This window comes from Mesorhizobium sp. L103C105A0, from assembly GCF_000502215.1.
Lineage (GTDB): Bacteria > Pseudomonadota > Alphaproteobacteria > Rhizobiales > Rhizobiaceae > Mesorhizobium.
Window position 1 is genome coordinate 682,655 of the sequence record NZ_AYXF01000002.1, and the last position, 57,515, is coordinate 740,169.

At 63.1% G+C, this 57,515-nt stretch carries 50 protein-coding genes and 2 pseudogenes (2 of these 52 running past the window's edge); 15 read left to right on the plus strand and 37 right to left on the minus strand.

Annotated features, from left to right (window positions below; translation table 11 throughout):
- On the plus strand, positions 1-672 hold the 3' portion of the coding sequence (locus tag X727_RS156520) for an SDR family oxidoreductase (protein WP_023833914.1). Its footprint begins 171 nt before the window's first position; 672 of the gene's 843 nt are visible here — the last part of the coding sequence; the start codon falls outside the window, past its left edge; the stop codon is at positions 670-672.
- A gap of 59 nt (positions 673-731) precedes the next feature.
- Here the strand turns inward: X727_RS156520 and X727_RS156515 are convergent, their stop codons facing one another.
- Positions 732-1,343 (minus strand): MOSC domain-containing protein, encoded by a 612-nt coding sequence (locus tag X727_RS156515; RefSeq protein WP_023697036.1) that lies wholly within the window; start codon positions 1,341-1,343, stop codon positions 732-734.
- 196 nt (positions 1,344-1,539) lie between these two features.
- On the opposite strand from X727_RS156515, the gene X727_RS156510 reads away from it, so the two are divergent.
- Positions 1,540-2,106, plus strand: a complete 567-nt coding sequence (locus X727_RS156510; protein WP_023823181.1) for an isoprenylcysteine carboxylmethyltransferase family protein — start codon at positions 1,540-1,542, stop codon at positions 2,104-2,106.
- Here X727_RS156510 and X727_RS156505 read toward each other — a convergent pair whose 3' ends face one another.
- The 3 genes from X727_RS156505 to ettA all read right to left on the minus strand — a co-directional run bounded on the left by X727_RS156505 (position 2,107) and on the right by ettA (position 5,829).
- Positions 2,107-3,228 (minus strand): beta-ketoacyl-ACP synthase III, encoded by a 1,122-nt coding sequence (locus tag X727_RS156505; RefSeq protein ID WP_023833915.1) that lies wholly within the window; start codon positions 3,226-3,228, stop codon positions 2,107-2,109.
- Between the two features lie 131 nt (positions 3,229-3,359).
- Entirely contained in the window at positions 3,360-4,130 is a 771-nt protein-coding gene (gene tam / locus X727_RS156500; RefSeq protein WP_023682165.1) for a trans-aconitate 2-methyltransferase, read from the minus strand.
- 49 nt (positions 4,131-4,179) lie between these two features.
- Complete coding sequence (gene ettA / locus X727_RS156495) at positions 4,180-5,829, minus strand: energy-dependent translational throttle protein EttA (RefSeq protein ID WP_023688009.1); 1,650 nt, start codon at positions 5,827-5,829, stop codon at positions 4,180-4,182.
- A 235-nt stretch (positions 5,830-6,064) separates the two neighbouring features.
- On the opposite strand from ettA, the gene X727_RS156490 reads away from it, so the two are divergent.
- Positions 6,065-7,351, plus strand: a complete 1,287-nt coding sequence (locus tag X727_RS156490) for a GGDEF domain-containing protein (RefSeq protein ID WP_023725380.1) — start codon at positions 6,065-6,067, stop codon at positions 7,349-7,351.
- Between the two features lie 5 nt (positions 7,352-7,356).
- Here X727_RS156490 and X727_RS156485 read toward each other — a convergent pair whose 3' ends face one another.
- The 4 genes from X727_RS156485 to X727_RS156470 form a co-directional block, all read right to left on the minus strand.
- On the minus strand, positions 7,357-7,971 hold the full coding sequence (locus X727_RS156485; RefSeq protein WP_155923541.1) for a hypothetical protein: 615 nt from the start codon (positions 7,969-7,971) through the stop codon (positions 7,357-7,359).
- A gap of 70 nt (positions 7,972-8,041) precedes the next feature.
- Positions 8,042-9,049, minus strand: coding sequence for a ribonuclease (locus X727_RS156480; protein WP_023833916.1), 1,008 nt, complete (start codon positions 9,047-9,049; stop codon positions 8,042-8,044).
- Positions 9,050-9,147: 98 nt separating this feature from the next.
- A complete protein-coding gene (locus X727_RS156475) occupies positions 9,148-9,597 on the minus strand; it encodes a MarR family transcriptional regulator (protein WP_023705574.1) in 450 nt (149 codons plus the stop codon).
- A complete protein-coding gene (locus X727_RS156470; protein ID WP_023833917.1) occupies positions 9,594-10,469 on the minus strand; it encodes an alpha/beta hydrolase in 876 nt (291 codons plus the stop codon). The genes X727_RS156475 and X727_RS156470 overlap by 4 nt, the downstream gene beginning before the upstream one ends.
- A gap of 137 nt (positions 10,470-10,606) precedes the next feature.
- On the opposite strand from X727_RS156470, the gene X727_RS156465 reads away from it, so the two are divergent.
- The 3 genes from X727_RS156465 to X727_RS156455 all read left to right on the plus strand — a co-directional run bounded on the left by X727_RS156465 (position 10,607) and on the right by X727_RS156455 (position 14,443).
- Positions 10,607-11,539, plus strand: coding sequence for an alpha/beta hydrolase (locus X727_RS156465; protein WP_023833918.1), 933 nt, complete (start codon positions 10,607-10,609; stop codon positions 11,537-11,539).
- A gap of 82 nt (positions 11,540-11,621) precedes the next feature.
- Positions 11,622-12,797 (plus strand): CaiB/BaiF CoA-transferase family protein, encoded by a 1,176-nt coding sequence (locus X727_RS156460; protein ID WP_023833919.1) that lies wholly within the window; start codon positions 11,622-11,624, stop codon positions 12,795-12,797.
- A complete protein-coding gene (locus X727_RS156455; RefSeq protein WP_023833920.1) occupies positions 12,794-14,443 on the plus strand; it encodes a thiamine pyrophosphate-binding protein in 1,650 nt (549 codons plus the stop codon). Before X727_RS156460 ends, X727_RS156455 begins: the two co-directional genes overlap by 4 nt.
- 246 nt (positions 14,444-14,689) lie before the next feature.
- Here X727_RS156455 and X727_RS156450 read toward each other — a convergent pair whose 3' ends face one another.
- Positions 14,690-15,973 (minus strand): cystathionine gamma-synthase family protein, encoded by a 1,284-nt coding sequence (locus tag X727_RS156450; RefSeq protein WP_023668225.1) that lies wholly within the window; start codon positions 15,971-15,973, stop codon positions 14,690-14,692.
- Positions 15,974-16,096: 123 nt separating this feature from the next.
- Here X727_RS156450 and X727_RS156445 point away from each other — a divergent pair, with 123 nt between their 5' ends.
- Positions 16,097-16,555, plus strand: a complete 459-nt coding sequence (locus X727_RS156445; protein WP_023668224.1) for an Lrp/AsnC family transcriptional regulator — start codon at positions 16,097-16,099, stop codon at positions 16,553-16,555.
- Between the two features lie 48 nt (positions 16,556-16,603).
- Here X727_RS156445 and X727_RS156440 read toward each other — a convergent pair whose 3' ends face one another.
- The 4 genes from X727_RS156440 to X727_RS156425 form a co-directional block, all read right to left on the minus strand.
- Entirely contained in the window at positions 16,604-17,575 is a 972-nt protein-coding gene (locus tag X727_RS156440; protein WP_023668223.1) for an ABC transporter substrate-binding protein, read from the minus strand.
- Between the two features lie 38 nt (positions 17,576-17,613).
- A complete protein-coding gene (locus X727_RS156435) occupies positions 17,614-18,768 on the minus strand; it encodes an ABC transporter permease (protein WP_023682179.1) in 1,155 nt (384 codons plus the stop codon).
- Positions 18,765-19,643: an ABC transporter permease gene (locus tag X727_RS156430; RefSeq protein WP_023690837.1), complete on the minus strand. Its 879-nt coding sequence runs from the start codon at positions 19,641-19,643 to the stop codon at positions 18,765-18,767. Before X727_RS156430 ends, X727_RS156435 begins: the two co-directional genes overlap by 4 nt.
- Positions 19,644-19,973: 330 nt before the next feature.
- Positions 19,974-20,765 (minus strand): ABC transporter ATP-binding protein, encoded by a 792-nt coding sequence (locus X727_RS156425; protein ID WP_023682182.1) that lies wholly within the window; start codon positions 20,763-20,765, stop codon positions 19,974-19,976.
- Between the two features lie 104 nt (positions 20,766-20,869).
- On the opposite strand from X727_RS156425, the gene X727_RS156420 reads away from it, so the two are divergent.
- Entirely contained in the window at positions 20,870-21,280 is a 411-nt protein-coding gene (locus X727_RS156420; protein WP_023682183.1) for a cupin domain-containing protein, read from the plus strand.
- A gap of 17 nt (positions 21,281-21,297) precedes the next feature.
- On the opposite strand, the gene X727_RS156415 is transcribed toward X727_RS156420, so the two are convergent.
- From X727_RS156415 to X727_RS156395, 5 genes are all read right to left on the minus strand, one after another.
- Entirely contained in the window at positions 21,298-21,681 is a 384-nt protein-coding gene (locus X727_RS156415) for a hypothetical protein (protein WP_031197044.1), read from the minus strand.
- 16 nt (positions 21,682-21,697) lie between these two features.
- A complete protein-coding gene (locus X727_RS156410; protein WP_245260000.1) occupies positions 21,698-21,991 on the minus strand; it encodes a hypothetical protein in 294 nt (97 codons plus the stop codon).
- An 80-nt stretch (positions 21,992-22,071) separates the two neighbouring features.
- Positions 22,072-23,523, minus strand: coding sequence for a dihydropyrimidinase (hydA, locus tag X727_RS156405; RefSeq protein ID WP_023699634.1), 1,452 nt, complete (start codon positions 23,521-23,523; stop codon positions 22,072-22,074).
- Positions 23,524-23,585: 62 nt separating this feature from the next.
- Positions 23,586-24,836 carry a Zn-dependent hydrolase gene (locus tag X727_RS156400; RefSeq protein WP_023833921.1) on the minus strand — a complete coding sequence of 417 codons (1,251 nt, stop codon included), beginning with the start codon at positions 24,834-24,836 and terminating at the stop codon, positions 23,586-23,588.
- A 69-nt stretch (positions 24,837-24,905) separates the two neighbouring features.
- The gene (locus tag X727_RS156395) at positions 24,906-26,234 is read right to left on the minus strand and encodes an aspartate aminotransferase family protein (protein ID WP_023705584.1); all 1,329 of its coding nucleotides are present in this window, start codon (positions 26,232-26,234) and stop codon (positions 24,906-24,908) included.
- A 255-nt stretch (positions 26,235-26,489) separates the two neighbouring features.
- Between X727_RS156395 and X727_RS156390 the strand changes: the two genes are divergently transcribed.
- Complete coding sequence (locus X727_RS156390) at positions 26,490-27,119, plus strand: TetR family transcriptional regulator C-terminal domain-containing protein (RefSeq protein ID WP_023668211.1); 630 nt, start codon at positions 26,490-26,492, stop codon at positions 27,117-27,119.
- 9 nt (positions 27,120-27,128) lie between these two features.
- Here the strand turns inward: X727_RS156390 and X727_RS156385 are convergent, their stop codons facing one another.
- Positions 27,129-28,001, minus strand: coding sequence for a helix-turn-helix transcriptional regulator (locus X727_RS156385; RefSeq protein ID WP_023833922.1), 873 nt, complete (start codon positions 27,999-28,001; stop codon positions 27,129-27,131).
- 99 nt (positions 28,002-28,100) lie between these two features.
- On the opposite strand from X727_RS156385, the pseudogene X727_RS01000000164475 reads away from it, so the two are divergent.
- Positions 28,101-28,944, plus strand: a pseudogene (locus tag X727_RS01000000164475) (SDR family NAD(P)-dependent oxidoreductase).
- Complete coding sequence (locus X727_RS156380) at positions 28,941-29,663, plus strand: SDR family oxidoreductase (protein ID WP_023668208.1); 723 nt, start codon at positions 28,941-28,943, stop codon at positions 29,661-29,663. Before X727_RS01000000164475 ends, X727_RS156380 begins: the two are co-directional and overlap by 4 nt.
- 2 nt (positions 29,664-29,665) lie before the next feature.
- On the opposite strand, the gene X727_RS156375 is transcribed toward X727_RS156380, so the two are convergent.
- From X727_RS156375 to X727_RS156350, 6 genes are all read right to left on the minus strand, one after another.
- Positions 29,666-30,043 (minus strand): DoxX family protein, encoded by a 378-nt coding sequence (locus X727_RS156375; RefSeq protein WP_023668207.1) that lies wholly within the window; start codon positions 30,041-30,043, stop codon positions 29,666-29,668.
- A gap of 76 nt (positions 30,044-30,119) precedes the next feature.
- Positions 30,120-30,578 carry a carboxymuconolactone decarboxylase family protein gene (locus X727_RS156370; RefSeq protein ID WP_023668206.1) on the minus strand — a complete coding sequence of 153 codons (459 nt, stop codon included), beginning with the start codon at positions 30,576-30,578 and terminating at the stop codon, positions 30,120-30,122.
- Between the two features lie 31 nt (positions 30,579-30,609).
- Positions 30,610-31,128, minus strand: a complete 519-nt coding sequence (locus X727_RS156365) for an Rrf2 family transcriptional regulator (protein WP_023668205.1) — start codon at positions 31,126-31,128, stop codon at positions 30,610-30,612.
- Positions 31,129-31,237: 109 nt separating this feature from the next.
- Positions 31,238-32,551 carry an NAD-dependent dihydropyrimidine dehydrogenase subunit PreA gene (preA, locus tag X727_RS156360; protein WP_023733102.1) on the minus strand — a complete coding sequence of 438 codons (1,314 nt, stop codon included), beginning with the start codon at positions 32,549-32,551 and terminating at the stop codon, positions 31,238-31,240.
- Positions 32,552-32,563: 12 nt separating this feature from the next.
- Positions 32,564-33,406, minus strand: coding sequence for a methyltransferase domain-containing protein (locus tag X727_RS156355; RefSeq protein ID WP_023690824.1), 843 nt, complete (start codon positions 33,404-33,406; stop codon positions 32,564-32,566).
- Between the two features lie 5 nt (positions 33,407-33,411).
- Positions 33,412-34,767: an NAD(P)-dependent oxidoreductase gene (locus X727_RS156350; RefSeq protein ID WP_023833923.1), complete on the minus strand. Its 1,356-nt coding sequence runs from the start codon at positions 34,765-34,767 to the stop codon at positions 33,412-33,414.
- Between the two features lie 409 nt (positions 34,768-35,176).
- Between X727_RS156350 and X727_RS156345 the strand changes: the two genes are divergently transcribed.
- Positions 35,177-35,560, plus strand: coding sequence for a hypothetical protein (locus X727_RS156345; RefSeq protein ID WP_023807319.1), 384 nt, complete (start codon positions 35,177-35,179; stop codon positions 35,558-35,560).
- Between the two features lie 46 nt (positions 35,561-35,606).
- On the opposite strand, the gene X727_RS156340 is transcribed toward X727_RS156345, so the two are convergent.
- Positions 35,607-36,299, minus strand: a complete 693-nt coding sequence (locus X727_RS156340) for a gamma-glutamylcyclotransferase (protein ID WP_023690821.1) — start codon at positions 36,297-36,299, stop codon at positions 35,607-35,609.
- A 193-nt stretch (positions 36,300-36,492) separates the two neighbouring features.
- Between X727_RS156340 and X727_RS156335 the strand changes: the two genes are divergently transcribed.
- Positions 36,493-37,269, plus strand: a complete 777-nt coding sequence (locus X727_RS156335; protein ID WP_023733105.1) for a VOC family protein — start codon at positions 36,493-36,495, stop codon at positions 37,267-37,269.
- Between the two features lie 76 nt (positions 37,270-37,345).
- Here X727_RS156335 and X727_RS156330 read toward each other — a convergent pair whose 3' ends face one another.
- Positions 37,346-37,834, minus strand: a complete 489-nt coding sequence (locus X727_RS156330; RefSeq protein WP_023699015.1) for a hypothetical protein — start codon at positions 37,832-37,834, stop codon at positions 37,346-37,348.
- Positions 37,835-38,041: 207 nt separating this feature from the next.
- Between X727_RS156330 and X727_RS156325 the strand changes: the two genes are divergently transcribed.
- On the plus strand, positions 38,042-38,434 hold the full coding sequence (locus X727_RS156325; protein ID WP_023833924.1) for a DoxX family protein: 393 nt from the start codon (positions 38,042-38,044) through the stop codon (positions 38,432-38,434).
- Between the two features lie 93 nt (positions 38,435-38,527).
- Here the strand turns inward: X727_RS156325 and X727_RS156320 are convergent, their stop codons facing one another.
- Together X727_RS156320 and X727_RS156315 are read right to left on the minus strand one after the other, a co-directional pair.
- On the minus strand, positions 38,528-40,969 hold the full coding sequence (locus X727_RS156320; protein ID WP_023833925.1) for an FAD-dependent oxidoreductase: 2,442 nt from the start codon (positions 40,967-40,969) through the stop codon (positions 38,528-38,530).
- Between the two features lie 78 nt (positions 40,970-41,047).
- Positions 41,048-42,586, minus strand: a complete 1,539-nt coding sequence (locus tag X727_RS156315) for a trimethylamine methyltransferase family protein (protein WP_023833926.1) — start codon at positions 42,584-42,586, stop codon at positions 41,048-41,050.
- 217 nt (positions 42,587-42,803) lie between these two features.
- On the opposite strand from X727_RS156315, the gene X727_RS156310 reads away from it, so the two are divergent.
- The gene (locus X727_RS156310) at positions 42,804-43,394 is read left to right on the plus strand and encodes a transglycosylase SLT domain-containing protein (protein WP_023833927.1); all 591 of its coding nucleotides are present in this window, start codon (positions 42,804-42,806) and stop codon (positions 43,392-43,394) included.
- A gap of 56 nt (positions 43,395-43,450) precedes the next feature.
- Here the strand turns inward: X727_RS156310 and X727_RS156305 are convergent, their stop codons facing one another.
- From X727_RS156305 to X727_RS01000000164480, 8 genes and pseudogenes are all read right to left on the minus strand, one after another.
- On the minus strand, positions 43,451-43,888 hold the full coding sequence (locus tag X727_RS156305; protein ID WP_023833928.1) for a TA system VapC family ribonuclease toxin: 438 nt from the start codon (positions 43,886-43,888) through the stop codon (positions 43,451-43,453).
- A complete protein-coding gene (locus X727_RS156300; protein ID WP_023668191.1) occupies positions 43,885-44,112 on the minus strand; it encodes a hypothetical protein in 228 nt (75 codons plus the stop codon). The genes X727_RS156305 and X727_RS156300 overlap by 4 nt, the downstream gene beginning before the upstream one ends.
- Positions 44,113-44,254: 142 nt before the next feature.
- On the minus strand, positions 44,255-46,471 hold the full coding sequence (locus X727_RS156295; protein WP_023668190.1) for an ABC transporter ATP-binding protein: 2,217 nt from the start codon (positions 46,469-46,471) through the stop codon (positions 44,255-44,257).
- A gap of 47 nt (positions 46,472-46,518) precedes the next feature.
- Positions 46,519-47,676 carry an ABC transporter permease gene (locus X727_RS156290; RefSeq protein ID WP_023690814.1) on the minus strand — a complete coding sequence of 386 codons (1,158 nt, stop codon included), beginning with the start codon at positions 47,674-47,676 and terminating at the stop codon, positions 46,519-46,521.
- 13 nt (positions 47,677-47,689) lie between these two features.
- Positions 47,690-48,724 carry an ABC transporter permease gene (locus X727_RS156285; protein ID WP_023668188.1) on the minus strand — a complete coding sequence of 345 codons (1,035 nt, stop codon included), beginning with the start codon at positions 48,722-48,724 and terminating at the stop codon, positions 47,690-47,692.
- 223 nt (positions 48,725-48,947) lie between these two features.
- Positions 48,948-50,600 (minus strand): ABC transporter substrate-binding protein, encoded by a 1,653-nt coding sequence (locus tag X727_RS156280; RefSeq protein WP_023833929.1) that lies wholly within the window; start codon positions 50,598-50,600, stop codon positions 48,948-48,950.
- A gap of 253 nt (positions 50,601-50,853) precedes the next feature.
- Entirely contained in the window at positions 50,854-56,901 is a 6,048-nt protein-coding gene (locus X727_RS156275) for a translocation/assembly module TamB domain-containing protein (protein ID WP_023833930.1), read from the minus strand.
- A 2-nt stretch (positions 56,902-56,903) separates the two neighbouring features.
- Positions 56,904-57,515 (minus strand): annotated as a pseudogene (locus X727_RS01000000164480) (autotransporter assembly complex family protein); it runs 1,283 nt beyond the window's last position.

A 57,515-nucleotide genomic window follows, 5' to 3' on the forward strand; every position in this document is an offset into this window, starting at 1 on the left:
GTCACCGACAAGAAGGCTGTCGATGCGGCCATCGCCGAGGCGCACAAGCGCTTTGGCCGGCTCGACGTCGTCATCAACAATGCCGGCTATGGCCATTTCGGCGCCATCGAGGAAGTCAGCGAACAGGAAGCTCGCGACCAGATCGAAACCAATGTGTTCGGCGCGCTCTGGGTCACACAGGCGGCTTTGCCGATCATGCGGGCGCAGGGCTCCGGCCATATCATGCAGATCTCGTCGATCGGCGGCGTCAACGCCTTTGCCTCGCTCGGCCTTTACCATGCCTCGAAATGGGCGCTCGAAGCCTTCAGCCAGTCGCTCAGCATCGAGGTCGCCGAATTCGGCATCCATGTGACGCTTGTCGAACCGGGCGGCTTCTCCACCGATTGGTCCGGCGCCTCGGCCAAGGTCTCCAAAGCGATCGAGGCTTACGCGCCGGCCCGTGCCAAGATGGCGGAACGCCGCGCCAACTCGGTCGCCGGCGACCCCAAGGCCACCGGACCGGCGATGCTTGAAATCGTCGACGCGGCCGAGCCGCCGCTGCGCGTCTTCTTCGGCGATGGCGGCCTACCGATGATCAAGCAGGAATACGCCAACCGCATCGCGCTGTGGGAAAAGTGGGACCACGTTTCCGTCGAGGCGCAGGGCGCCAAGAAGAACCGCAAGGCGGCCTGAGCGCGTCTTGAAATCCGGCTGCGTCGCCCCGGCGGCGCAGCCCGTGCCCTAGCCCGGTACTAGGATCGATAAATCCACTGCTCGGGCACGCGCACCGAGATCTCTTCCCCTGTTGTCATACGACCCGGTTTCTCGACCCAAGCAACGAGGCCGCGCAGCCGTTTCGCCGCCTTCGGGAAGGCCAGCGCGCCGGCCTCCCGATCGGCCATCTCGGCGTTTTCGGCGATCGAACGTCCAGCAAGCCGGCAAGGCCCGTTCTGCGCATCGACCTTGATCGTCACGCCACTTCTAAAGAACAGCAGCGTGCCTGACGGCAGCATCGAGAGATGCGGCACGCCTTCGATCAACAGATTGGCGCCGATCCATTCCGGCTTGATCTCGGCCAGCCCCATCCGCTCGGCAACGACGGCGAGTTCATCCGCGGCTACGATTGATATCTGCCGCTCGTTGCGGATTTCGGTGCCGCGCGGATACCAGGGTTCGCGACCGCCCGAACGACGGGTGGCGCCGGCGTGGAAGTCGCCGTCGATGCCTTCGAAACCGAGCTGCAATGCTTCCACTGGGCGCGTCTGAAAGTGATTCGACGGTGCGGCGTAGAGCGCCGTCACCCTGGCTACGAGTTTTCGCGCTGAAATGATCTCGATCGGAGCCTCAGGGAAAAGATCCAGCATGGCTTACTCCTTGTGCAAGATCGCATTAGCGATAGCCATGAGCCCGGTCCAGTCCAAAGCAATGATGATCCGATCAAGCGGGCTGATGGCAGCCGATCACGATCTTCTTACCGCGGATCGCATATCCTATCGTACTGCGCCGCATTGCAGCCGTGCTGCACCGGCCTCATGGTGAGACAAGTCTGCGGAGGTTTCCATGCGTCCCGGGACTGCAATCGCGCTGCTTTGGCTGATCTGGGTCGTGTCCTGGTTTCTAGCCGCCTTCTGGGCCGACCCGGCGAAAAAGCGTGCCGGCATCCAGGAGGAGCTTCGCTATCGCGCTTTGTGGTTGTTCGGCGCGGTGCTGCTGTTCATTCCCGCGCATGGCTATGCCGGCCGGCTGCGATTCTGGTTTCCGACCCTTGCCGAAGCGTGGATCTGCGCAGGGCTTGTTGCCGTTGGCCTGTTGTTCGCCTGGTGGGCGCGGTTGCATCTCGGCCGTTTCTGGTCGGCTTCGGTGACGGCCAAGGCCGAACACCGTGTCGTCGACACCGGTCCCTACAGAATGGTCCGCCACCCGATCTATACCGGACTGCTTCTGGCGATCCTTGCCACAATGGCGGCCAAAGGCACGGTCTGGGGCATCGCCGGCGCGATTCCTCTCACCATCGGCATCGTCATGAAGGCAAGGCTGGAGGAACGCTTTCTGCGCGGAGAACTCGGCAACGCCTATGACGATTATGCCCGCAGCGTACCGATGCTGGTGCCGTTCATGCCGGCCTGATTACAGCATCCGCAAAAGCGCGCCGCCGATCGAATAGCCGGCGCCGAAGGCGCACAGCACGCCGAAATCGCCGGGCTTCATGTCGGCGTGGTTTTCCGACAGCGCGATGATGGCGCCGGCGCCGGCGGTGTTGCCGAGCCGCTCCAGCACCATCGGCGCGCGGTCGTGGTCGACCTCGTGGCCGAAGGCCAGTTTCAGGATCATGGCGTTCATGCGCGCATTGGCCTGATGCAGCCAGAAGCGCCTGATGGCTTGCGGCGTCAGCCCGTGCTCGGCGAGGAATTCGACAATGAATTTGTGGCCGGCGACGGTGACTTCCTTGAACACCTTGTTGCCGACCTGCTTGATCAGATTGCCTTCGAGGTTGATCATGTAAGGATCGTCCTGGGCGGTGCGGGTGTGATAGCCCAGATTGGTGCGGATATTGTTCGACATCTGCGTCCAGGTGCGCGTGTCCAGCACCTCGAAGCGCCCCGGCCGCTTCTCGCCCCTGGCCAGCCCCTCGACCACCATCGCCACCGACGCATCGCCGAAGATGAAATGCGTCTGCCGGTCGCGGAAATTGAGATGGCCGGTGATGATCTCCGGCGTGACCACCAGCACGCGTTTGTGCGCGCCCGCCCGCACCAGATTGGCCGCAATGTGCAAGGCGGCCGCGGCCGATGAACAACCAAGCCCCATATCGAAGCCGGCGCCCTTGGTGCCCAGCGCCTGCTGCATTTCGATGGCGATCGCCGGATAGGGCCGCTGCTGGTGCGAGGCCGAGCAGATCACCAGGTCGATGTCGGACGGCTTCAGGCCGGCATGGTCGAGCGCCTTCCTGGCTGCGGCGACGCCGAACTCGGCCTGCAGCGACAGCGCATCGTCGGGCCGCGCCGGAATGCGCGGCGCCATGCGGGTCGGATCGAGAATGCCTTCGCGCTCGATCACATGCCGGGTCTGGACGCCCGAGGCATGAACGATGAAGGCGCTGTCGGATTTCTGCAGCAGCGTCTCATCCGTGCCTTGCCGGCGTGCATTCTCGGTGTCGACCCAGGCATTGAAGCTGGCGACCAGTTCTTCATTGGTGATCTTGGCTTCAGGGATTTCAACGCCAATGCCGCTGATGATGACGCGATGCATATCCAGTCCGTCCATGCGCAGGCGTTGTCGTTCTCATGTGAACGACGAAGGGGCGCGACACAACACTTTTCTCACCCCACCGGTTTACGCCGGCTTAAACCATAGGCTGTGGCCGGATGTCATCGGGAGTGCTAGCCGGCCCGCTTGGCGACGATGAAGATACGCGGAAAGCGCAGCAGCACCTTGCCGTTTGCGGTCTTCGGATAGGCCTCGGTGATCTTGGCCGTGTAGCTGTCGAGGAAGGTCTTGCGCTCGCCGGCGTCCAGCGGATCGAGGAAAGGCTTCAGCCCCGTCGACTTCACCCATTCGACGATCGCCTCGGCGTCGGTCAGCGGATGATTGTAGGCTGTATGCCAGATATCCACCCGGTCGGAGAGCGGCGACAAGAGATCATAATAGAACGACACCGCCGGCAGCGGTCCGCGCGCAGCACCTGCCATCTTGGCGGCGAACGGCATTTCGGCGGCCGTCTCGCGCATCACCTGATGCGACGGCTCAAGCAGATTGTCGGGCATCTGGACGGCGAGCGCGCCACCGGGGGCGAGAAAGCCCATCAGCCGCTGAAACACAGCCGGATGGGTGGGCAGCCACTGGAACACGGCATTGGCGAAGATGACATTGACCGGCTCGGCCGGCTGCCACGTCGAGGCATCGGCGAGGTCGAAATTGACGCTGGGCAGGCGCGCCCTCGCCTTCTCGATCATGTCGGGCGAGGTGTCGAAACCGCTCACCTCGGCATCCGGCCAGCGCTCGACCAGCAGCTCGGTCGAATTACCCGGCCCACAGCCGATGTCGACGACCCGGCGCGGGAAATCCACCGGCACCTGCGCAACAAGATCGCGCGCGGGCCGCGTGCGCTCATCCTCGAATTTCAGATATTGGGCGGCTGACCAGTCGGTCATTCAAGCTTTCCTCGTATCAGTTGAGAAATTCGCCGCCCCGGTTGCTCCCTTACCGCGTCAGCCTCTTGTAGGTCATGCGGTGCGGGTTGACGGCCTCGGGGCCGAGCCGGCGGATCTTGTCCTGCTCATAATCCTCGAAATTGCCCTCGAACCATTCGACATGACTGTCACCTTCAAAGGCCAGGATGTGCGTGGCCAGACGGTCGAGGAACATACGATCATGCGAGATGATGACGGCGCAGCCACCAAAATTTTCCAGCGCGTCTTCGAGCGCCGCCAGCGTTTCTGTGTCGAGATCGTTGGTCGGCTCGTCGAGCAGCAGCACATTGCCACCGGTCTTCAGCATTTTTGCCAGATGCACGCGGTTGCGCTGGCCGCCGGAGAGGTTGCCGACCTTCTGCTGCTGGTCGCCGCCACGGAAGTTGAACGACGCACAATAGGCGCGCGTGTTGGCCTCGAACTTGCCGAGCTTGACCACTTCTGCGCCGCCGGAAATCTCCTCCCACACCGTCTTTGACGGATCGAGCGCATCGCGGCTCTGGTCGACATAGCCGAGCTTCACCGTTTCGCCGATGCGGACAGAGCCGGCATCCGGCGTTTCCTGGCCGGTGATCATGCGGAACAGCGTCGTCTTGCCGGCGCCGTTCGGGCCGATGACACCGACGATGCCGCCCGGCGGCAGCTTGAATTCCAGGCCTTCGATCAAAAGCGTGTCGCCAAAGCCCTTCGACAGGCCTTCCGCCTCGATCACCACATTGCCGAGCCGCTCGCCATGCGGAATGACGATCTGCGTATCGCTCGGCCGCCGCTTGTCGGCTGCATCCAGCAGGTCCTGGAACGCCTGGATACGCGCCTTGGACTTGGTCTGGCGGGCTTTCGGGCTGGACTGGATCCACTCGCGTTCGCGACCGATGGCGCGCTGGCGGGCGTCGTCCTCGCGACCTTCCTGCTTGAGGCGCTTGGCCTTGGCTTCGAGGTACTTGGTGTAGTTGCCCTCATAGGGGATGCCGCGGCCGCGATCGAGCTCGAGAATCCATCCGGTGACATTGTCGAGGAAATAGCGATCGTGGGTGATGATCATCACCGCGCCGGGATAGGCGCGCAGGTGTTTTTCCAGCCACGCCGTGGTCTCGGCGTCGAGATGGTTGGTCGGTTCATCGAGCAGCAAGAGGTCGGGCTGACGCAGCAGCAGCTGGCAGAGCGCGACGCGGCGGCGCTCACCGCCCGAAAGCTTGGTGACCTCGGAATCCTTGGGCGGGCAGCCCAGCGCTTCCATCGCCATCTCGACCTGCTGTTCGAGATCCCACAGGTTCAACCGGTCCATCTCGTCCTGGAGCTTGGCCGACTCGTCAGCCGTCTCGTCGGAGTAGTTCATCATCAATTCGTTGTAGCGCTCGATGATGGCGGTCTTGGCGGCGACGCCTTCCATGATGTTCTCGAACACCGTCTTGTTGGCATCGAGCGCCGGCTCCTGCGCGAGATAGCCGACGGTGGCGCCTTCGGCGAGCCACGCTTCGCCGTTCCACTCCTTGTCGAGCCCGGCCATGATCTTGAGGATCGTCGACTTGCCCGAGCCGTTGGGGCCGAGGATGCCGATCTTGGCGTCGGGATAGAAGGAGAGATGGACATTCTCAAGCACCTTCTTGGTGCCATAGGCCTTGTTGAGGCCGGCCATGTGATAGATGAACTGGCGTGCCACGCGCGCTTTCCTTGATGATTGACCGAAAATGTCGGATTGAATGGAGGTTGGCCGCTATGTAGGCGATGCCGGGCCGAACGGCAATCGCTTTTGCCATTTCAAGCCGGGTGTACACCGCACGTTAAGTTTTCCGCCGGTTGTAGGGAGCGTTGAAATCCCCGGTTAACCCTTCAGCGTCAAAACAGGATCGATCGCTGGCCTGTCGCGATCGAAAGTAGAGATCGGACCGAAGGTAGTGCTGAACAGTTTCCTGCTCCTTGCCGAAGCGGTCGTCTACTTCAGCGTCATGGTCACGCTGTTCCGCTTCAGGGATCGCATCGGCCTCGGCGTCTTCGTATGCGCGCTGGGCGCCATGCATTTCCTCGAAACCTATCTCGCCAGCGTCTTCTATGTCGCCCTGCCCTTCGGCATGGTCTCGCCAGGCTCGGCGGTGCTGTTTTCCGGCAAGCTGGTGATGCTGCTTCTGCTCTACATGAAGGAAGATGCGGCCACGGTGCGCCAGCCGATCTATGGCCTTTTGCTCGGCAACGCCTTGATGATCGGGCTGGTCCTGATCCTGCGCCTGCACGATATTTCAGCCCTTTCCGACGGCAAGCTTCCCGATATCGGTTTCATCGACCAGTTGGGCTGGCTGATGGTGTGGGGCACGACGCTGCTCTTCATCGACGCCATCCTGATCATCCTGCTTTACGAAAAGCTCGGGCGTTATCTGCGCAAGGCGCCGTTCTCCCGCATCCTGATTTGCGTCGCCTGCGTGCTCACCTTCGACCAGGCCGGATTTTTCACCGCCCTGCATTTCGTCGCCGGCGCACCGATTGCGGTCTTCTTCGGCGGCTGGTTGGCCAAGATGGGTGCCGCTTTTGCCTACAGCGCCATGCTTGTCGCCTACCTCAGATGGTTCGAAACGCGTCAGGTCGTGGCACCCCGCGGGCTGTCCGACGTCTTCGACACGTTGACCTATCGCGAGCGCTACGAAGCCCTGGTCGAACATGTCGGCCGCGACGGCCTCACCGGCCTCTTGCACAGGGGACGCTTTGACAGCGACGGCGAACGTCTGGTTGCTGTCAGCTTGCGCACGGCCCAGCCGCTCAGCCTGCTGATCGTCGACGTCGACCATTTCAAGTCGATCAACGATCGCTTCGGCCATGCCGAGGGCGACAGGGTGCTGAGATCGATCGCCCAGGTACTGACCCAGGCGGCCGGCGCGCACGATCAGGTTTTCAGGATCGGCGGCGAGGAGTTCGCCATCCTTTGCTCGCAGCCGCATGCGGTCGCCAGGTTGCTCGGAGAAAACCTCCGCCAGGCCGTCAAGGCGTGCGTAAACCGGTTCGACATCAGCGTCAGCGCCGGCATCGCCACTGTCGACGAGACCGTAGCCTCGCTTGCCGATCTCTTCGCCCTTGCCGACGAGCGTCTCTACAGGGCCAAATCCACCGGGCGTGACCGCGTCGTCGGCGAAGCGCATGACGATGCCGAAGACCTCAGTGCCTGGACATTGTCCACACGTGGCGTCAGCGGATAAGGTTGTCAGCTCCGCTTGCGCTGCTGCAACGCGCCGACCGCAACTGAAACGGCTATCAGCGCGATGGCCAGCCATTTCAGCGTGGTGATGATCGGACTGGCGTCGATGTCATAAGCGATGAACAACAGAATGCCGGGCACCAGCAGGCCGCACATGACCAGCATGATGCGGTTGATCTGCCAAGACACTTTTGCTGCCAGCGCTTCGTCACCGGCTTCGCCGACAAGACCGGCGCGCATCTCCCGGGAGATGGCCAACGCGCTCGACAGGCGCATGGAGATCGGCAAGCCGAGCCCGATTATGAGAAAGGCACACGCCGCCAGCAGAGCCGAGAATTTGAGCGCGCTGGTGTCGGCCGGCACCGGAAACAAAAGTGTCGCCAGCGGCAGGAAGACACAGACGATGCCGAGCGCGGCAATGGCGATGAAGATCGCGGCATTGACCCAAGTGAACAGCTGGTAGCGGCCTGCCCCGATCGGCGCGGCAAGCACGCGCATGCGCGCCCACTCGGCATCGGTATAGGAAAAGCCCGGCCATTCCATGCGGCCGTCTTTTATGGCGGTCATCCCCCTGGCCCAGAAAGCCAGCCGCGCCAGCGCGCCTGATGTCATGCCACTCATCGCCACCCCCGCCGAATGAAACACATCCAGACCATATCACCGCGTCACTGCCAAGCGACAGACGGATATCCTACTGGAACCCGGCCGCATCGACCGAGCCCTTCGGACAGCCCGCCTTGGTCGTCGGCGCCGAGGCGAGCATGAGAGTGCCCAGCGAACTGTCGGGGCCGATCGGGCCGGTCAGGCCGAGCGTCAGCTCGCCGATCAGCCGCCTGCCGCTCGACGGATCGACCAGGCAGGAGACACGCACCCGCGCGCCGGCTCCATTGCCGAAGGCGCTGTCGAAGGCGCTGCGGATCTGGTCCGAGGTCAGCTGCTTGCCGACGTTCCTGGTGAAGAGCTCGCGCACAGGCGAGGCATTCACCGCCCGCATCAGGTTCAGCGCCTCGGCAAAATACTCCTGCTGGCTCTTGCCGTAGCAGGTGCCGTGCTTGGTCCATTCATGCCGCTCGAGCTTGGATGCGGTGCCGGGCATCACCTGGTCGAGTTCGGCGCGCGTATTGGCATCGAGATCGACCGGCGGCAGGTCGGCCCAATGTGCCGGATTATCATTGGCCTTGTCGCCCGCCGGCACCTGGCAATAAAAATTGCCGTTCGGCTGCGGCCAGAGCCCATGCAACGTGAAATGCGACGCGTCGAAGCCGCCCGCCGTCTGCGCCTGGCATTCGGGCTTGCTCGACTTGGTTTCGCAGAAGGCCGGCTGCCAGCTCAGCGCGAAAACATATTCGGGTTTTCCCGAAGCCGCAGGCTTGCCCTGATCGGCGGGCGCGGCCGGCAGGGCGGCTGCGCTGCCGCCGGCGACGTGACCGCAGCTGATCTTGACCCAGCGACGCTCAGGATCGGCGCCCGGCACGCGGATGAGGTAATGCGTCGGCGCATCCTTGTTGCCGGCCAGGAGGTCGTAGCTCTGTCCAGCCGTTGTCGCGATATTGCCGGGGTTCTTGCCGCTCTTGATTGCCTGCGTTGCTGGACAGGCAGCATCGGCCACGAAGGAGCCGCTCATCTTCACATCGGCGCGCGCTAGGCCGACACCGGCCAGCGCCACCAACACCGCACCCCATATCGCCGATATCCGCATTCCAGCACTCCTAGCGTTTCATAGCGCAAGCTAGAAACGTGTGACATGTCAGAATTACGATTTCTTTCGTCCGCCGCAAAAAACAATCGCTCGGTCGATCAGACCCCGCCCTCCTCGACCCGCTTCGTCAACATACGCAGCAGATCAAGCGCGGTCTCAAGCACGCGAGGCTCGATGCCCTCGCTGATGCGGTTGGCCCAGACATGCTGGCGCGTGCCGATATCCCTGATCGCGGCCCGGCCCGCATCGGTCATCGCCAGGAGCTTGGCGCGGCGGTGCGCCGGGTTGTCCGCATAGGCGGCGAGCCCTTCGGCGGCCAGAATGTCGGCAAGGCGCTGCACGCTCTGACGGGCAAGCCCCATGTCGCGGGCAATGTCGGCCACCGATTTCGGCTCCTTCAGCACCGCGCCCAGAACCTGCCAGCGCGCCGCCGTCAACCCGGCAGGCTCCGCCAGCCGGTCGGCCGCGTCGAGAAACCCGCCATTCAGCCGGAACACGGCAAGCACCAGTTCGGTGAGCACATCTCCGGCTTCGGTCCTGCTTGTCATTTCTGGCCGGCCTCGATGGTGGAAACGAAAGTGTTGACGGCTTCAGCCACCGCCTCCGGCTTGTCAAGCATCACCCAATGGCCGGAACCGGCGACGGTTCTGTGGCCAATTCCGCTGCGCAGCCGAAACAGGGCCGCCGCATTGTCATTGGCCTCCGTGGCCAGCACGAAGATCGGCCCGTGATAGGCGTCGAGCGTCGGTTCGGGATTCCATTCCGCCAGCGCCTTGCCGACGCCTGCCCGAGCCGCCGGATCGACCACCGCCGCATCGGCGATGACCTGTTTGCGGACATCTTCATTGGAGCCGGCGATCGAGGTGTAATAAGCGCTCAGGACATCGCCGCCGTTTGGCCCCGCCAGATCGCGCACGAACCCGTCGCGAATCTCTTTGGGCAGGGCGCGCGGATCGGTCGCCGGATCGACCAGCAGGATGCCGGCAACACGGTCGGCATGGCCGGCGGCATAGGCGAGCGCGGCCCCACTGCCGCCGCTATGTGCAACGAGGACAAACCGCTTCAGGCGGAACGCATCGGCCACCGCACCAATATCGTCGGCACGGCCGTCATAGCCGTAGTCGGCATCAGCTGCAGGCGCCGATGCGCCATGGCCGCGAAAATCGAAGGCGACCGCCTCACGGCCACCTGCGGTGAGCTGCATCACCCGGTTCCACTGTGTGGCGCGGCTGCAATCACCATGCGCGAACAGGATCGGCAGGCCGTCGCCGGATTTGATGTCGTAGCCGGCAAGCTGGCCCTGCGGGCCGGCAATGGTCTTCATGGTCATCTCCCTGGTTTGGCTGGAAGCAATGCCGGGCAGGAGCATTGCGGATGAAAGGCTCGCCAGCAGAAACGCGCGGCGCGAAACGGTTTTCATGGTCATACTCCGATCCAATTGACAGTATGCTGTCATATAGCCAAATTGACAGCAAGCTGTCAATAGTGGCCCCGGCTGATTTCGACCTCCCCTTGACGTCGGTCCCGCGTCGCTCAACAGTCGCCGAGGAGCGAGACATGGCATTTGACAAGCAGACGACGCTGGCCTCACCGACCGGGGCCACGCTCAACCTCTATGTGAAGCACGCGAGCGGCTCTCCACGGGCCGTCGTCCAGATTAACCATGGCTTGGCCGAACACGCCGCGCGCTATGCCCGCTTCGCGGATTACCTCAGCACCCGCGGTTTTCACGTCTACGTCCACGACCATCGCGGCCATGGCGCGACCAAGGCGCCCGATGCCCCGCTCGGCAGGTTCGCCGGCACAGGCGGCCCGGCCAAGGTGATCGCCGATGTCGATGCCGTCCACGATTTGATCGCAAGGGAGCAGCCCGGCCTGCCGGTCATCCTGTTCGGCCATTCGATGGGTGCGTCGGTGGCGCTCAACTACCTCCTGGCGCACTCGCCGCGCGTCCACGCCGCGGCGATCTGGAACGGCAATTTCTCACAAGGCCTGCTTGGTCGGCTTGCACTCGCCATCCTCGCTTATGAGCGCTTCAGGCTCGGCTCCGATGTTCCCTCACGCGTCTTGCCCAGGCTGACCTTCCAGGCCTGGGGCAAGGCGGTGCCCAACCACAAGACGCTGTTCGACTGGCTGTCGCGCGACGAGGCTGAAGTGGCCAAGTACATTGCCGACCCGCTGTGCGGCTGGGATGCCTCGATCTCGATGTGGCGCGACGTCGTGGAGATGACGCAGAAAGGCGGCAAGGATGCGGGCTTTGCCGGCATCAGGCGCGACCTGCCCGTCAGCATCGTCGGCGGCGAGAAGGATCCGGCCTCCGACTATGGCAAAGGCATCGATCATCTCACCAAGCGGATGCGCGCGATGGGCTTTTCGAATCTGGTTTCAAAAATTTACGCCGACACCCGCCACGAAAGCCTGAACGAGGTGAACCGCGACACCGTTATGGACGATTTCGCTGCCTGGGCCGATAGCGTGCTCAAACAGTGACATCGCTGGCCTACCGCAAGGCCCGTGACAGCGGCATCCCGGGTTGATAGAGGCTGCGGTTCCGACCCGTTTTTGGTGATTTATGGCTGAACCTCCGCTGAAAGGCATCCGCGTCGTCGAACTCGCCCGCATCCTGGCCGGCCCGTGGGCAGGACAATTGCTGGCCGATCTCGGCGCCGATGTCATCAAGGTCGAGAGCCCCGATGGCGGCGACGATACCCGCAAATGGGGTCCGCCCTTCGTCATGAGCCATGATGGCGAGAACCTGTCGGCCGCCTATTACCACTCCTGCAATCGCGGCAAGCGCTCCATCGCGGTCGATTTCTCGACGCCCGAAGGGGCCGAGACGGTGCGCCGGCTGGTTGCCACGGCCGACGTTCTGATCGAGAACTTCAAGTTCGGCGGCCTCAAGAAATACGGGCTCGATTACGAGAGCCTGAAGGCGATCAATCCAAAGCTCGTCTACTGCTCGATCACCGGCTTCGGCCAGGACGGGCCTTACGCCTCACGCGCCGGCTATGATTTCATCATCCAGGCCATGGCCGGCATGATGTCGATCACCGGCGAGGTCGGGCGCGAGCCGCAAAAGGCCGGGGTCGCTATTTCCGACATCTTCACCGGCCTCTATTCGGTGATCGCCATCCAGGCAGCGCTTCGCCATGCCGAAAAGACCGGCCAGGGACAGCATATCGACATGGCCCTGTTCGACACGCAGATTTCCGCACTCGGCAACCAGAACCTCAACTATCTCGTCTCCGGCAAAGCGCCGGTGCAGATGGGCAATGCGCATATGAACATTGCGCCCTATGAGGTTGTCCCGGTCAGGGACGGCCACATCATCCTGGCGGTCGGCAATGACGGCCAGTTCGCCAAATTCTGCGCCGCCGTCGGGCTCGACCATCTCTCAGCGAATCCCGATTTCGCCACCAATCCGGCCCGCGTCGCCAACCGGGTGAAGTTGCGCGAGCACTTGATCGAGACGCTGAAGAATTGGGATCGCGACCCATTGCTGGCCAGGCTCGAAGCGTCAAGCGTGCCGGCGAGCCCGATCAACGACATCGGCCAGATGTTTGCCGACCCGCAGACGATCGCACGCGGCATGCGCCTCGACCTCGACGATGGCCATGGCAATCGTCTGCCCTCGGTGCGCGCGCCGATGGTGATGTCCGGCACACCGCTGGTCTATGAACGCCCTTCGCCGCGCCTTGGCGAACACACGCAAGAAATCCTTGCCGAACTGGAGAAGTCTGGACGATGAAGACCGGTGGACAACTGATTGTCGACGCACTCGAGGCGAACGGCACCGACCGCATCTTCTGCGTGCCCGGCGAATCCTATCTCGCGGTGCTCGACGCATTGCATGACTCGCCCATCCGCACCATTGTCTGCCGACAGGAAGGCGGCGCCGCCATGATGGCCGACTGCCAGGGGCGGCTGACGGGCAAGCCCGGCATCTGCTTCGTCACCCGCGGCCCCGGCGCCACCAATGCATCGGCCGGCATTCACATTGCCATGCAGGATTCGATACCCGTCATCCTGTTCATCGGCCAGGTCGCCAGCCACGCCAAGGAGCGCGAGGCTTTCCAGGAGGTCGACTACAAGCGCTTCTTCGGCGACATCGCCAAATGGGTGGTGGAGATCGACGATGCCGCGCGCATCCCCGAACTCGTCACCCGCGCCTTCGCCGTCGCGACATCGGGCCGCCCCGGCCCCGTCGTCGTCTCGCTGCCGGAGGACATGCTGACCAGTCTTGTCGACGCGCCCGCGGCCTTGCCGCACACGCCGGTCGAAACCCGGCCCGGCGAAGCCGAACTCGATGCTTTGGAAAAGCTTCTGGCCAAGGCCAAGCGTCCCTTCGTCATCCTCGGCGGCACACGCTGGGACGAGGAAGCGGTGGCACGTATGCGCACCATTGCCGAGGCCTGGTCGCTGCCGGTCGGCTGCTCCTTTCGCCGCCAGATGCTGTTCGACCATCTGCACCCGAACTATGCCGGCGATGTCGGCATCGGCATCAACCCGAAGCTGGCCACCGCCATCAAGCAGGCCGACCTGGTGCTGCTGATCGGCGGCCGCATGGGCGAGATGCCGTCCTCCGACTATACGCTGCTGAAGAGCCCTTACCCCGACCAGACGCTGGTCCATGTCCATGCCGATGCCGGCGAACTCGGCCGCGTCTACCGGCCGACCCTGGCGATCAACGCTTCGCCTTCGGCCTTCGTCGAGGCTTTTGCCAAGCGCAAGCCAACCTCCACGCCAGCCTGGGCGGATGAGACAGCGAAAGCACACGCTGCCTACCTCGACTGGTCGACGCCGCCTGAGACCGGCCCCGGCCCGGTCCAGATGGGGCCGATCATGAACTATCTGGAAAAGATTTTGCCCGATGACGCCATTTTCACCAACGGCGCCGGCAATTACGCCACCTGGGTGCACCGCTTCCACCGCTTCCGCCGCTTCGCCACCCAAGGCGCGCCGACCTCCGGTTCGATGGGTTACGGCACCCCGGCTGCGGTCGCCGCCAAGGCGCTCCATCCCGACCGCACCGTGATCGCCTTTGCCGGCGACGGCTGCTTCCTGATGAACGGACAGGAATTCGCTACCGCCGTGCAATACGACCTGCCGATCATCGTTATCGTCGTGAACAACGGCATCTACGGCACCATCCGCATGCACCAGGAGCGCGACTATCCCGGCCGTGTCGTCGCCACCGATCTGAAGAACCCTGACTTTGCCGCTCTTGCCCGCGCCTATGGCGGCCACGGCGAGACGGTCGAGAACACGGCAGATTTTGCCCCTGCCTTCGAGCGTGCCCGCGCCAGCGGCAAGCCGGCGATCGTCGAAATCAGGCTCGACCCCGAGGCGATCACGCCGACGCGGACGATGACGCAGATCCGCGACAAGAGCTGAGAAGTTAGCAGCGAAAGCCGAGTTCCGTCACACCCCCCTCTGTCCTGCCGGACATCTCCCCCTCAAGGGGGGAGATTGGATGTCATGTCGCCCTTCGCCAATCTGCAGCGTTGCAGACAGGGCGCTATGGTCAGAGCTGCTGATCTCCCCCCTTGAGGGGGAGATGTCCGGCAGAACAGAGGGGGGTGCTGTCCCGCCGACGCTGCCAAGACGATCGCCCCTTTCCTGATATCTACAAGCGAGCTATCAGACCGCTGCCAGCGCCTGCGTCAGGTCGGCGATAAGATCGTCCGGATGCTCGACGCCGATCGACAGCCTGACCGTGGTCTCCAGCACGCCAATGCGCTGGCGCACGTCGAAGGGAATGCCGGAGTGCGTCATCGCCGCCGGGTGGCTGGCGAGTGACTCCGTGCCGCCGAGGCTCACCGCCAGCTTGAATATTTGCAGCCCGTTGAGAAATGCGAAGGCCGCCTTCTCTCCGCCTTTGATATCGAAAGAAAATGTCGACCCGGCGCCGCTGCATTGCGCCTTGTAGGCCCGTCCCGCTGCCGTATCCTCGCCCAGGAACGGCAGGTAATGCACCTTCTCGACCTTGGCGTGATCGCGCAGGAATTCGGCCACGAGCCGCGCATTGTCGTTGGCGCGCTCCATGCGGATGGACAGCGTCTCCAGCGAGCGGCCGAGCATCCAGCAGGAATGCGGGTCGAGTTGCGTGCCGATGGCGCCGCGCAGCGCCTTGATCGGCTTGGTCACCGCCTTGCTGCCCATCGCCGCACCGGCGATCAGGTCGGAATGGCCGCCGACATATTTGGTCAGCGAATAGACGGAGACATCCGCGCCATGTTCGATCGGTCGCTGGAACACCGGGCCGAGCAGCGTGTTGTCGCAGACGATGATCGGCGTTGATCCTTGGCTTGCGCCGATCTCGTCGGCAAACTTCCGGATCAGTGCGATGTCGACCAGGCTGTTGGTCGGATTCGACGGCGTTTCGATGAGAATGACCGAGACACGCCCCTTCGCCACCGCTGCATCAGCAGCGGCCCGCACCGCCTTGTCGTCGACGCCGTCGGCGAAGCCGACAGCGCCGATGCCGAAGCCGGACAGCGTGCGCGTCAAAAGCGTCTCGGTGCCGCCGTAAAGCGGCTGCGAATGCAGGATGACATCGCCCGGCCGGGCATAGGCGAGCAGCGTCGTGGCGATCGCCGACATGCCCGACGAGAACAGGATGCAGGCGTCCGTTCCCTCATAGACCGCCAGCCGGTCCTCGACGATCTCCGAGTTGGGATGATTGAAGCGCGAATAGACCAGGCCGGACGCCGTGCCGCTCGGCGGCTCCTTGCGGCCGGATGTGTAGTCGAAGAAGTCGCGTCCCTCCTCCGCCGATTTGAACACGAAGGTCGAGGTCAGGAACACCGGCGGCTTGACGGCGCCTTCCGACAGTTGCGGATCGAAGCCATAGCTCAACATCAACGTTTCCGGATGGAGCTTGTGGTTGCCGATGTGGGTTTTCGACGGGCGCGGCGCGGTCATGGCTTTTCCTGCGTTCTGGAGGAGTCTCGTCCAGCAATTTATGCGATCCCGGTCCACCAGTCCTTGCTATTTTCGGCCTCGCATGGCTGCATTCCGGCAACAAATTGCCGAGCGAGAGCAAAAGTGCAACAGAAGATAGCCGACGATTTCGACCGCAAGATCCTGCGCGAGCTGCAGGCCGACGCCCGCATCACCAACAATGAGCTGGCGGAGCGCATCGGCCTGTCGCCGTCGCCATGTTTGAGGAGGGTACGCCGGCTGGAGGAGGCCGGCATCATCAGGGGCTATACCACGCTGGTCGACCCGGCCGCCTTCGGGTGGAACATGGTCGCCATCGCCACCGTCCGGCTCAGCCGCCAGAACGAGGACGAGATCGTCATGTTCGAGGACGCCATCCGCGGGTGGGAAGAGGTGCTGGAATGCCACCTCGTCACCGGGGCGCGCGACTATGTGCTGAAGGTGGTGACCGGCAGCCTCGAACAGTACGAGCGCTTCATCAAGGAAAAGATCGCGCGGCTGAAATGCGTCGCTTCGATCGAGACCAGCTTCGTCATGAACACCATAAAGGAACGGCGCCTCTGACATTTGGTCAAAGGCGCCGCTCTCGAGGTCGAAATTGCCTGGCCAGGCTTATTTGATCGCCTTGTCGGTGATGGCCGTGGTGTAGGCGCCGGTCGGCGCCTTGGTGATGATCTTCTGGTCGAGCAGCGCCTTGGCGGTGCGCTCGTAGGTCGCCGGGTCGAGCTTGCCGTCGGCATTGTCGATCAGCTTGGCGACTTCGCTCATCATCCGCTTCTGGTGGTTTTCGTCCTGGCCACCGCCGTCCATGACAATGCCCGCGGCCTCGTCATTGTTGTCGATGGCATATTTCCAGCCCTTCATCGAGGCGCGCACGAAACGCACCATCTTGTCTTCGAAAGCCGGATCCTTGAGCTTGTCTTCCGAGGCATAGAGCCCGTCCTCAAGCAGGTCGTTGCCCATCGCCGAGTAGTTGAACACGGTGAGCTGGTCCGGCTTGTAGCCGGCATCGATCAGCTGCCAGTACTCGTTGTAGGTCATGACCGAAATGCAATCCGCCTGCTTCTGGATCAGCGGCTGCACGTCGAAGCTCTGCTTCAAAACCGTGACGCCATCCGGGCCGCCTTCGGTCTTCAGGCCGAGCTTGTTCATCCAGGCGTAGAAAGGATATTCGTTGCCGAAGAACCAGACGCCGAGCGTGTGACCCTTGAAATCGGCTTCGGTCTTGATCGGGCCATCCTTCGGGCAGACCAGCTCCATGCCGGCCTTCTTGAACGGCTGGGCGATGTTGACCAGCGGCACGCCCTTTTCGCGCGCGGCGAGCGCCCCGCCCATCCAGTCGACGATGACGTCGGCGCCACCGCCGGCGATCACCTGCTCGGGTGCGATATCGGGACCGCCCGGCTTGATGTCGACGTCGAGGCCTTCGGCTTCATAAAAACCCTTGGCCTTGGCGACATAGTAGCCGGCAAACTGCGCCTGCGTGACCCATTTCAGCTGCAAGGTCACCTTGTCGGCGGCCATTGCCTGGAACGCGCCCAGCGACATCGCGCCGGCCAGCATCGGAATGATCAGTCTTTTCATGTTTTTACCCTCTGAAGTTAACACCCGAACCCACCGCCCTATCCACCACGGACAGAGGGATGCCAAAACGTGACGGCTCTCTCGACGAGAGCGACCACGCCATAAAAGACCGAACCCGCCAGTGCTGCAACTGCGATTTCGGCCCAGACCATATCGATGTTCATCCGCCCGACCTCGGTCGAGATGCGAAAGCCCATGCCGACCACAGGCGTGCCGAAGAACTCGGCGACGATGGCGCCGATCAGCGCCAGCGTCGAGTTGATCTTCAGCGCGTTGAAGATGAAGGGCGCTGCCGCCGGCAGCCGGAGCTTCAAGAGTGTTGGCCAGTAGCCCGACGCATAGGTGCGCATCAAATCGCGCTCCATATGGCCGGAGGCGGCAAGACCGGCAACCGTGTTCACCAGCATCGGGAAGAAGGTCATGATGATGACGACCGCGGCCTTGGACGGCCAGTCGAAGCCGAACCACATCACCATGATCGGCGCCACACCGATGATCGGCAGCGCCGAGACCATATTGCCGATCGGCAGCAGACCGCGGCGCAGGAACGGCACGCGGTCGGCCGCAATCGCCACCAGGAAGCCGGCGCCGCTGCCGATGACATAACCGAAGATCACCGCCTTGAAGATGGTCTGCCTGATATCGGCGCCGAGCACCGGCAGGGAACTGGCGATGCGCACACCGATGGCGCTCGGCGGCGGCAAAAGGATGAAGGGAATGCCGGCGCCACGCGTCACCGCTTCCCATATGATCAGGATCCAGGCGCCGAAGATCGCCGGGATGATGAGGCGCAGCGCCATCCGCGCCCCTTTTGCCATCGGGCGAAGCCCCGACAGCACCGCCACACAGCGCCAGGCCAGCAGCCAGGCAGCGGCGAGCAGCAGGAAATAAGGCGCCAATGCCGTGCCTTCGAAACCTGTAATGCCCGAGATCAGCATCCAGGCGACGAGATGAGCGCCGATGAACAGCACCGCAGCCTCGGCCAGCGGCGAAATTCTGATCATCGAGATCAGCCCTGCCAGCACGGCCAGGCCGATCATCGGGGTCTTTATCCCGAAATAGGGGTAGTCGAAGCTTGCTGTCGGGTCTGCAAGGGCGGCCGCTTCCGGCTTCGACATCGCACCGAGCGCGACGGCGACGAGGCACAGCGCAATGGCCAGCACGGCTTGCCAGGAGGGCTTCAGCCAGTTCATGCCGGCCTCCCGCCCATCGCGCGGTCAACGAGGCGCCCGGCTATGCCGACCACCATGACCAGAAGGGCCGCCACCACCGAGCCCGCCACAAGGGCGGACCAGATGTCGATGGACTGGCTGTAATAGGCGCCTGCCAAAAGCTTGGCGCCGATGCCGGCGACAGCACCGGTCGGCAGTTCGCCGACAATGGCGCCGACCAGGCTCGCCGCCACCGCCACCTTCATCGAGGTGAACAGGAACGGCACCGAGGCCGGCACCCGCAGCTTCCAGAAGGTCTGCGAGACACTGGCATTGTAGGTGTGCATCAGGTCGAGATGCATGAGTTCGGGCGAGCGCAGGCCCTTCACCATGCCAACCGTCACCGGGAAGAACGACAGGTAGGTCGAGATCATCGCCTTTGGGATCAGACCGCTGATGCCGATCGCCCCCAGCACGACGATGATCATCGGCGCCACCGCCAGAATGGGAATCGTCTGGGAGGCGATGATCCACGGCATCAGGCTGCGGTCGAGCGTCGCCACATGCACGATGCCAACCGCGATGACGATGCCGAGCGCCGTGCCGAAGGCAAAGCCGAGCAACGTCGACGACAGGGTCACCCAGGCATTGTAGACGAGGCTTCGGCTCGATGTGATGGGCCGCAGGAAGGTGTTCTCGAAGAAGTTCACCGCCACCTGATGCGGCGCCGGCAGCGTCGGCTTGGGCTGCGACAGCGTCTTGCCGATGAATTCGACGGTGTCGTGGGTTTCCCCGGCGCGCCGGTCGAGGTCGCGCTGGAAGGGCGCGTTTAGGATGACGGCGAAGACATACCAGAGCACCACCACGCCCAGGAGGATGGAGGTCACGGGGATGAATTTTTCGCGGAAGGTGTCCATCAGGCGCGCTCCCCTTCTCCTCTCCCCGCCGGGAAGAGGGTGGCCGGAGCGAAGCGGAGGCCGACCACCTCCGCGTTCGTCATCCTAGGGCGGAGCGACACGAAGCGTCGTGCAGACCCTAGGATCCATTCCGTGACGTTGGCCGAGGGGTATAAGCGGTTGAGAATGTTCGCCTTCGCGGGCGCAGCGGCGTGTGCACCGTTTTGCACCGTTGCGGACCGTATAGGTAACGGTATGGATCCTAGGGTCTGCCCCGCGTCGCTTCGCTCCTTGCTTCGCCCTAGGATGACGAAGGCGTGGCGGCGACGTCCGCACTCATTCGCTACCCCCTCAATCATCATAGCTGTGCCCTGCCCTCAAGCCATCGCGTACCCTGGCCGCGATCGCCAAAAATTCCGGCGTCTCGCGGATATCCAGTGGCCGCTCTTTTGGCAGCGTCGATTCGATGATGTCGGTAACCCGACCTGGGCGCGGCGACATGACGACGATGCGCGTCGACAGATACACCGCCTCGGGGATGGAATGGGTGACGAAGCAGATCGTCTTGTTGGTGCGCGCCCACAATTCCAGAAGCTGTTCATTGAGATGGTCGCGCACGATCTCGTCCAGCGCGCCGAAGGGCTCGTCCATCAGCAACAGGTCGGCGTCGAAGGCGAGCGCGCGGGCGATCGAAGCGCGCTGCTGCATGCCGCCGGAAAGCTGCCAAGGGTATTTCTTCTCGAAGCCGGAGAGGTTGACGAGCTCCATCGTGCGCTTGATGCGCTCGGCCTGCTCCGCTCTCGAAAGGCCGATGATCTCCAGCGGCAGCGCCACGTTACGCTCGATCGTGCGCCACGGGAAAAGGGCTGCCGCCTGGAAGACGTAGCCATAAGCGCGTTTCTCGCGCGCCTGTTCCGGCGTCATGCCGTTGACCGAGATCATGCCCGATGTCGGTTTTTCCAGATCGGCGATGACGCGCAGCAAGGTGGTCTTGCCGCAGCCCGATGGGCCGATGAAGGAGACGAACTCGCCCTTGCCGATGGTCAGGTCGACATTGGAGAGCGCCTCTACCGGACCGTCATTGGTCTGAAAGGTAAGGCCAAGTCTGCTTGCCGAGACGACGGCTGGCGATTGTCCCGTCATCGCTTGCTGCCTGCCTCTCGCAGCCGCCCAGGATGAAATGCCGTTGCATTCGCGTTGATGTTGCTTTCCACTCGTCCAATCCCACCCACTCGACGCCCGGAGCCTTGCCGATGTCGCCCAAACCCACTTGTCACCTTATCCGTCCTGAAAGCACTTATGAAGGCAAGCAGGGATTGACCTATTTTGCCGGCATTGCAGCCGAGACGGTCGGCTCGTCCGGCATCTGCATGCATCTGCTCACCCTGCCGCCCGGCGCCCGCGCCAAGGCGCATCTGCATGAAAGCCATGAGACGGCGATCTATGTGCTCTCGGGCGAGGTCCACACATGGTATGGCGACAGGCTCGAGAACCACATCGTCGTCAAGGCCGGCGACCTCTTCTACATCCCGGCCGGCGTACCGCATCTGCCGGCCAATATGAGCAACGCCCCGTCCTCGGCCGTCATCGCCCGCACCGATCCCAATGAACAGGAAAGCGTCGTCCTGTTGCCGGAGCTGGATGCGCTGGTGGCCTGACGCTGACGGGACTGCCGTCATTTGCACCGCGCCACTTCGCCCATGACATTGCCGTCCTCGTCGGCGACCGTCAGCTTCTTGGCGTTCTTGGCGCTGCGCTTGATGGTGAATTTGGTCGGCTCCTGTCCGTCTTCACCTTCGGCCTCGCATGTCGCCGTCACCACCAGCGAACCATCAGCCTGCGCTTGCTTCTCCGTGAAGGTGCAGGCGCTGGCGGCGGTGACCAATGCCTCGTCGGTCAAAAGCAGCATCCGATCGGCGGCGACTTCCTGGCCGTTGCGGTTGATGCAGCCATATTTGTCCCCATAGGGTTTCGTCAGGTCGATGCCTGCCGCAAGGGCCTGACCCGCAGCCAGAACGACTACCATCGCAACAGATGGCCCCAAACCGCGCGCGCTCATTCCCCCAGCTCCAACGTCACGAACACGGTTGCAACGGCCCCATTTCTTCAAGACCGGGAATGGTCACGAAGAACCCACCCTCGCCCTTGTTGGTGACCACAACGGTTTCAGCCGTCGTCCCCGCCTCGCCTTCGGCGGAACAGGTCGCATCAAGTGATTGCGTGCCCGGCGCCCACGTCAATTGCTGCGCGAACCGGCAGCCGCTGCCATAGGTCTCGATGCCCTCGGCGGTCAGCACGATATAATCGTCGCGGCCCTGAAAGCCGGCCTTTGCAAAGACACAACCGGCATCGTTGCCCCAGAAGCCCACCAGCCTCTCGGCCCCTGTTGCCGGACCAGCGACCACCATCGCCACGACCAGTGAAATGAGCGCCCCCGGGCTCCGCAACGTCAAACGCCTGTCGCCGGAATGCCGGTGCGTTCGACCTTGCGCGGCGCGGTGATGTCCTTCCAGGTCGATAGAGCCCGGTTGACCGCCGCGTTCGGCTCGCGGGCGACGAATTCGCCATGGCCGGGCTTGGCCTTGACCTCCGCTTCCTCGACCGACAATTCGCCGCGCGAAAAGACGAAGCGCGGCAGGCCGGTCACCTCAAAACCTTCGAAGACGTTGTAGTCGATCACCGATTGCTGCTTCTTCGAGGTGATGGTCTTCTTGGCGCTGGGGTCCCACACCACGATGTCGGCGTCCGCGCCTTCGACGATGGCGCCCTTCCTAGGATACATGTTGAGGATCTTGGCGATGTTGGTCGAAGTCACCGCGACGAACTCGTTCATCGTCAGCCGCCCGGTGTTGACGCCCGTCGTCCACAGCACGGGCAAGCGGTCTTCAAGCCCGCCAGTGCCGTTCGGGATCTTGGTGAAATCGCCGACGCCGTTGCGCTTCTGCTTGGTGGTGAAGGCGCAGTGGTCGGTCGCCACCACCTGCAGCGATCCCGCCTGCAGGCCGGCCCACAGCGAATCCTGGTGCAGCTTGTTGCGGAAGGGCGGACTCATGACGCGGCGCGCCGCATGGTCCCAATCCTTGTCGAAATACTCGCTTTCATCCAGCGTCAGATGCTGGATCAGCGGCTCGCCGAAAACCCGAATGCCCTTCTGGCGGGCGCGGCGGATGGCTTCGTGGCTCTGCTCGCAGGACACATGCACGACATAGAGCGGCACGCCGGCCATGTCGGCGATCATGATGGCGCGGTTGGTCGCCTCGCCCTCCACTTCCGGCGGCCGCGAATAGGCGTGTCCCTCGGGGCCATTATTGCCGGCGGCGAGCAGCTTTTGCGACAGCGCCGCAACCACGTCGCCATTCTCGGCATGAACAAGCGGCAGCGCGCCGAGATCGGCGCAGCGCTGGAACGACGCGTACATCTCGTCGTCGTCCACCATCAGCGCGCCCTTGTAGGCCATGAAATGCTTGAACGAGGTAATGCCTCTGTCGACGACGGTGGCCATCTCGTCGAACACCTGCTTGCCCCACCAGGTGATCGCCATGTGGAAGGAGTAGTCGCAGGCAGCCTTCGAGGTCTTGTTGTCCCACATCTGCAACGCTTCCAGCAGCGACTGCTGCGGCGCCGGCAGGCAGAAATCGACCACCATCGTGGTGCCACCGGAAAGGGCCGCACGCGTCCCGGACTCGAAATCGTCGGCCGAATAGGTGCCCATGAACGGCATTTCGAGATGGGTGTGCGGATCGATGCCGCCCGGCATGACGTAACAGCCGCTGGCGTCGAACTCATGGTCGCCATGCAGGTTCGAGCCGATGGCGACGATCTTGCCGTGCTGCATCAGCACATCGGCCTTCCAGGTGCGGTCGGCGGTGACGATGGTGCCGTTTCGGATGACTTTGGTCATTGTCGTGTTCCCTTGTTCTCTTCGCGCTTCTTGTGAGCGTCGTTTTGAATACAGATCTTAGTTCACGCCACGATCCCCGCTGTCTCTACCACCGCATGGAACAGCACGTCGGCGCCGGCGCCGGCCCATTCCTTGGTGATTTCCTCAGCCTCGTTGTGTGACAACCCGTCAACGCAGGGGCACATCACCATGGCGGTCGGCGCAACGCGGTTGATCCAGCAGGCGTCGTGGCCGGCGCCGGAGACGATGTTGCGGTGGGAATAGCCGAGCCGATCGGCGGCGTCGCGGATCGCCTTGACGCAGCCGGCATCGAAGGTGACCGGATCGAAAGCGCCGACCTGCTCGACCTTGTACTGGATGTCGAGCGCCTCACAGATTGTGTCGATGCCTTCGCGTATGCGCCCATCCATCGCGTCCAGCACTTCCTTCTCGGGCGAGCGGATGTCGATGGTGAAGACGGTGCGCCCGGCGATGATGTTGCGCGAGTTCGGAAACACCTCCATGTGGCCGACCGCGCCGACGGCGTCGGGCTGGTAGTCCATGGCGATCTCGTGCACCAGTTCGATGACCCGAGCCATGCCGAGCCCGGCATTACGGCGCTTGGGCATCGGGGTCGAGCCGGTATGCGCCTCCTTGCCGGTCAGCGTTACCTGCAGCCATTTCAGGCCCTGGCCGTGGGTGACGACGCCAATGTCGATGCCTTCGTCCTCGAGGATCGGCCCCTGCTCAATATGCAGTTCGAAGAAGGCGTGGATCTTGCGATCACCGACTTTCTCGGTGCCTTTCCAGCCGATGCGCTCCAGCTCCTCGCCAAATTTCCTGCCCTGTTTATCAGTGTGCTGATACACGTCCGCCTGATCGAGCACACCGGCGAACACGCCGGACGCCATCATAGCCGGGGCAAAGCGCGAGCCTTCCTCATTGGTCCAGTTGGTAACGACGATCGGATGCCTGGTCTGGATGCCGAGATCGTTAAGCGAGCGAATAATCTCCAGCCCGCCGAGCACGCCGAGCACGCCGTCATATTTGCCGCCGGTCGGCTGCGTGTCGAGATGGCTGCCGACATAAACCGGCGGCAGGGTGGGATCAGCGCCTTCCCGGCGGGCAAACATGGTGCCCATTTCGTCGAGCCCCATTTCGAGCCCGGCCGCCTCGCACCAGCGCTTGAACAGATGCCGTCCCTCGCCGTCCTCGTCGGTCACGGTCTGGCGATTGTTGCCGCCGGCAATACCGGGGCCGATCTTCGCCATCTCCATGATGGAATCCCACAAACGGTCTGAATTGATTCGCAGATTCTCGCCTGGGGCGGCCATTCAAAGTCCTCTCATTTCATATAACCAACCGGGCGGCGGTTCCCGCCGCCGCCCGACTGGCTGGATAGATTAGTCGATCGCCCTCAGCACTTCTCTGACATGGTCGATCAATTCGTTGATCTGGCCCTTGGTGATGATCAGTGGCGGCGACAGCGCGATGATGTCGCCGGTGGTGCGGATCAGCGCGCCGCGCTCGAACGCCTTGACGAAGGCCGAGAAGGCCCGCTTGGTCGGGCTGCCGGCGATCGGCGCCAGTTCGATCGCGCCGATCAGGCCGATATTCCTGATGTCGATGACATGCGGCTCGTCCTTCAGCGAATGCAGCGCATCTTCCCAGTAGGGCGCCAGTTCCTCGCCGCGGGTCAGCAGGCCCTCTTCCTTGTAGGTGTCGAGCGTGCCGAGTGCCGCGGCGCACGCAATCGGATTGCCCGAATAGGTGTAGCCGTGGAAGAACTCGATCATGTGCTCGGGGCCGGTCATGAAGGCGTCGTGGATTTCCTTCTTCACGAACACCGCGCCCATCGGGATGACGCCGTTGGAGACGCCCTTGGCGGTGGTCATGATGTCGGGCGTGACGCCGAAATAATCCGCTGCGAACGGCGCGCCGAGACGGCCGAAACCGGTGATGACCTCGTCGAAGATCAGCAAAATGCCGTGCTTGGTGCAGATCTCGCGCAGTTTCTGCAGATAGCCCTTCGGCGGCAGGATGACGCCGGTGGAGCCGGCGACCGGTTCGACGATGACAGCGGCGATGGTCGAGGCGTCATGCAGGGCAACGATGCGCTCCAGCTCGTTGGCGAGTTCCGCGCCATATTCCGGCACGCCCTTGGAGAAGGCGTTCTTTTCCGGCAGATGCGTGTGCGGCATGTGGTCGACGCCGCCGAGCAGCGTGCCGAACATCTTGCGGTTGGTGACGATGCCGCCGACCGAGATGCCGCCGAAATTGACGCCGTGATAGCCGCGTTCGCGGCCGATCAGGCGGGTGCGCGCGCCCTCGCCCTTCACACGGTGATAGGCGATCGCCATCTTCAGCGCCGTTTCGACCGATTCCGAACCGGAATTGGTGAAGAAGACATGGTCCATGCCCTTGGGCGCGAGATCGACCAGGCGGTTTGCCAGTTCGAACACGATCGGGTGGCCCATCTGGAAGGCCGGCGCATAGTCGAGTTCGGCCGCCTGGTGCTGGATCGCCTCGGTGATCTTGGGACGGCAATGGCCGGCATTGACGCACCAGAGGCCGGCGGTGCCATCGAGCACCTTGCGGCCGTCGCTGGTGGTGTAGTGCATGTCCTTGGCGGAAACGAACATGCGCGGCGCCTGTTTGAACTGCCGGTTTGCCGTGAACGGCATCCAGAATGCGCTGAGATCGTTCGGCGTGACTTTCAGCCGGTTGGACATGACCAAGACTTCCCCTTGTAACCTGTTTCGGTGCGGCTAACGCTTGGTCTTTCCAAAGCTTGGTCTTTGCTGCGTTTTCATGCTACGCAAATTTTTGACCGATTGGACAAACGTTAGCACCGCCCTGTCGGCGGTCAAGGGATTACTAGCGGAAATGCGGCCTGCGAAGTGCGCTCCACGGGTAAGAGAAAAACTGGTCCAGAGAATTGGTCCAGATGAACCCTGCGGCCAAGGCTTGCAGGGGTGAGCGGCGCCATGGAAGGCTCAGCCCCTCGCCGCACCCGCATCCAGCAGGAAAAGCGCGAACTGATCCTGGAGGCAGCCCTCGAAGTCTTCTCCGCCAACGGCTTTCGCGGTTCGACCATCGACCAGATCGCCGAGGCCGCCGGGATGTCGAAGCCGAACCTGCTCTACTATTTCCGCCGCAAGGAAGACATCCACGAAACGCTGATGGAGCGGCTGCTGGCGACGTGGCTGGCGCCGCTACGTGAACTCGACGACATCGGCGACCCCCTGACCGAGCTCAGGAGCTACATCCGGCGCAAGCTCGAAATGGCGCGTGATTTTCCCAGGGAAAGCCGGCTGTTCGCCAACGAGATCCTGCAAGGCGCGCCGCGCATCATGCCGCTGCTGGCGGGTGAGCTGAAAACGCTGGTCGACGAGAAGGCCAACGTCATCAAGGGCTGGATGCGCGCAGGAAAAATCGCCCGCACCGATCCCTGGCACCTGATCTTTTCGATCTGGGCGACGACGCAGCACTATGCCGATTTCGATGTCCAGGTCCGCGCGGTGCTTGGGCCCGATCGCGGCGGCGACGGCCGCTTCGAGGATGCGGCGCGGTTTCTGGAGCAGTTGTTCATTGATGGGCTGAAGCCGAAGGGCTGACCTTGGGCGTCAGGCGCTGCGGCGCTCCGCCGGCATCGCCTCAAGCAAATTCTGCAGCTTCTCGCTCGAATTCTGTTCGGCCAGCGGCGTGTAGACGATCAGCTTCATGTCCGAGCCGTCGTCGATCGACAGGCTCATATGCTCGAACGTCATGGCGCCGGCGCTCGGATGTCGGACATGTTTCACCCCCGACAATCGGCGTGCCACGTCGCGTTGCGGCCACCAGTCGCGAAACTCCGGACTTGAGCGCGTCATAAGCACGATCAGCCGCTCGAAATCCGCATCGCCCACATAGCGGGCGCTTTCCGCCCGGAACGAGGCCAGCACGGTGCGCGCCAATTGCTCCCAGTCAACCAGCAGGCGCCGGTGATGCGGATTGGTGAACACCATGTGGACGATGTTGCGGGCGTCGCCCTCTAGCAGGCCATAATCACCGAACACCGCTACCGCCGCCGGATTCCAGGCCAGCACATCCCAGCGCCGCCCGACGACATAGGCCGGCTGCAGCACCAGGCTCTCCAGCATATGCATTAGCGGGCCATCGACCTTTTCCGGCGCAGCCACGCGGTTCTCCGGTTGCTGGCGGCCTGCCAGGATGAACAGATGCCGCCTTTCAACGGCGTCGAGGCGCAGCGCTTCGCTGAGCGCCGCTAGCACCTCCACCGAGGGTCTGACCTCGCGCCCCTGCTCTAGCCATGTGTACCAGGTGGTGCCGACGCCGGCGATCATCGCCACTTCCTCGCGACGCAAGCCTGGCGTGCGTCTCCGCAGGCCGGTCGCGATGCCGGTGGCGGACGGCGTCAATCTTTCGCGGCGCGAGCGCAGGAAGGCGCCAAGCTCGCGCCGGCGGCTGTCTTCAGCGGAGTGCGTGGGGGCATCCATGAGAGCTATTATAGCAGTATTGATACCAGGATAAAGTTTGAACTGTTTGGGCTGGGTCAGGCGCCCCATCTTCCATCCAGAGAGATGGAGGCTCTGAATATGGATCTGAAAGACAAGACAATCCTCATCACCGGTTCGACCGACGGCGGCGTCGGCCGTGTCGTCGCGCAAAGGCTGGGCGCCGGCGGCGCGCGCGTGCTGGTGCATGGCCGTGACGCGGCTCGCGGCAAGGCAACCGTCGCAGAAATCGAATCCGCCGGCGGCAAGGCCGAGTTCCTCGCCGCCAACCTCGCCTCGCTAGCCGAGGTCCGCCGCCTTGCCGAGGCCGTACGCGTAAAAACCGACCGGCTCGACATCCTCATCAACAATGCCGGCATCGGCACGGCCGGCGCCAAGCGACAGCTCAGCGCCGACGGCTTCGAACTGCGCTTTGCGGTCAACTATCTCGCCGGTTTCCTGCTGACCTCGGAACTGCTGCCGCTGCTCAAGGCGAGTTCGCCGGCGCGCATCATCAACGTCGCTTCGGCCGGCCAGCAGGCGATCGATTTCGGCGATGTCATGCTGACACGTTCCTATGACGGCGTGCGCGCCTATTGCCAGAGCAAGCTGGCGCAGATCCTGTTCACCATCGAACCTGGCCGGAGAGTTGAAAGGCAGCGGCGTCACCGTCAACGCTCTGCATCCAGCGAGCTACATGAACACCACCATGGTCCGCCAAGCCGGCGTGACGCCATGGAGCTCGGTCGAGACCGGCGCCGACGCCATTCTCAACCTCGCGACATCGCCCGCCCTGGAGGGCCGCAGTGGCCTCTATTTCGATGGCCTAAAGGAATCCCGCGCCGAAGCACAAGCCTATGACGCCAAGGCCAGACAGCAATTGCGAACCCTGAGCCTCGACTTCGTCGGCCAAGTCTCCGCAAAATCGAAGGAACAGCATTCATGACCGGCAAGATCGAACACACGGTCGTCATCGGCGGCTCATCCGGCATCGGCCTCGCAACGGCGCGAAAACTGCTGGGCCCAGGCATGAAGGTGACCATCACCGGACGAAGCCAGGACAAGCTCACCAGCGCCTGGAAGAGCCTCGGCGGCGCCGCCGAAAAAGCTGCCTTCGATGCTTCGAAGCCGGATGAAGTCCGCCATTTCTTTGGGGAACTCGGACCGTTCGATCACCTCGTGCTGGCTGCCAGCGGCGGCAAGGGACTTGGGCCGTTCGAAACCCTCGATCTCTCAGACATCGCCGGCGGCGTCGACGAGAAAGTCAGGCCGCAGCTGTCCTGCCTGCAGGCTGCCTTGCCGACGCTCAACAGATCGGGATCGGTCACTTTCATCTCGGCGGTGTCGGCACAATTGTCGGCGCCCGGCGTGGCTGGCATTGCCGCCGTCAACGGCATGCTGTTGACGGTGGTGCCGATCCTGGCGGTCGAACTGAAGCCGCTGCGCGTCAATGTCGTGGCGCCCGGCGTCATCGACACGCCGTGGTGGGATTTCCTGGCCGAAGACCAGCGGCAGGCGGTGTTCAGCGAATATGCCGGCAAAACCCCGGTGGGCAGGATCGGCCGCGCCGAAGACGTCGCCGGCGCAATCGCCTTTCTAGTCTCCAACGGCTTCATGACCGGCCAGGTGCTGACCTGCGACGGCGGCCTGCGCTACGCGGCGTGACCTTACAGCGACTGCGCGATCAGCGTGAGAAGGCCTCCGGCCAGTGCGACGTTGCCTACGAAACCGTTGATGCGCGACGCCCGGTCCGGGCCCTGATGGTCCCAGAAATTGTGGAACATCGGCGTGGCGACGATGAGAAACAGCAGCAGCACGGCGCAGGCGGTCGCAGTCCACAGGCCGGCCATCAACAGCGCGCCGGCAATGGTCTGCAGGACGATGCCGGCCCACAACGCCAATCTCGCCTGCGGCACGCCGCGCGCGGTCATCAGCCCTGTCAGGAAGGTCTCGTTCTGAACATTGCGCAGGCCGGCGCAAACGAAGGCGCCGCCGAGCAACAGGCGGCCGAGAAACAAAAAGGTCGAAGGCAAATCGACAGGCATGAAATCTTCCCCGTACTTAACCATGAAACAGGTGGAGCGCCGCCCTTTCCACGGCGCTCCATGACTAACCGGACGGTCAGGCTGCTTTGGCAGCCGGCATCGGGTGAATGGCGTGGAACGGGATGCAGAGCCGGTTCCAGGTGTTGATCATGCCGATCGCGACCGACAGCTTGACCAGTTCCTCTTCCGAGAAGTGCTCTAGCGTGCGGGCATAGAGTTCGTCCGAAACGCCATTGTTGGCGATCAGGGTCGTTGCCTCGGTCCAAGCAAGCGCCGCGCGTTCGCGCTCGGAAAACAGCGGCGATTCCTTCCAGGCCGAAACCAGATAGAGCCGTGTCTCGGTTTCGCCATCGCGCCTCGCCTCGCGGCTATGCATCTCGACGCAGTAGGAGCAGCCATTGATCTGCGAGGCGCGGAGCTTGATCAAATGCAGCAGGCTCACTTCAAGCCCGCATTCGTCGACCGCCTTGTTGAGCGCCGACACGGCTTTCATGATCTCAGGCGCCTTGGCGAAGAATTGCAGTCTCTGTTTCATCGTCTTTCCTTTCACATCTGTTTGCGGGGGATTAAATCTGTTTGGTCGAAGCGGGTTTCTGCGGCCGCTGATGGCGCGCCACAAAGGCACAGCTGGCGGCAAACGATCGCGGATCGCCTTCGGCCTTGTAGTCAGCCACGATGTCGGACAACCGGGTTTCCGCGAGAGCGGCACGATAGGCACGCTCGGCTTTCAGCATCGCGGCATTGATGCCGCACGGCTTCACATAGGCCGAAGCATCGATCTTGACCGGGCCGCGCTGGCGGATCTCGCCGCAGCGGAAGGCCGGCTCGCGACCCTCGACCGCAAGCACGATATCGAGCAGCGTGATGCGCTCGGCCGGACGCGCCAGCCGGTAGCCGCCCGCCGGTCCCGGCACCGATTCCAGGATGCGCGCAGCAGTCAGCTGGTTCAGATGTTTCAGCAGATAGCTCGGCGACAGGCCGAAGGACTCTGCCAAAGCAGCACCCGGTATCGTGCTGTTGCCCTCCACGCTGGCCAGTGTGGCCGCGCAATGGATGGCCGCTTCTACACCCTCGCCCAGCTTCACGATGTTGCGCTCCTATTCATGGATATCTTTTATCCTAGATAGATTTTATCTGCAATAGGAAAATGAAAAACGGCGCTCGAAAGCGCCGCTTTTTTCTTCGACCCGTTCCCTACTCCGCGGCCACCTTGGCCATCGGGTTGTTCGGGTGCGTCGTCCAGTTGGCATAGATCGGCGACACCGGCTTGCCGGTGCGCTGGTCCATGACGCCGGCGGCCAGCGGCTCCATGGTGATGCAGTTCTCGACCGGGCAGACATTGACGCACAGATTGCAGCCGACGCATTCGGCCTCGATCACCTCGAAATGCCTGACGCCGTCGACCATGTTGGTGATTGCCTGGTGCGAAGTGTCCTCGCAGGCGATGTGGCAGCGGCCGCATTTGATGCAGGCGTCCTGGTCGATACGCGCCTTGGCGATGTAATTGAGGTTGAGATACTGCCAGTCGGTGACGTTGGGCGTGGCGCGGCCGACAATGTCGTTGAGCGAGGCGTGGCCTTTCTCGTCCATCCAGTTTTCGAGACCGGCGATCATCTCCTGCACGATCTTGAAGCCGTATGTCATCGCCGCCGTGCACACCTGCACATTGCCGGCGCCGAGCGCCATGAATTCAGCCGCATCGCGCCAGGTGGTGATGCCGCCAATGCCGGAGATCGGCAGGCCGCGCGTTTCCGGATCGCGGGCGATCTCGGCCACCATGTTCATGGCAATCGGCTTCACCGCCGGGCCGCAATAGCCGCCATGCGAGCCTTTGCCGTCGATGGTCGGCTGCGGCGCAAAACTGTCTAGGTCGACGCCGGTGATCGAGTTGATGGTGTTGATCAGCGACACCGCGTCGGTTCCGCCGGAGAGTGCGGCGCGCGCCGGCTTGCGCACATCGGTGATATTCGGCGTCAGCTTGGTGATGACAGGCATCCGGGTGTTGGCCTTGCACCAGCGCACCACCATTTCGATGTATTCCGGCACCTGGCCGACGGCCGCGCCCATGCCGCGTTCCGACATGCCGTGCGGGCAGCCGAAATTGAGCTCGATGCCGTCGGCTTCGGTCTCCTCGACCACCGGCAGGATCGCCTTCCAGCTTTCCTCGACGCATGGCACCATCAGCGAGACGACGATGGCGCGGTCGGGCCAGTCCTTCTTGACCTGCTTGATCTCGCGCAGATTGACCTGCAAATCGCGGTCGGTGATCAGCTCGATATTGTTGAGGCCGAGCAGGCGCCGGTCCGCCCCCCAGATCGCGCCATAACGCGGGCCGTTGACGTTGACTACCGGCGGACCTTCTTCGCCCAGCGTCTTCCACACGACGCCGCCCCAGCCCGCCTTGAAGGCGCGGATGACGTTGTAGGCCTTGTCGGTCGGCGGCGCCGAAGCCAGCCAGAACGGATTGGGCGATTTGATGCCGACGAAATTGTTGCGGATGTCTGCCATGACAGGTCCCTTTCAACCGAGACGAAGGAGCATTTCCACGGGTGCGAGAATGCCGCCTTTAAGCGCGGGGGTGAGATTGGCGATCTTGGTGCCGGCGTTCTCGCCCATGATAAGATTAACGCCAGGCGGCGGCTTTTTTCCTTCCGCCTGCGCCGCAGCCATGCGCGCCCGTATCGTGTCGAAAAATTCGATGGCGAAGGCGCCACGAGGGCGCTCGGCGGTTACAGAGAACCCCGCGGCGGCGGCAGCCGAACGATAGTCGTCGGGCGTGGCAACGAAGGACATGCTCTCGTCGGATGCCCATGGCAGCGGATAGGTCAGCGCACCTGCCTTGAGCCGCATCACATCGTAGACGGCAAAGACGCCGCCCGGCTTGAGCACACGCGCCGCCTCGCTCATCAGCTTTTTCTTGTCGGGAAGATTCATGCCGACATGCAGGATCATGGCCGTATCAAAGCTTTTGTTGCTGAACGGCATGTCCAGCGCGCTGCCCTGCACGAACCGGACTTTGTCGGCCATTCCCACCCGCTTCGACAGGCTGGTCGCGATGTCGACATAGCTTTGCGTCAGATCAATGCCGGTGACATCGGCGCCGGCATTGTTGGCGGCGAAGCGGGCTGGACCACCCACGCCGGAACCAATGTCGAGCAGCCTGGCCCCCGGCTTCAAACCCATCTGGCCGATGAGTTCCCTGGTGGCGGCGATACCGCCAATGTGGAACTCGTCGACCGCTTCGAGATCGCCAGCGCGTAGATGGGCAATTTCCACGCCGGTATCGGCGAGCACGGCAAGAATGTGCTGCTCAAGATCCGAGACGTCGTAGTGACGCGCGATGCCTGATTCCACTGAGGCCATGATCTCTATCCCTGTGCCAGACTCCGGTTGATGCTCTCCGCCGCGTCGCGGCCTTGCGCGACGGCCGATACCGTCAAATCATCGCCGCCAAAAATACAGTCGCCGCCGGCCCAGACATTGGCGAGCGAGGTGCGCCCTTCCGCGTCGACCTTGATGCGGCCGGCTTCGAGTTCGATCGCAGCACCGCTGCCGTTAAGTGCCGCCGGCACAAAGCTCTGGCCGATCGCCTTGAACACCTGGTCGGCGGCCAGCGTCAGCCGCTCGCCGGTGCCGACAAGCGTGTCGCCGTTCATCGCGGTGTATTCGAGCTCGATGCCCGACACTTTGCCACCTTCGGCGATGACCCGCTTCGGCTGCAGCCAGTGGCGGATGGTGACGCCGTTGGCGGCAGCCAGATCCTGCTCGAACTCGGAAGCGTTCATGTGTTCCTGGCCGCGCCGGTAGCAGATCGTCACCTCCTCGGCGCCGAGCAGCTTCGATTGCACGGCGGCATCTATCGCCGTCATGCCGCCGCCGATGACGACGACGCGCCGGCCGACCGGCAGGCTCGCGAGATCGCCGGCCTGCCGCAGTTCGGCGATGAACTCCACTGCATTGACGACGCCACCGGCGTCCTCGCCATCCGTGCGCAACGCATTCACGCCGCCAAGCCCCATGCCGAGGAAGACGGCATCGTAATTCAGGATCAGGTCCGACAGCTGGTAGTCGCGGCCGAGCGCCTTGCCGTTATGGATATCGATGCCGCCGATCCCCGTGACATAGTCGACCTCGGCCTGGGCGAAATTGTCGATGCTCTTGTAGGCGGCGATGCCATATTCATTGAGGCCGCCGGCCTTCGGGCGGGCTTCCAGAATGGTAACGTCATGGCCGTGGCGAGCGAGCCGGTGCGCGGCGGCGAGGCCGGCCGGCCCGGCGCCGACCACGGCGACCGACTTGCCGGTTGTTTCAGCGCGCGGATAAAACTGCTTGTGCTCGGCCATGGCGACATCGGTGGCGTAGCGCTGCAGGCGGCCGATCTGCACCGGCTTGCCTTCCGCCACCTCGCGCACGCAGACCTCTTCGCACAGCGTCTCGGTCGGGCAGACGCGGGCGCACATGCCACCCAATATGTTCTGGTCGAAAATCGTCTTGGCCGAACCGATCGGGTTGCCGGTCGAGATCTGGCGGATGAACAGCGGAATGTCGATCGAGGTCGGGCACGCATTCATGCACGGCGCATCGTAGCAGAAATAGCAGCGGTCGGATTCGACCAGCGCCTCGTGGTGATCGAGCGGCGGATGCAGGTCGGAAAAATTCTCGGCGTACTGGTCGGCGGCAAGCCGGCCGCCGGCAATGCCGTCCTTGAACTGGCCTTCTGGCATCGTCAGTTCCCCATGTTTTCGTTTTGGGGAAGGCTAGCACGTTTTATTTTTTTATCAATTGGTCAATTTTCGCCTCAAGTTACTGAAAAGCCTAGCTGATAATATGATTTAGTTGCTCATGTTATGAGTGACGGTTGCGTCCTCAAAGAGGGGAGTGCGACAAGCTCCAAGTCGCGGCAAGCTGTTCCAGGCCAGCGCGAAATGATAGGGCGCTTGAGCACGATGCGCGGCTTTCATTCAACGGAGAAGGCGATGACCGATGATAGGGAGACGGCTCACCGGTGGGAGCCCGTGGGAGATTTACCTCTGGCTGCCTGCCAGGTGTGGCGTCTGCGAACCGACAATTACTTTGTGAAAAGGCCTTGGAGAGCGGCCCCGGAGAAGCGAGAATACTCAACCGGAGGAAGCGATGTCCAAGTTCCAAATGCAGATCGAGACCACGCACCCGATCCTGTTTCTCTCCGACGCATCGCCGAACGTGAGATTTCCCGACAACACAGGCCAGTCCTTTGCGACAGCGACGGCTAATTGCTTGTGTTTCTATGTGCTCTCCTATGTCGACGGAGCCTCGCTCGTCACCGTCAGTGACGAGAAATGTGATGCCGGGGGAAAAGAAATGTTCACCGGTGTTATCGAGGCTGCGACTGGCGTGCTAACCGTGAGCGACAGCGCTTCGTTCCACTATCTAAATATACCCGTTCCACCCGGTCCTGTGTCGGTCGAAATCTGGGCCGACGACGACAGGAACCCCGAATGGGTTTGGATCAAGCTCGGAGCGATCCAAAATCACTGAGCATCCGCCCACCGTCGTTTATGGGTTCACGACCTAGTAATGGACCTCAGGGAGTACCCCTGTGGATCGACCTGATCTCATCGGCGACCAGTTGCTGCAGCCGCCACAGATTGCGGTCGCGGATGCCGAATTCCTCGAGGTGGCTGACGGTGTTGTAGAGATATTCCGCGCCTGAGCCGACATGGCCGCAGGCTCTGGCAAGCACCCCCGCCACGGTGTCCAGCGGCTGCCCGAGCGAGGTTCCCCTGCCCGTCACCCCGACCCAGAAGCCGAGCGCCCGTATCCGGCCCTGCTCCGTGCGCACCGGAACCCACCGGACCGAGCTGACACTCTCATGGTCGTCGATCTCGCGCCGCAACAGTCTTTCGATCTGCTCCGGCTTGTCGCCGTCGGGCAGGCGGTAGATGACGCCGTCGCATCGGCCGCCGCGTTCGAGTGCCATCATCAGCCCCGGCTGCGCGACGCTGCCGCGCCAGCGCACCATGTCGAGGCAGAAGGAGCGGTGCCAGCCGAAAGCGGTGGCGCGCTGGCGTTCGACGGATTCGAAAGCCGGCTTCCAGATCAGCGAGCCATAGGCGAACACCCACAAAGGCCCCTCGTCTGCTTCTTCAGACAGCCGCAAGGCTAATGTCCGGTAATCCTCATCGTTCAGCTGCGTCCAACTGCAGTCGGGTCCGGGATCGACCTCTTCGCGATGACACAGTGACACAAGCTCAGGCGTGAGCGACATAAGGCGCATGAAACGACTACCCCTCGTTTGCCCCAAGGAAAGTCGAAAACCGCCCCAAGTGCAAGCCGCCGGTGGGGCGAAGTGCGGAACGATGTGTCAACGCAGCCGTTGAATTTGCTCCGGTTCGCTGTCGGATTCGCGTCGCTGAAAACGTCCTTTGATAGATCGGACGACGATCGATGCATAGGTGAGGAGACCGAGAATGCCGAGATCCCCAATGCCCTTCTTCTGGTACGAGTTGATGACCAGCGACCTCGATGCGGCGCAAGCGTTCTACACCACCGTGGTCGGCTGGCGGGCCGAGCCCTTCGACAAGGCGCCCGGCATGCCGCGCTATATCGTGGTGAACTCCGCCGAGCGTGGCGTCGGCGGGCTGATGACCCTGCCCGAGGAAGCAGCCAGGACGGGTCTGAAGCCGGCCTGGTTCGGCTATGTCCACACCAGCGATACCGATGCCTCGACCGAGGCACTGAAAGCCGCCGGCGGGACTGTTCACCGCAAACCCGACGACATTCCCGGCGTCGGCCGCTTCTCCGTCGTCGCCGACCCGCAAGGCGCCGCCTTCATGTTCCTGCAGCCCAATGGTGCCGACCAGCCCGTCCTTCCGGCAACGACGCCGGGCCATGTCGGCTGGCACGAGCTTTATGCGTCCGACCGCCAGAAGGCCTTCGATTTCTACTCCAGCCAGTTCGGCTGGACCGATGCCGGTAGCATGGACATCGGCGAGATGGGCATCTATCAGACCTTCTCGGCCGGCCCCGAAAATGGCGGCGGCATCATGAACAAGCCACAACAGCTGCCGGTGCCGGTGTGGCTGTTCTACTTCAATGTCGACGCCATCGACGCAGCCGCCAAACGCGTCACCGACAATGGCGGCAAGATTGTCATGGGTCCGATGCCGGTGCCGACCGGCCAATGGATTGCCCAGTTCACCGATCCGCAAGGCGCCTATTTCGCGCTGATCGCGCCGGGCCGCTGATCCCCTCCGGTACTCGCCTGCACGGAAACTGCTCTCATCGCACTGCCGGTGCGATGAGAGGCGCGTCCGGGCGCGGTCACTCCGGCGCCAGCACCGCGACCTTGAGGTTCTCTTTCCTGGCGCCGCTGAGCTGGATCGTGGCTGCGCCAGGCGTCAGCTTGAAGCGCACGCTCTTGCGGATGCCGGGGCAGGTCTTCACGCCGCTGAAACCCGCTGATTTCACGGCTTGGCCCTCCTGAATGACGTCGACCCAGGCCTCATCGGACAGGCTGATCTGGAGCTCTCCTTCCGTTGGCACGGCCACGTTTGCCGTCGCGCCGAACGTGCCGGCTGCCGGCGCGCGTTGCGGTGAGACCGTGAAGCTGACCGCATCGACCGGCTCCAGCGCCATATCCGCGGCTTCGCCGAAAGCAAGAGAGGCACCGGACTGCGCGGCGGGCGCTGCCGGAAACAGTTCCTGCTCGCGTGTCACCGGCCATTTGAAGGCATCGCAGCCAGCATCAGCGGCCATGGCGAAACTGGTGCTTGCGAGGATTGCGAACAGGCTGATGGCGACTTTTTTCATGGCGAAGGAACCCGTCTGGTTTGAAGTGTCTACACGCAGATATACAACCTTAACGAGATGTATGCAACCATAACGAGAGCAAATTTCGAAGTCAGACTGGAAATGATTGCAATCACCGATTGTTGATGACAGGCCATGGGAAGTGAATGGTCCAGCGCCGGGTGATGATTTATGGCCGGGCCACATGGTTGGAAAAATGGAGTTTAGATGAAGCTTTTTGACGGTCTCGCCAGATTTCAGCCGCAGGCGCTCGGCGTCCTGCGCATCATCACAGCCCTGCAGTTCCTCGAGCATGGCTCGCAGAAACTGTTCAATTTTCCGGTCAGCGCCGAGCCTCACGCTCTTACCGGTCTGACGATGACTGCAGGCATCCTGGAGTTCGCCGGTGGCATCCTGCTGGCGCTCGGTCTGTTGACCCGCCCGGTCGCGTTCCTGCTGGCCGGCGAGATGGCCATCGCCTATTTCATGGCGCACTACCCGCGCGACTTCTTCCCGGTCAACAACAGCGGCGACGCGGCAATCTCCTTCTGCTTCATCTTCCTCTATCTGGTGTTTGCCGGCGCCGGCGCCTTCGCGCTCGACAACCGCCGCAACGCCTGACGCGCAATGCATGTCGCCCAAAGGTGCGCAGCGGTTTTGGGATAACGACATGCACAAAGGAATCTGAAGCGCCTCGGCGAAAGCCGAAGCGCTTCAGGCGCGCATTCGCTCGAAGTTCGCGTCAAAGAGCGGCGCTGCCTGAACGCGCGCCGCGTGGCGCTTGCCCAAAAGTTCGATTTCGAAGCCGTCGCTCTCATCGGCGATCTCCTTCGGCACATAGCCGATGGCGACGGATTTCTTCGAGTGATGCGCATAGCCGCCTGACGTCACCCAGCCGCGCACCGCGCCATCGTACCAGATCGGCTCGTCGCCGATGACATCGGCATCGTCAGCATCGAGGATAAATGTGCGCAGCCTGAGCTTGCCGCCCTGCTTGCGCTCGGCAAGAGCGCCGGCCTTGCCGACGAAATCGGCATCCTTGCCATAGGCGACGAAACGGTCGAGCCCGGCCTCCAGCGGCCCGTAGATCGGCCGGTATTCGCGCGCCCATGAGCCGTAGTTTTTCTCCAGCCGCAGCGCATTGAGCGCGCGCGAGCCGAACAGGCCGAGGCCGAATTCCGCGCCTGCCGCCATCAACGCCTGGAAGGCAGCGCGCTGATATTCCGGCGCCACCCAGATCTCGTAGCCGAGATCGCCGGTGTAGCTGACGCGGCCGACCAGGCACGGCGCCGGGCCGATGTCCATTTTCGCGACCGCCATGAAGGGGAATGCGGTGTTGGCGACATCCGCGCGGCTGACCTTCGCCAGCACCTCCCTCGCCTTGGGTCCGGCGATCGCCAGACCGGTCAGTTTCTGCCCCAGCGCCTCTATGCGCACTGAGCTATCCGCAGGTAAATGTGCCTCGAACCAGCGCATATGATACTGCTCGGCGATACCGGAGCCGGCGATGAACCACTCGGTCCCGTTGGAATTGGGGGCACCGATATTGGCCAGCGTGAAATCGCCGATGAGCTTGCCGTCGTCCTTCAACATCGGCGCCAGCGTCATGCGGCCGGGCTTCGGCAACTTGCAGGCAAAGATCCGGTCGAGCCAAGCGGCCGCCCCTTCTCCCGTCACCTTGTATTTGGCGAAGTTCGAAATCTCCGCCAGGCCGACGCTCTCACGAACCGTCGCGACCTCATTGGCGACATGGGAAAAATCGCTGGAACGCCGCCACGAGAACTCGTCCCTGACGCCCTCGGGCGCATACCACAGCGGCACTTCCAGCCCATAGGACACGCCCCATTGCGCGCCCTTGGCCGACAGCAAATCGTAGATCGGCGTCGTCTTCAGCTGCCGCCCGGCGGGCAGCTCCTCATTGGGGAAACGGATCGAGAAACGGCGCGAGTAGTTCTCGCGCACCTTGGCGTTGGTGTAGGCCATCGTCGCCCAGTCGCCGTAGCGCGCCACATCCATGGCCCAGATGTCGGCGCCGGGATCGCCCTCGATCATCCAGTTGGACAGCGCCAGGCCGACGCCGCCGCCTTGTGAAAAGCCCGCCATGACGCCGCAGGCGACCCAGAAGCCGGGAAGGCCACGCACCGGCCCAACCAGCGGATTGCCGTCCGGCGCGAAGGTGAAGGGCCCGTTGATGATCTGCTTGATGCCGGTCCTCTCGAAGGCCGGGAAATGCCTGAAGCCGACTTCGAGCGACGGCGCGATGCGGTCGATGTCCGGCTCCAGCAATTCATGGCCGAAATTCCACGGCGTCTGGAATTCGGACCAGACCTTATTGGCCTTCTCGTACGTGCCCATCAGCATGCCGCCGCGCTCCTGGCGCAGGTACAGCTCACCATCGAAATCGACGGCATGGATGATCTCGGTCCCGGTCTTGGCGTTCCACGCCGCCACCTCGGGCATATCCTCGGTGATCAGGTACATGTGCTCCATTGCCAGCACCGGCAGCTCCAGCCCGACCATGCGGCCGACCTCGCGCGCCCATAACCCGCCGGCATTGACGACATGCTCGGCCACCACTTCGCCCTTGTTGGTGACGACGCGCCACATGCCGTCGGGCCGGCGCACAATGTCCTCGACCTTGGTGAAGCGCTCGACCTCGGCGCCCAGTTTCCGCGCGGCCTTGGCATAGGCATGGGTCACGCCGGAGGGATCGAGATGGCCGTCCTCCTTGTTGCGGACGGCGCCGACGAATTGTTTCGGGTCGAGCAGCGGCATCAGCTCGGCCGCTTCATTGGCCGATATTTCTTCGAGCTCGATGCCGAGGTAACGCCCCTTGGCGACGACGCCGCGCAGCCAGTCGAGCCGCGCCTCGGTCGCCGCCAGAAGCACGCCGCCCGTCAGATGTACGCCGGTCGCCTGTCCCGACAGCTCCTCGATGTCCTTGTAGAGCGAGATCGTGTATTTCTGCAGCTTGGCGACGTTGGGGTCGCCATTGATCGTGTGCATGCCGCCAGCCGCATGCCAGGTCGAGCCCGAGGTCAGCTCGTCGCGCTCCAGCAGCACGACATCGGTCCAGCCATGGCGGGCCAGATGGAACAGCACCGAACACCCGACGACGCCACCGCCAATGACCACGACCTTTGCATGCGATTTCATGAGTTTTGCTCTGTTATCAATGAGTTGAGGAGATAAGGTGAATCAGAAAGGCAGCGCCGCGCGCCGACGCTGAAAAAGTCACGGCTCGCCCTGCCCGATCGCTTCCTTGCGCCTGGCCACATACGCCTCCAGCGCCTCGCGCACGGCGATATCCATTACCGGCTCGACATAATCTTCCAGCGCCTTCTTCCACAGCCGCGTCGCGCGCGCCGTGGTGTCGAGGCCGCCGGCTTCCTGCCAGGCCTCGTAATTCTGCCAGTTGGACAGCATCGGCTGGTAGAAGGCCGTGGCATAGCGTTCCAGCGTGTGCGGTTCGCCGAAGAAATGGCCGCCGGTCGGCACCGCGCCCAGCGCCTCGACAGCAAGCTCCGCCTCGTCGACGACGATCGGGCGCAGGAATTCCATCATGTGCTGGATCATCTCGACATCGATGATGAGCTTTTCGAACGATGCCGTCAGCCCGCCCTCCTGCCAGCCGGCGGCATGATAGACGAGGTTGCCGTGGCCGAGCACAGCGCCCCACAGCGCCATCAGCGTCTCGTAGGCGCCTTGCGCGTCCGCCGCATTCGATGCCGACCCCGGTGTGGTGCGGTAGGGCAGGTTGTAGCGCCGCGCCAATTGCCCCGAGGCGATGTTGGCCTTGGTGTTCTCCGGCGTTCCGAAGGCCGGCGCGCCCGACTTCATGTCGACGTTGGAGGTGAAGGCGCCGTACATCACTGGCGCGCCGGGGCGCACCAGTTGCGTCAGCACCACGCCGAACAGCGCCTCGGCATTCTGCTGCGCCAGGGCGCCGGCGAGCGTCACCGGGCTCATCGCGCCCATCAGCGTGAACGGCGTCACCGCCACCGACTGGCCGAACTCAGCCATGGTCATCAGCCCTTCGGCCATCATCTCGTCGAAACGCCGCGGCGAGTTGACCGAGATGATGGTGGCAATGCCGGGATCATCGCGCATCTCGTCCAGCGTCAGCCCGCGCGCGATTGCCATCATCTCGATGCCGTCCAGCGCCCGGCCTCGTCCGATCGCCGAGACATGGAAGGATTTGTCGGTCAGCGTCAGATTGGTGAAATAGGTATCCATGTGCCTGGTGTTCGCCGGCAGTTCCACCGGCGCGCAGACCTGGTTGCCGAGCATGTGGATGCAGTTGAAATGCTGCGCCAGCCGGGTCAGATCGGCATAGTCGTGCAAGTTTCCAGCGCGCCGGCCGCGCTCCATGTCGTGCACATTGGGCGGCCCGGCGACGAGGGTGAAATTGAGCGTGTTGCCGCCGAGATGAATGGTGTTCGCGGGGTTGCGCGGCGTCAGCCGGTAGCTGGACTGCGTGGTCTTCAGCGCCTCGGCGACAAGGCCCCGGTCGATGCGGACGTTCGCCGTTGCATGGTCGACCTTTGCGCCCGCCTTCTCGAACAGCGCCAGCGCCCGCTGAGACATCACCTCGATGCCGAAATTTTCCAGAATATGCATCGACGCCTGGTGGATCGTTTCGACCTGGTCGACTGAGAGCATCGCCATCGGCGGATAGGGATTGGTCACCCGCCGCAGTGGAAGTTGCGGGATGGCGGCAGGCCCCCGGTTGCTGGTTCGCTCCGCGCCGCGCTTGCGTCTTGGTTCATTCATGCCTGGCATCAGAGCGCCGGCATCCGGACATCGCTGTCAGAAATCCGCCCTTCGCGGACGTGATTTTAGCCAAGGCGGCATTTTCGAATTCTGACGGAGATAAAGGCGACTCGAAAGGTCGGAATAATGATACAGGCCCACTGAGCGCAGCCAAGCCGGCAAGCCGTTAAGAAACGCCGCAAGATTCCCTTTATGATTTCGGCCTATTCGTTTTCCAATGCGTAGTTCGAGTTTGAGTAAAATTGTAGCGGTTGGCGTGCTGCTGGCTTTGCCGGCCTGCGCGACGCCGCCCAACCATATCAACGATGTCTGCGCCGTCTTCGACCAGAACGACGGCTGGTTCGACAACTGGCAGTCGGCCGCCGAGCGCGCCTCGCAGAAATACGGCGTCCCCGTCTCCGTGCTGATGGCGACGGTGCGCAAGGAATCCGGTTTCAAGAGCAATGCCAGGCCGCCGCGTACCAAACTACTCGGCTTCATTCCGTGGAAACATGTCTCGTCAGCCACCGGTTTCTCGCAGGCGCTCGACGGCACCTGGTCGCAATATCAGAGCGAAACCGGCAGTTGGGCGGCGAGGCGGACCAAGTTTGCCGATGCCGTCGATTTCGTCGGCTGGTATCATTCCAAGACATCAGACACGTTCGGCGTCGCCCGCAACGACACCTACAATCTCTACCTCGCCTACTATCTCGGCTGGACGGCCTACGGCCGTGGCAACCGTGGTGACGCCGGCGTGCAGGGCTATGCCAGGGCGACCGAAAAGATGGCCCGCGACTATGCCGAACAGCTGCAGCAATGCGGCAGCTGACGTTGCCAAGCGGTCTTGCAGCCACGCAGTTTGCGATCGAAGCGGAACTCAGCCATTCATTCGCTTGAGATCAGGTGGAGGATCGACCTCCCTCTCTTTACCGCTGCCGTCGACAGCTTTCGGTCAAACGTCGCCAATTGGCCGTCACGCGCCTTGGCGAGTCCCAACAGATAGCTATCCGTTACCTGTGCCGGGGTGAGGATCCTGGCTGCATCGATGTCGTTGGAACCGACAAGGCTGATCTCGTCAGGCCAGAACTGATGTCCTGAAAGGGCATGCAGCTTGCCGACAATCTGCGCCACCACGGCGGGCGAACCCGGAGAATTGGGGTATTTCGGGTTGCTTACAATCCTGATGACGCCATTCTCGGTAATGGGACATGTTGCCCATGATAAATGCCCGGTGGATTGGAACCACCGATGGGCATCTTCATGCGCGACGTGAGCCGGATCGATCAACGCAATCAACACATTGACGTCGAGCAGGAAGGTCACGGCAATTCGTCGCGAAGCGCATTGACCATTTCGAGATCGACCATCGGGCCGTCGGGCCGCGATGCAAGCAAGGGGATGCCGTTGCGTTCACCGCCGGTCGGGGGCCTGCGCAGTGAGCGGCGAGCCAGATCGGAAATGACGTCGCCAACGCTGCGATCCTGCTGTCGCGCCATGGCCTTGGCCGCAAGTAGGACATCGTCATCGATTGCAAGTGTGGTTCTCACAACATGCTCCCTACCGCGCATCAAACATCACGCATCACATAAAGCAATGGACAGCAATATTCAAGCGAACGTAGCTGTCGTTCCTTGAGCTATGGCGACGCTGCGGCAATGCGCCAACGAGCGGCATTGCCTCTATGGCTGGTCAGCTCGGCTTCTTGCCATGCGGGCGCTTCGGCGGTTCGCCGGCGAAACCGGGGCCGATCCCATCCGGTGCGTCTTCCGGCACGCCCTCATGCGCTGCGTGTTCCCTGTCGAACTTGATCACCGGCTCCATCGTCGCCAGCACATCGTCCGACAGCCAGCACAGGCTCATATGGCCATCGCCGAGATGCTTCACCGGCGGCACCTTGGTCTCGCACAGATTGTCCGGCACCAGCCTCTTGTAGCCGCAGCGCGTCTGGAACGGGCAGCCGCTCGGCGGGTTCATCGCCGACGGGATATCGCCTTCAAGCACGATGTGCCGTTTGACCACGCTGGTGTCGGCGATCGGGATCGCCGACAGCAGCGCCTCTGTGTAGGGGTGATAGGGTGGCGCGAAGATCTGGTCGGTCGTGCCCTGCTCGACGATGTAGCCGAGATACATGACGACGACGCGGTCGGCGATGTAGCGCACGACGGACAGATCGTGGCTGATGAACAGCATCGTCGTCTTGTTCTTGCGCTGGATGTCCATCAGCAGTTCGGTCACCGCCGCCTGCACCGAGACGTCGAGTGCCGACACCGGCTCGTCGGCCACCACCACCTTGGCATCGCCGGCAAAGGCACGCGCCACGCCGATGCGCTGCTTCTGGCCGCCTGAGAGCTGACGCGGCTTGCGCGTCTCGAAGGCCCGCGGCAGCTTCACCAGGTCGAGCAGCTCCAGCATGCGCTTGCGCCGCTCGGCGACATTGTTGCCGACTTTGAATTTTTCCAGCGTGCGGATGATCTGCGAACCGACGGAGTGGCTGGGATTGAGTGTATCGAACGGGTTCTGGAACACCATCTGGATCGACGACACCGTTTCGACGCTGCGCTTCTCGATGCCGGTCGACTGGATCTCCTTGTTGCCCAGCGTCACTGTGCCGGCACTTGCCGTCTCCAGCCCCAGCAGGACCTTGGCCAGTGTCGACTTTCCGCAGCCGGACTCGCCGACGATGGCGACGGTCTCGGATTCGCGCGCCATGAACGAGATCGTCTCATTGGCCTTGACCACGCGGCCTTCGCTGGAGCCGAACACTTCGCTGCCGCCGACCTTGTAGTATTTTCTCAAATCCTCGATCTTGAGCACCGGCGCGCCGGGCACGACCTTCTCATTGACCTTCTTGGCGCCGGGAGGCAGCGCTTCCCAGTCGATCTCGTTGAAGCGCACGCAGCGCGAGAAATGCCCTTCGTGACCGGCGACCTCGATCATCGGGATTTCGGCGGCATTGCAGACGCCCTCAACGAAATGGTGGCAGCGCGGGCCGAAATTGCAGCCCTTGGGCCGCTCATGCGGCAGCGGCAACTGGCCGGGGATAGAGATCAGCGGCCGCGAATTCTTGTCGGCGCCCGGCAGCGGAATCGAGCGGAACAGCCCTTGCGTATAGGGATGGCGCATCCGGTCGAACACGTCCTTGATCTTGCCGGTCTCGACCGCTTCGCCCGAATACATCACCGTGATGCGGTCGCAGGTCTCGAGGATGAGGCCCAGATTGTGCGACACGAAGATCATCGACGTGCCGAACTTCTCGCCCAGCCCCTTGACCAGTTCGACGATGCCGGCCTCCACCGTCACGTCGAGCGCCGTCGTCGGTTCATCGAGCAGAAGCAGCGCCGGCTTCGACAGCAGCGCCATGGCAATGACGATGCGCTGCTGCTGGCCGCCGGACAGCTGGTGCGGATAGGAACGCATCATGCGTTCGGGATCGGGCAATCTCACCGAGCGCACCATTTCGAGCGCCCTTTTGTAAGCCTCTTCCTTCGACACCTTGTCGTGGATCAGCGGCACTTCCATCAATTGCTGGCCGACCTTCATCGCCGGATTGAGGCTCGCCATCGGCTCCTGGTAGATCATGGCGATCTTGTTGCCGCGGATGGAGCGCAACTCCTCGTCGGACAGCTCGCCCATGTCCTTGCCCTGGAACTTGATCTTGCCGCCGACGATCTTTCCGATGTTGGAGAGGTCGCGCATGATGCCGAGCGACACGGTCGACTTGCCGCAGCCGGACTCGCCGACGATGCCCATGGCTTCGCCCGGCATCACCGTGCAGGAAAAGTCCATGACGGCGGGGATCTCGCCCTTGCGGGTGAAGAAGGAGATCGACAGGTTCTCGATCTCGATGATCGGCGCAGCGCTTGGCCCAAGGGTCGGGTTGCCGGGATTTCGAACTGCCTCATTCATGGGTCGCTCCAATCCTATTTTCATGCTCGCGGGCCGAAACCCGCAGATCAGTCTTTCATCGATTGTTCGCGCAGCGAGTCGGCAAGCAGGTTCAAGCCCAGCACGAACGACATCAGCGCGATGGTCGGCGGCAGCGCCGGGTGGATGAAGGAGCGCAGCAGGCGGCTGGCGTCCTTGATCGCGGTGCCCCAGTCCGGGCTCTCCGGCGCCAGGCCCAGCCCGAAATAGCCGAGCGTGCCGAGCAGGATCGTGGTGTAGCCGATGCGCAGGCAGGCATCGACGATCAGCGGCCCGCGCGCATTGGGCAGGATCTCCCACAGCATGATGTACCAGGGCGATTCACCGCGCGTCTGCGCCGCCGCCACATAGTCGCGCGTCTTGATGTCCATCACCAGGCCGCGCACGATGCGGAACACGCCGGGGCTTGAAGCAAACACCACCGCCACGAAGATATTGAGCTGGTTGGGGTCGATGTGGATGATCTTGAACGGATCGGCATCGAAGACCAGGCCGGCATAGACCCAGCCGCCGATGATCAGCGTCAGCCCGAGCAATATATAGAGGCGGTCCGGCCGGTTCTTGTAGCGCGTCCAGAACAGTACGGAAAAGAATATGATCGGGAACAGGAAGAACAACCCGGCCATGGCGTAGGGGATGGGCGTATCCATGATGCCGGGCGTCACCAGCAGGTAGAACAGCAGGATCACCGGGAAGGCCAGCACCAGATTGGCCAGGAACGACAGCACGGTGTCGATCCGGCCGCCATAGTAACCGGCGGGCAGACCGAGCGTGATGCCGACCATCAGCGCGAAACCGGTCGCCGCCGGTGCGATGATCAGCACGATCTGGCTGCCATAGACCATGCGCGAAAAGACATCGCGGGCGAGCTTGTCGCCGCCGAAATAGTAGATGAGTTTCGATACCGGCTCGAGCGCGCCCGGCAGCGCATCCTTCATGATCGGGACCTGGGCGAGCGGATCGAAGGGCGCGACGGTCGACGCGAAGATTGCCGTGAACAGCCAGAACAGGCAGATGCCGACACCGACTATGCCGACGCCGCTATCGAACAACTGGCCGTAGAGGCCGAGCCTTTTCTTGTAGGTGAAGCTCACCCCCATCACCAGGGCAAGCCCTAACCAGACCGGCCAGAAACGCCCAATCACGCCGAGCACGACATTGAAGGCACCGATATATTCGACCTGCATCTGCCCCAGCCCCCTATTGAACTCTAATACGCGGATTGAGGAACGCGTAGCCGACATCCGAGATGAGCTGCGTGATCAGCACGATGAACACCGAGACCAGTGAACAGCCAAGCAGCAGATCGATGTCGTTGTTGCCGGCGGCCTCGACCAGCGTGTAGCCAAAGCCCTGGTAGCGGAACATCACCTCGACGATGACGACGCCGGTAAGCAGCCAGGGAAATTGCAGCATGATGACGGTGAACGGCGCAATCAGCGCATTGCGCAGCGCGTGCTTGACGACGACGCTGCCGAAGGAAAGCCCTTTCAGCCGGGCGGTGCGGATATATTGCTGCGTCATCACCTCGACCATCGAGGCGCGTGTCATGCGGGCGATGTAGCCGATGCCGTAGATCGCCAGCGTCATCACCGGCAGGGTGAAATTGTAGAAGGTGATGCCCTGGCTTGCCGAGGCGGCCGAACCGTTCAGCCAGCCGAGCCAGGAGGCGAAGATGACGGTGAAGATGACGCCGGACACATATTCGGGCGTCGCCGTCGACGCGATCGATGCGACGGACAGCGTTCGGTCCGTTCGCGAGCCCTCGCGCATGCCGGCCAGGATGCCGATCAGCAGCGAAATTGGCACCATCACCAACAGCACACAGAGCATCAGGATACCGGTGGCGGCGAGTGCGGGGAAGAGCTTTGACGCAACGGAGGTTTTGAACTTGGTCGAGCAGCCGAAATCACCTTCCAGGATGCCGGAGAATTTCGGCTCCAGCGGATCGTTGCAGAAGGAGAAACGCTGCGTCGGCTTGCCGGTCGCCGGATCGGTCACCGGTTGCTTCGGGACGACGCCCAGCCATTGCCCGTAGCGCACGAAGAAGTTCTGCCGGTAGCCATGGTTGACCAGCCAGCTTTCGAGCTGTTCGGCCGATGTGTGCATTTCGGTCTGGCTGATCGCCAGCTTCTTCAAATTCGGCTCGAGGTTGATCAGGAAGAAGACGATCATCGTCAGGCACAGCATCGTCAATGCCATGGTGCCGAGACGCCGGATTACGAAAGAAAGCATGGCGGTCCCCTGCCGGTCTGGTTGGGGTTGGAGCCAGTTCGAAAAACCAGCTTTGCCGTTGCCGGCAGAGTTGGCCGTCAAATCGGCACTCGGATGCAATCAACCCAGTTTTATTGAACGGTCTTTCAGGAGAGTCCGCAACTTTTTGCTGCGGCGGCTTCCGGTTCTGGGCCATGCGAGGCGTGACGGGAAGGAGCGAAGCGCCCCTTCCCTGACGTTCCAATCACGCCTGGTCGAGCCAGACCTTGCCGTAGTCGCGCTCGAAGGTCGGATGCATCTTGTAATTCTGCACCGCCTTGACCGAGTGGCTGTAGAGCTTGCGCCAGTATGGCTGGATCATGATGCCGGAATCCTGCAGGATCTGCTCGATGTCCTTCATCATCTCCTTGCGCTTGGCCGCATCGGCAACGGCCAATGCTGCATTGAGCTTGGCATCCCATTCGGGGTTGGAATAGGCCGACTCGTTCCACGCCTCGCCGGTGCGGTAGCCGATCGCCAGAACCTGGACGCCGAGCGGGCGCATGTTCCAGTTGGTCATGGACAGCGGATACTTGGTCCAGTCGTTCCAGAACGTCGAGCCCGGCAGCACCGTGCGCTTTACCTTGAGGCCGGCGTCGCGCATCTGCGCGGCGATGGCGTCGCCGGTATTCTTGTGCCAGTCTTCGTCGACCGTGATCAGCTCGTGCTCGAAGTCGGCCTGGCCGGCTTCCGCCATAAGCGCCTTGGCCTTGGCCGGATCGCGAGCGACTTTGGGCAGCTCGTAATATTCCGGGTGGATTTGGCAGACATGGTGGTTTTCAGCCACCGTGCCGGCATTCCCGTAGCCAAGCTGCAGGACGACATTGTTGTCGACCGCCAGTTGCAGCGCGTTACGCACCTTCTGATCGCCGTAAGGCTTGTTGTTGATGTTGGTGCGGCACACGATGGTCGAGGCGGTGACGATTTCGGACTTGACCAGGTCCAGTCCGTCGAGGATCGACACATAGTCGGCCGAGGTCTCGAAATTGGTATGGACTTCGCCGGCCTCGAAGGCACTGACCATGGCTGCCGGATCGGTGCCGTAGTCGACGAATTCGATGCCGTCGAGGAACACCTCGCCGTCCCACCACTTGTTATCCTCGCGGCGCTTGTAGACCACCTTCTGGCCGACATCGTAGGAGACGAGCTCGAACGGGCCGGTACCGATCGGGCAGGCTTTGAAGTCGCCGCCCTTCTCGTCGAAGCTCTTGTGCACGATGAGGCCGGGATAGTCGCACATGTTCGGAATGAGCGCGATGTCGGCCTTGCCGAGCTTCAGCTTGACGGTGTGGTCGTCAACCTTGGTCACGGCGCTTTCGTCGAGTTTGTCGTCCTTGACCAGCGTGCCGAGACGGCCAGGCATCGAATTGCCCTCGGCCTTCTTGTCGGCCCAGCGCTTGAGATTGAAGATGACGTCATCGGCGGTGAAGGCATCGCCATTCGACCAGGTCACACCCTTGCGCACATGCAGCGTGTACTCGGTGGCGTCGTCGTTGACCTCCCAGCTCTCCAGAAGGTACGGGCGGAACGTGTATTCGCTGGTGTACTTGACCAGCGGCTCAAGCGCCTGGCGCTCGGCATTGGCGATTTCCGACCAATCGGCCTTGCGTGGATCCTTGGGATCCTTGACCCATTGCGCGACTTTCAGGATGCCGCCCTTCTTGCCCTGCACCTCTTCGGCCCTGGCTTGGGTCGGCACGGCTACGCCGAGCATGCCGTAGGCCATCGCAGTCGACGCGCCGAACACGCTGGCCATGGCGAGGAACTCGCGGCGATCGACTTTGCCTGCCTTGGCTTCTTCGGCCATGGCCAGGATGTGATCGGGAACGCGATCGCCATTACTCTTGAAATTTGTCATACCTTAACTCCCATTGTTGGCTTTCCGCCTTTTAACATTCCGCATCCCTGCCGTGATGTCAAAGACGGCATGGCTACGGAACCTGTTAGGGAATGTGCAACTTTGAAAAGGGAGCGGTTCGCGTGATAACGACAGACTTGGCGCAAAAGTGCTAGCGCGCCCAGATTCCGCCGGAATCTGCTTAGGCGAGTAATTGATACATTTTGGGCTGGTTGAGACAGCGCCATTTCCGGCGGCGGTAAGGGCCAGGAACTCAATATTCCTTTTCGTAGAATATGCCGCCCTTGGCCTCACCGCCATCGTTGGCCTCGCCGCGCAGCTTGACGCCGCGTCCGACATTGAGGTCGATCGTCGCCTTGCCCGATCCTGGCCTGTCGCCTTTCTGGATCGTCACATAGGTGCGGTCATTGAGGTACTTGCCCGCCGACACGGCGGTGCCGCCCTGGTCATCGGTGGTCACATCCAGGTCATCGACGCCGATTGCACTGCGCAGGTTTTCGAGCAGCGAGGTCGAGCCGCCGACGCCGGCCAGTTGGCCGGCGGCCTCGGCCAGCTGCGCGATCTGAAGCGGCGACAGGTTCGACATAGAGCGGCCGAAAATCAGCTGCGCCAGCACCTCGTCCTCGGGCAGCGCCGGCACCGAGGAGAAGTCGAATTTCGGATTGGTCGCTTCGCCCGAGACGACGATGGTGACGGTGGCGCTGGTCGTGGTCGATGTCGCGGTCAAGTTGAGGTAGGGCACCAGCGAGCCCGAAAAGCCGACCGTGCCTTCGGTAAAGGTCAGCCGCTTGCCGAGAATCGACAGCCGCCCACGCTGCAAGGTGAAGGTGCCGACCGCCTGCGGCGAAGCCGCCGGGCCGGTCAGCCTTAGCGAACCGCCGAACTCGGCATCGACGCCCCTGCCCTGGATGAAGATCTGGTTCGGCGCATTGACCGTGACGTCGAGGACAAGCCCACTGCCGCCACCACCGCTGGCCGCCGCCGGTCGCAAGGCCTTGTCCTGCGCCCGCACGGAGGCGGGCGCGTTCTTGTGCTTGACACCGAGCGCTGCCAGCGAGCCCGGCAGCTTATCGGGAACGGTGATGACGGTCTTGGCCAGGTTGACGGTGCCCGAAATCACCGGCGCCGAGGTGAGCGGCCCCTTGATGGTCAGGTCGCCGCCGAGATTGGCTGTCACCACCCTGCCGTCGGTATAGCGGCCGTCGACCAGCTTGATCGACAAATCGGCTGGGAAACCTTGCGCCGGATTGATGCCGAGGGTGCCGGAGGCCGACAGGCTGCCGCGTGTCGATAGCGTGCCGGTCAGCCGGTTGATCCGGGCAACGCCGTTGCCGATCGAAATGTCGGCGGCAATGTCATTGACGGCAAGACCGGAACGCGCGTCGACCAGGCGGGCGCCCGACGTGCTGACCGTGCCGCCGATCACCGGCGACGCCGCCGGGCCGCGCATCTGGATATTGACGTTGGCGGTGCCGCTGAGCGACAGCCCTTGCGCCGCAAGCTTGGCGGCCAGGAAGGAAAATGGCACCTTGCCGTTGAAGTCGAGCACCAGCGCTGGTGTGCCGGCCGTCGTCACCGTACCGCCGCCCTTGAGGCCAAGCCCGGCGCCGTCGCTGATGTCGGCGTTGAAGGTGAGCTTCTTGCCGGCGAATGTTCCCGACGAAGAGATATTCATGCCGCCAAGACCGGCGCTGCGCGTCTGCGAGGTCTGCACCCCACCAGCATCGATATCGAAAGCGACAGTCGGATTGCCCGGCGCGCCGGTTACCTTGACTGTTCCCGAAATCGAACCGGCGGCCTGGAGGCCCGGCGAAAAACTGTTGGCCAGCGAAGCCGGCACCTTCGACAGCGCGGCACTGATGTCGAGTGCCTGCCCGACCTTGCCGGTCACCGTCGCCGTGCCGCCACCGAGATTGAGCACCAGCTTGTCCAGCGTCGTGGTGCCGTTGGCGATGCTGACGGTCGAGGCCTGGGCGATGGCCGCCTTGATGCCCTGCACCGTGGCCTGGCCGGAAGCGAGTTCGATGGTGGTGGTGCCGCCAGCCACCTTTACCCTGCCCGCAGCCCTCGCCGGAATGCCCTTGACGGTGGCGCCGCCGGAAAACCCGGTCCAGTCGCCGTCGCGCTTCAAATCGACATCGATGCCGCTGATGGCGGTGCCGCCGGAAATGACGCTGTCGGCGCGAATCTTGCCCGAGATGACCGGCGCGGCGAGATAGTTGGCGACCAGCGCATCGATCGACACCGTCTTCGCCTGCAGGTCGCCGCGCGTGATCGAAGCGGTCGCAGCCTTGACGGCGACGTTCGGGCCATCCGCGGTCTTGGAGAATGCAATAGTGCCGCGCACATCGCCTTCGGCCTTTTCCAGCGCCAGCGCCGCCAGCGGTCCGATATCGGGCAGGTCGAGCGCGATGGTGCCGACCGGCACGAAAGCCTCGTCGAGCGCAAGGTCGCCGGAAATCCTGTTCTTGCCGAGTGACAGCAGCAGGCCGTTGATGGCGCTCTTGCCGTCCGCCGTCGCCAGCACCGCGCTACCTTGCAGCGCCTGTCCAGCGACATTGCCGGTCAGTTGCACATTGGCCGCCGGATTGGCGGCATCGGCCTTGCCGGTGGCGGTCAGCTTCAACCCGGTGATTTCGCGTTCCGCCACCAGCAGCCGGTCGCTGTTGACCGTCAGCGACAGGTCCGGCGCCAGGCTGGGCCCCTGCGCGTTGAGTGCAAAGCTGATCGCGCCTTTGGCATCTTTCGACAACAGTGAGATGTCGGCCAGTGCACCCTTGATATCTGCGCTGAGCTTGTTGTCGGCGAGACTGGCCTGACAGTCCGCGGTCAGTGCGCCCGACGCCAGTCTGACCGGATTGGCGCTGACATTGCCATTGGCATCCCGCTTCAGCGTGGCGCTGAGCTGCGTGCGCTCTGCCAGCACGCCGCGCGCCGCAGCCGGCAATGCCGCGGACAGCACGTCGGCGTTGAGGTTGAGGTCGATTGCTCCATCGGCAAAGCCGACACGGCCATTGAAGGCACTGCCCAGCGCATCGGCCTGCACCGAGCCGCTGTCGATGGTGATCGCGTCCGCCGCCAGGGTGCCGGCGATCTTGGCGGTGATCTTGCCGGCGATCAGCGGCGCGATGGTCGGATTGTCCAGACCGATCTTGTCCGCCGTCACCGTGCCCGAGATCGGACCGGTTCGGCTTTTCATATCAAATGCATCGGAATGCAGCGCAAGCGCAATGCCCTCGACCTTGGCGTCATCCGTCGCCACCGAAGGCAGTACCGCCGAGATGTCGAGCTTGGCTTGCGCAGCCTGCCCGGCCGCCTTCACCGACAGCGCCTGCAATTCGAGCTTGATCGGGCTTTCCGCGCTGCCCAGCGTCAACGGCAGGCTCGGACCGGACGATGTCAGATCGAGCGCGAAATCGCTGGCGCCGTTCGGGTTGACGGTGCCGGCTGCCTTGCCGGAGATTTTTTGGCCCGACAGCGTCGCCTGATCCAGCACGATGCCGCCGGCCGTCGAATAGCTGCCGGCCGCATCGACATCGAGCGGTCCGAGCCCGGCCTGACGGGTCTGGCTGGTCTCGGCGCCGGCCAGTTTTGTATTAAAGCGAATGTCGGGATTTGCTGACGGCCCGGTGATTTGCGCCGTGCCGTCGAGCGTGCCCGCGGCATCGAGGCGGGGCGAAAAGCCATTGGCAAGCGCAGCCGGCAGCGCCGAGAAGGTCGCCGCCAGATCGAGCGTCTGGCCCGCCGTGCCCGACAGCGTCACCGAGCCGCCGCCGAGATCGACTACCAGCCTTTGAATGTTGGTTATGCCATCGGCAATGGTCAGGCTCGACGGCTCGGCGATCGCCACCTTGATGCCGCGCACCGTCGCCTCGCCGGACGCGATCTCGACGCTGGTCGCGCCGCCGGCAATCTTCGCCCGCCCGGCAGCTGTCGCCGGAATGCCTGATATGGTTGCTCCGCCGGTGAAATTCGTCCAGTCGCCGTCACGCTTGAGGTCGACGCCGATGCCGCTGACGACGGTCGTTCCCGAGATCACGCTGTCGGCCTTGATCGTGCCGGAGATCGCAGGGCTGTTGAGATAGTTGGCGATCAGTGCGCTGACGGTGACTGCCTTGGCTGCCACATCACCGCGCGCGATCGACACGCTGGCTGCATTGATGGTGACGGTGGGCGCCTCGCCGTCTTTGGAGAACACCACGGTGCCGCCGATATCGCCGGCCACCGTCTGCCCGGCCAGCGACGCCAGCGGCGCGATGTCGGGGGCGGAGATCGTCAGCGTCCCCAGCGGCAGGAATTTTTCATCGAGCGCGAGGTCGCCCGACACCTTGTTGTCGCCCAGCGCTACGCTGAGCCCCTTGATGGAGCGCTTGCCGTCGCTCGTCACCAGCGCCGCCTTGATGGCGAGCGGCTGTTCGTCGACCGCGCCGGTCAGCGAGACATCTGCGGCCGGGCTCACAATGTCGGCCTTGCCCGATGCGGTCAGCTTGATGTCCTTGACGGTGCGGCCGGAGGCCGTCAGGCTGGCACTGTCGGCCGAAACCGAGAAATCCGGTGCGTTGCGCGCGCCGCTTGCCGTCAGCGCGAAATCGACCCCGCCGGCGATCGGCACGCCGACGAGCGAAGACAGCACCGAGACGTCGCCGAGCTTGCCCTTGATGTCGGCCTGGATATCGCTGCCTTGCGCGCTGGCGGTGCCGCTGGCGCTCAGCGAACCGGAAGTGAGTTCGATCGAGTTGGCGGCGAAAGAGCCCTGCGGATCGCGCGTCGCGGTCGCCGAGAATTTGACCCGTTCGCCAAGCAGCGAACTGATCTGCGGCGGCAGCGCCGTCGACACAGCATCGGCATTCATCTTCAGCGTCATGGCGAGATCGGCCAGCGTCACCTTAGCCGTCAGCCCGGCATTGAGAGCATCGCTGCGCAGCGTGCCTTCGTCGAGCGAAATCTCGTCCCTGCTGATCGAACCGGCAAGAGAGGCCGTCAGCTTGCCGGTGATCAGCGGCGCCAGCGTCGCCACGTCGGTCTTCAGCCCGGCGGCCGCCAGACTTACACTGACCGGGCCGCTGCGGCTCTCGATGTCGAAACCGTCGGAATGGATATTCGCATCCAGATTGTTCACCTGAGAGCCGCCCGCCACCACCGAGACCAGTGAAGCGCTGGCGTCAATCATCGGCGCCTTGCCGTCACCGAAGGCGCGCGCGGTCACATTGTTGATGGCCACCATGATCGGCTGCGCCTGGGTACCGACATTGACCGTGACCGGCTTGGCTTTGGCCACGAGTTCGACCGAAAGGTCGCTGGCGCCCTTGGGCTCGACCATGCCGGCAGCGGTACCATGAACTGCGTCGCTCTCGATCGCAGCGCGCTCGATGTCGACGCCGCCGGCCGCGGTCGCGGTGCCGGCTAGGTCGAAGCTGGTCTTGCCGGCAAACAGCGACTTGAACCGTTCCGGCAGGAAGCCTTCGAACGAACCGTCGCCCTTGGCCTCGATCCGGTTGCCCTTGTCGGTGAGCTGGTGCCGGCCGGTGAGCTGGGTAACGATCTGACCGTCGACCATGAAGGTGCCGATGCCGCTCCAGTTGGCCAGCGGCCCGGTGCCCGAGACGACGATGTTGACCGGCGGCGCGCCGGGTAGCTTGAGCAGGTTGGCGATGATGCCGCCGGCCGGCTCGGAAGCCTTGAGATCGAGGTCGAGCTTGTTTTCATCCGGCGCGAAGTGGATGTTGGCGTCGACATTGCCTTGCTTGCCGTCATGGCGGGTAACGTTGAGCACCGTCTGGATCGCCAGCGGCGACGCATCGACCTTGGCCGATCCCTTGGCCGCAAGTTCGGCAATGCCGCTGCCGGCAAGTTGCTGGCCGAGCGCGATCTCCGGCAAATCGATCGCTCTGATATCAAGCGAAACCGGCAGGCCGGTCGACCCGCTCTTGCTCGGCTCGGTGCTCGCCACAGGCAGCCGTGCCAGTTCTATCCGTTCGGCCGCTATGCGGTCGGCGCTGAAATTCTTCGACAACAGCGCCAGCGGCGACCAGTCGACGGCCACCTTGCGGGCCACCAGCCAGGCGCCCTCGCGGTCTTCCAGCACGACATGGTCGACCGTCAGCGCGCCGGACCAGATACCGTTAATGCCGCTGACCGTGACTTTGCTGTCCCCTGACGAGGCCATGTCAGAGATGATGCCGGCGAGATTTTCGCGGCCGCGCTCGGTTTTGGTCAGCACGACCAACGCGCCGATGCCCGCCGCCGCCACGATCAGCAGCGTGTAGAAAAACAGGCGAAGGATGCGTTTCAAAATCTTCATCGTCAGAACGCCTGTCCGATCCCGGCATAGATGCCGAAACGCGGGTCGCCACGGTCGCGGTTGAGCGGCACGGCGGCGTCGATGCGCAGCGGCCCGAACGGCGTGATGTAGCGCAGGCCAACGCCCGCGCCGACCTTCACGTCGGAAAAGTCCGGCGTCGCTGTGGTCGAGACAGTGCCAGCGTCGACGAACGGCACGATGCCGATCGTGTCGGTCAGCGCAATGCGCATTTCGACCGATGTTTCGAAGAAGGAAAGCCCGCCGATCGGCTGGTTGTCGATGTCCTTCGGTCCGATGCCCTGATAGGCATAGCCCCGCACCGAGCCGCCACCGCCGGAATAGAAGCGCCTGTCGGCTGGAACGTTCTGAAGGCCGGTGCCGACGATCGAACCCAGCGCGACGCGTTCGGCAAGCATCATGGCCTGAACATCGTCGAGGTCGCGATAGGTCNGCTCAGAATGTCGTAGCTCGGTTCGGCATAGGCCAGAACCCTGAAGCCGCTGGTCGGGTTGAGCCGGTTGTCCCTGTTGTCATAGACATATTGCAGCGGAATGCTGGCGATCAGGTATTTGTGCTTGCCGAAGGCGTCGGTGATCCTGGAATAGTCCAGCGCG

What these genes read in the sequence shown, in the direction of transcription:
- preA (WP_023733102.1), bottom strand. Translation starts at nt 32,551, where the DNA reads ATGGCAGACATCCGCAACAATTTCGTCGGCATCAAATCGCCCAATCCG.
- X727_RS156400 (WP_023833921.1), bottom strand. Translation starts at nt 24,836, where the DNA reads ATGGCCGCCCCAGGCGAGAATCTGCGAATCAATTCAGACCGTTTGTGG.
- X727_RS156385 (WP_023833922.1), bottom strand. Translation starts at nt 28,001, where the DNA reads ATGGATGCCCCCACGCACTCCGCTGAAGACAGCCGCCGGCGCGAGCTT.
- X727_RS156330 (WP_023699015.1), bottom strand. Translation starts at nt 37,834, where the DNA reads ATGAAAAAAGTCGCCATCAGCCTGTTCGCAATCCTCGCAAGCACCAGT.
- X727_RS156290 (WP_023690814.1), bottom strand. Translation starts at nt 47,676, where the DNA reads ATGCAGGTCGAATATATCGGTGCCTTCAATGTCGTGCTCGGCGTGATT.
- X727_RS156345 (WP_023807319.1), top strand. Translation starts at nt 35,177, where the DNA reads ATGTCCAAGTTCCAAATGCAGATCGAGACCACGCACCCGATCCTGTTT.
- X727_RS156280 (WP_023833929.1), bottom strand. Translation starts at nt 50,600, where the DNA reads ATGACAAATTTCAAGAGTAATGGCGATCGCGTTCCCGATCACATCCTG.
- X727_RS156315 (WP_023833926.1), bottom strand. Translation starts at nt 42,586, where the DNA reads ATGAATGAACCAAGACGCAAGCGCGGCGCGGAGCGAACCAGCAACCGG.
- X727_RS156440 (WP_023668223.1), bottom strand. Translation starts at nt 17,575, where the DNA reads ATGAAAAGACTGATCATTCCGATGCTGGCCGGCGCGATGTCGCTGGGC.
- X727_RS156450 (WP_023668225.1), bottom strand. Translation starts at nt 15,973, where the DNA reads ATGACCGCGCCGCGCCCGTCGAAAACCCACATCGGCAACCACAAGCTC.
- X727_RS156465 (WP_023833918.1), top strand. Translation starts at nt 10,607, where the DNA reads ATGGCATTTGACAAGCAGACGACGCTGGCCTCACCGACCGGGGCCACG.
- X727_RS156380 (WP_023668208.1), top strand. Translation starts at nt 28,941, where the DNA reads ATGACCGGCAAGATCGAACACACGGTCGTCATCGGCGGCTCATCCGGC.
- X727_RS156325 (WP_023833924.1), top strand. Translation starts at nt 38,042, where the DNA reads ATGAAGCTTTTTGACGGTCTCGCCAGATTTCAGCCGCAGGCGCTCGGC.
- X727_RS156475 (WP_023705574.1), bottom strand. Translation starts at nt 9,597, where the DNA reads ATGACAAGCAGGACCGAAGCCGGAGATGTGCTCACCGAACTGGTGCTT.
- X727_RS156350 (WP_023833923.1), bottom strand. Translation starts at nt 34,767, where the DNA reads ATGCCAGAAGGCCAGTTCAAGGACGGCATTGCCGGCGGCCGGCTTGCC.
- X727_RS156480 (WP_023833916.1), bottom strand. Translation starts at nt 9,049, where the DNA reads ATGCGGATATCGGCGATATGGGGTGCGGTGTTGGTGGCGCTGGCCGGT.
- X727_RS156340 (WP_023690821.1), bottom strand. Translation starts at nt 36,299, where the DNA reads ATGCGCCTTATGTCGCTCACGCCTGAGCTTGTGTCACTGTGTCATCGC.
- X727_RS156510 (WP_023823181.1), top strand. Translation starts at nt 1,540, where the DNA reads ATGCGTCCCGGGACTGCAATCGCGCTGCTTTGGCTGATCTGGGTCGTG.
- X727_RS156425 (WP_023682182.1), bottom strand. Translation starts at nt 20,765, where the DNA reads ATGACGGGACAATCGCCAGCCGTCGTCTCGGCAAGCAGACTTGGCCTT.
- X727_RS156285 (WP_023668188.1), bottom strand. Translation starts at nt 48,724, where the DNA reads ATGCTTTCTTTCGTAATCCGGCGTCTCGGCACCATGGCATTGACGATG.
- X727_RS156485 (WP_155923541.1), bottom strand. Translation starts at nt 7,971, where the DNA reads ATGAGTGGCATGACATCAGGCGCGCTGGCGCGGCTGGCTTTCTGGGCC.
- X727_RS156320 (WP_023833925.1), bottom strand. Translation starts at nt 40,969, where the DNA reads ATGAAATCGCATGCAAAGGTCGTGGTCATTGGCGGTGGCGTCGTCGGG.
- X727_RS156370 (WP_023668206.1), bottom strand. Translation starts at nt 30,578, where the DNA reads ATGAAACAGAGACTGCAATTCTTCGCCAAGGCGCCTGAGATCATGAAA.
- X727_RS156415 (WP_031197044.1), bottom strand. Translation starts at nt 21,681, where the DNA reads ATGAGCGCGCGCGGTTTGGGGCCATCTGTTGCGATGGTAGTCGTTCTG.
- X727_RS156335 (WP_023733105.1), top strand. Translation starts at nt 36,493, where the DNA reads ATGCCGAGATCCCCAATGCCCTTCTTCTGGTACGAGTTGATGACCAGC.
- X727_RS156505 (WP_023833915.1), bottom strand. Translation starts at nt 3,228, where the DNA reads ATGCATCGCGTCATCATCAGCGGCATTGGCGTTGAAATCCCTGAAGCC.
- X727_RS156515 (WP_023697036.1), bottom strand. Translation starts at nt 1,343, where the DNA reads ATGCTGGATCTTTTCCCTGAGGCTCCGATCGAGATCATTTCAGCGCGA.
- X727_RS156310 (WP_023833927.1), top strand. Translation starts at nt 42,804, where the DNA reads ATGCGTAGTTCGAGTTTGAGTAAAATTGTAGCGGTTGGCGTGCTGCTG.
- X727_RS156390 (WP_023668211.1), top strand. Translation starts at nt 26,490, where the DNA reads ATGGAAGGCTCAGCCCCTCGCCGCACCCGCATCCAGCAGGAAAAGCGC.
- X727_RS156375 (WP_023668207.1), bottom strand. Translation starts at nt 30,043, where the DNA reads ATGCCTGTCGATTTGCCTTCGACCTTTTTGTTTCTCGGCCGCCTGTTG.
- X727_RS156460 (WP_023833919.1), top strand. Translation starts at nt 11,622, where the DNA reads ATGGCTGAACCTCCGCTGAAAGGCATCCGCGTCGTCGAACTCGCCCGC.
- X727_RS156435 (WP_023682179.1), bottom strand. Translation starts at nt 18,768, where the DNA reads ATGAACTGGCTGAAGCCCTCCTGGCAAGCCGTGCTGGCCATTGCGCTG.
- X727_RS156295 (WP_023668190.1), bottom strand. Translation starts at nt 46,471, where the DNA reads ATGAATGAGGCAGTTCGAAATCCCGGCAACCCGACCCTTGGGCCAAGC.
- X727_RS156395 (WP_023705584.1), bottom strand. Translation starts at nt 26,234, where the DNA reads ATGTCCAACCGGCTGAAAGTCACGCCGAACGATCTCAGCGCATTCTGG.
- X727_RS156430 (WP_023690837.1), bottom strand. Translation starts at nt 19,643, where the DNA reads ATGGACACCTTCCGCGAAAAATTCATCCCCGTGACCTCCATCCTCCTG.
- X727_RS156470 (WP_023833917.1), bottom strand. Translation starts at nt 10,469, where the DNA reads ATGAAAACCGTTTCGCGCCGCGCGTTTCTGCTGGCGAGCCTTTCATCC.
- tam (WP_023682165.1), bottom strand. Translation starts at nt 4,130, where the DNA reads ATGACCGACTGGTCAGCCGCCCAATATCTGAAATTCGAGGATGAGCGC.
- X727_RS156275 (WP_023833930.1), bottom strand. Translation starts at nt 56,901, where the DNA reads ATGAAGATTTTGAAACGCATCCTTCGCCTGTTTTTCTACACGCTGCTG.
- X727_RS156355 (WP_023690824.1), bottom strand. Translation starts at nt 33,406, where the DNA reads ATGGCCTCAGTGGAATCAGGCATCGCGCGTCACTACGACGTCTCGGAT.
- hydA (WP_023699634.1), bottom strand. Translation starts at nt 23,523, where the DNA reads ATGACCAAAGTCATCCGAAACGGCACCATCGTCACCGCCGACCGCACC.
- X727_RS156455 (WP_023833920.1), top strand. Translation starts at nt 12,794, where the DNA reads ATGAAGACCGGTGGACAACTGATTGTCGACGCACTCGAGGCGAACGGC.